Here is a 48,081-nt window from a genome sequence, read left to right on the forward strand (position 1 = left end):
CCCGCATCGCCGGCGTCCTCGCCGACCGGCTCACCCCGCCGGCGCGCTGAACCACCGACCCCCCCCGGCCCCCCCCCACCACCCCCCCCCCGCGGCCCCCAGCGGGCCCCCCCCCCCCCCGCCCTGTGCGCGGGCCCCCGGGCCCCGTCGGCGGGGTTGCCGTCATGGCGGGGGACGAGCGCCAGCGCGACCGCCGGGAGCGCCGCCCCGGCATCGGCCTGGGCGCGCAGCGCGTCGAGGTCGGCCACGGCACGCAGATCGCCGCCGACCCCGTCGCGCCAGGAGGGCGGCAGGGTCCCGAGCACGGCCCAGTCGGACCGCCCGTCGGTCGCCTCGCCCGGGGCCGCCGGCCGCCAGGAGAGGCGGTAGAGCGCGTCGCGTCGCACCGCCACGGCCCCGGAGACCCGCTGGGCGCTGAGCGGCCGCACGGTCAGCGCCTCGACCGTCGCCACCGGCTCCCCGGCGCCGTCCATGAGCGACAGGCCGACGGTGTCGGGCCCGGTCAGGCGGAGCCGGACCCGTACGGCGGTGGCGCCGACGGCGTGCACGGACACCCCGCGCCAGGCGAACGGCAGCCTGGTCCGGCCGTCGTGGTCGTCGCCCGCCAGCGCGGTGACGTGCAGCGCGGCGTCCGCCAGCGCCGGGTGCAGCGCGAAGCCCTCGGTGTCGACGTCGTCGGGGAGTTCGACCTCGGCGTACAGGTCGTCGCCCTGGCGCCAGGCGGCCCGCAGCCCCAGGAAGGCGGAACCGTAGGCGAGCCCGATGGCGCCCAGACGCGGGTACGCCTCGGCCGCCTTCAGCGGTGTCGCCCCGGCCGGCGGCCAGGCCGCGACGGGCTCGTCCGCCGGTACGGGACGCGGGCTCAGGACGCCGGTCGCGTGGGTCGTCCACGGGAGCTCACCGGAGCCCCCCTCGTCGTCCTCCGGCCGGGAGTGGATGCCGACGGGCCGCTCCCCGTCCGGGTCCGCCGCACCGACGATCACCTGGATCCGCACCGCCTCCCCCTCCGGCAGGGGCAGCGGCGCCTGCAGCGTCAGCTCCGCCACCTGGGCGCAGCCGACGCGGTGGGCGGCGTGGAGGGCGAGCTCGGCGAACGCGGTGGCCGGGACGATCACCGTGTCGTGCACGACGTGACCGGCCAGCCAGCCGTGCGTCTTCAGCGAGATCCGCCCGGAGAACAGGTGCCCGGCGCCGTCCGCGAGCATCGTCTCGGCGGCCAGCAGCGGGTGGTCGGCCGAGCCCATCCCCGCCGAGCGGACGTCCCCGGCGGTCTCGACGGCGTCCGGCCAGTAGCGCTCCCCGGCGAACGGGTACGTCGGCAGGTCCAGACGGGCCGCCGGTGCCCCCGGGACGATCCGCGCCCAGTCCGGTGCCGCGCCGTTGACATGGGACTCGGCCAGGGACGTGAGCAGCCGCGTCCGGTCCCCGTGGTCGCGGCGCAGCGTGCCGTGCGCCCGGGCCGCGGCCCCGACCTCCTCGATGGTCTCCTGCACCGGGACGGTGAGCACCGGGTGCGGACTGACCTCGATGAAGAGGCTGTGGCCGTCGGCGAGCAGCGCGCGCGTGGTCTCCTCGAACCTGACCCGGCTGCGCAGATTGGTGTACCAGTACGCGCCGTCGAGCGCCTCGCCGTCGACCGGCGCGGCGGTGACGGTCGAGTAGAACGGGATGTCCGCCGCCCGCGGGACGATCCCCGCGAGGTCCGCGGCGAGTCGTTCCCGGACGGCTTCGACGTACGGCGTGTGCGAGGCGTAGTCCACCGGGATCATCCGGGCCGGTACGCCGTCCTGGCGGCAGGAGTCGACGAGTTCGCGCAGTTCGTCGAAGGCCCCCGCGACCACGGTGGAGCCCGGCGCGTTCACCGCGGCGATGCTCAGGTTCCCCCGGGCCGGTACGTCGAGGAGCGCCGCGACCTCGGCGGCGGGCAGCGGCACGGAGGCCATGCCGCCCGTGCCGGCCACGTCGAGCAGGGCCCTGCTGCGCAGGGCGACGATCCTGGCGGCGTCGTCGAGCGTCAGCGCCCCGGCGAGGTGGGCGGCCGCGATCTCGCCCTGGGAGTGGCCGACGACGGCGTCCGGGCGGACGCCCGCCGCCTGCCACACCCGGGCCAGGGAGACCATGACCGCGAACAGCGCGGGCTGCACGACGTCCACCCGCTCCCACGAGGGGGCGCCCGGCGCGCCGTGCAGCACGTCGAGCAGCGACCAGTCGGTGTACGGGGCGAGCGCCTCGGCGCAGGCGTGCAGGTGCGCGGAGAAGACCTCGGAGGTCTCCAGCAGGTCGACGGCCATCCGCTCCCACTGGGACCCCTGCCCGGGGAACACGAACACCGTCCGGGCGGCGGTGCCCCGGCCCTGGACGACGTTCCGGGCCGCCTCGCCGTCCGCCAGGGCCCGCAGCCCCGCCAGGAACTCCTCCCGCGTGTCGGCGACGACGGCCGCCCGGTGCTCGTGGTGGTCGCGCTCATGAGCCAGCGCGTGGCCGATGTCGAACGGCCCGGTGTCCGGGTGGTCCAGGGCGAAGTCCAGGAGCCGCCGTGCCTGGCCGCGCAGGGCCTGCTCGCTGCGGGCGGAGACCAGCCACGGCAGCGTGCCCGCCGAGACGACCGGCGGCTCCGGGTCCGCCGGCGCCTCGGGCGGGGCCTCCGGGCCGGGCGGGGCGGCCTCCAGGATGACGTGCGCGTTGGTGCCGCCCACGCCGAACGACGACACGGCCGCGCGCGGCGGACGGCCCGTCTCGGGCCACGGACGCGCGGCCGTCAGCAGCTCGACGTTGCCCAGGTCCCAGTTCACGTGGGGCGTCGCGGCGTCCACGTGCAGCGTCCGGGGGAGCAGCCCGTGACGGAGGGCCAGCACCATCTTGATGACACCGGCCACGCCCGCCGCGCCCTGCGGATGGTTGAGGTTGGACTTCACCGAGCCGAGCCACAGCGGCCGGTCGGCGGGCCGGTCCTGCCCGTAGGTGGCGAGCAGCGCGTGCGCCTCGATCGGGTCGCCCAGGGTGGTGCCGGTGCCGTGCGCCTCGACCGCGTCGACGTCGCCGTAGGTCAGGCGGGCGTCGGCCAGCGCCTGCTCGATGACACGCCGCTGGGAGGGCCCGTTGGGGGCGGTCAGGCCGTTGCTGGCGCCGTCGGAGTTGACCGCCGAGCCGCGCAGGACGGCGAGGATCCGGTCGCCGTCGCGCTGCGCGTCCGACAGCCGCCGCAGCAGCAGCAGACCGACGCCCTCGCCCCAGCCGATGCCGTCGGCGGCGGCCGCGAAGGGCTTGCTCCGCCCGTCGGGGGCCAGCCCCCGCTGCCGACTGAACTCGGTGAACCAGGCGGAGGTGGCCATGATGGTGACGCCGCCGGTCAGCGCCCGCTCGCACTCGCCGGCCCGCAGCGCCTTGATCGCCAGGTGGAGCGCCACCATCGACGACGAGCAGGCGGTGTCCACGGTGAGCGCCGGGCCCTCCAGGCCGTAGGCGTAGGCGATGCGGCCGGACATGATGCTGGCCTGCGTGCCCGTGAGGATGTACCCCTCGACCTGCTCCTTGGTGGGCAGCAGGCTCATGTTGTAGGTCTGGCCCACGCTGCCGATGAACACGCCGGTGCGGGTGCCGCGCAGGGAGGACGGCGGGATGCCCGCGTGCTCGAAGGTCTCCCACGCGACCTCGAGGATCTGCCGCTGCTGCGGGTCCATCGCCAGCGCCTCGCGCGGGCTGATCCCGAAGAAGTCCGCGTCGAACCGGGCGGCGTCGGAGACGAACGAGCCCTTGCGGGTGTAGGTCTTGCCCGGGGCGTCGGGATCCGGGTCGTAGATGTCGTCGATGTCCCAGCCCCGGTCGGTCGGGACGTCCGTGACGGTGTCCTTCTCGGCCACCAGCATGTCCCACAGCTCCTCCGGGGAGGAGATGCCGCCGGGGAACCGGCAGCCCATGGCGACCACGGCGATCGGCTCGCGCTCCCGCCCCTCGGCCTCCTCGAGACGCCGACGGGTCTGACGGAGGCTGGCCGTCGTCCGCTTCAGGTAGTCGCGCAGCCGTTCCTCGTTCGCCACCGGACCGAGCTCAGCCGCCGGGTCGAGGTTCATCGGGCCTCCCCCTTGCAATTCACCAATTGACAACGCAATGCGAATTCCGATCGCTTGTGCCGGTGACACAGAACACGGCGAATCATGATCGCAGTCGCGTCTTACGGGGGACTTGGTCCGTTCTAAAACAAAGCAGAGCCGCGGAATTTAGCCGCGATTTAATGGGCGGCGGCAGAATATGCCGGGCTCAGATGTGACGGAGAAGGGTGGGTAATGAGCGGCATCCTCAGTCCGCCGGGACCGCGGCCCGGGGTCCTTTCCGACGGGGCCCGCCTCCTGCGGTCGGGTCTGGCGACCGACGGGGTGGCGACGACGAACGAGCAGTTCGACGCGTGGCTCGCCCGGTGCGAGCAGACCGTCCGGGCGCGGGTCGAGCGGGTGCCGCTCGCCGGCCTGAAGGGCTGGCACTTCACCGACGGGTACGGCGTCCTGGCGCACGACAGCGGCAAGTTCTTCAGCGTCGAGGGCATGGACATCACCCGCACCGGGCCGAGGACCCTGTCCTGGCAGCAGCCGCTCATCAACCAGCCCGAGGTCGGCATTCTCGGCCTGCTGGCCAAGGAGTTCGACGGCGTCCTGCACTTCCTGATGCAGGCCAAGGTTGAACCGGGCAACCGCCGCCAGCTCCAGCTCTCCCCGACCGTACAGGCCACCAGGAGCAACTACACCAAGGTGCACGGCGGGGCGTCCACGCCGTACCTGGAGCACTTCCTGCCGACCGGCCGCGGCCGGGTGGTCGCCGACGTGCTCCAGTCCGAACAGGGCACCTGGTTCCTGGGCAAGCGCAACCGCAACATGGTCGTCGAGACGACCGCCGAGGTGCCCCTCCGCGACACCTTCTGCTGGCTCACGTACGGGCAGATACGACGCCTGATGGCCGAGCCGAACCTGATCAACATGGACTCCCGCACGGTGCTGGCCTGTCTGCCCTCGGCGGTGTCCGACTGGCAGGACGACCTGGTCGAGGAGGCCCCCGACCCGGAGTACGCGGCCGGTCTGCGCCGGTCGTACCAGGCCGGCGAGGCCGACGGACGGCACACCGACGTCGAGATCCTCAGCTGGCTCAACGACGTGCGCACCGGCACGGACCTGCGCGTCGACCGCGTCCCGCTCTCCGCGCTGCGGGACTGGCGGGTGTCGGACGACGACATCGCGCACCGCGAGGGCAAGCACTTCAAGGTCATCGGGGTCTCGGTCGAGAGCGGCCAGCGCGAGGTCACCGCCTGGTCCCAGCCCCTGCTGGCCCCCTGCGACACCGGCGTCGTCGCCTTCCTGACCGCCCGCGTCCACGGGGTGCCGCACCTCCTCATGCGGGCCTCCGTCGAGCCGGGATTCCGGGACGTCGCGGAACTCGGCCCCACCGTCCAGTGCAACCCGCGGAATTACGCCGACGTACCGCCCGAACAGCGCCCCCGATTCCTCGACCACGTGCTCCGGGCGACCGACGACGTCCGCTACGACGTGGTGCTCTCGGAGGAGGGCGGTCGTTTCTACCACGCCGAATGCCGCTACATGGTGGTCGAATGCGACGACCCCGCGGCACTCGATCCCCCGCCGGACTACCGGTGGATGACCGTCCGTCAGGTCCTGGCGATGCGGCAGCACTCCCACTATCTCAACGTCCAGACGCGCAGCCTTCTGGCCTGCCTCGGATCCCTCTGGTAGGCGTGATGTCCCACGAGAACAGTGCTCTGTGGTTCAGGCGGTTCGTGCCGGGGGCCGAGGAGGCCCCGACCCGACTGGTGTGCCTGCCGCACGCCGGCGGCTCGGCCTCGTACTTCCTCCCCCTCGCCCACGCGCTCGGCACCCGCGTCGACGTGCTGGCGGCGCAGTACCCCGGCCGCCAGGACCGGCGCGGGGAGCCGTGCCTCGACGAGATGGGCGCCCTGGCGGACGCCGCCTTCGAGGCCCTGCGCCCCTTTCTCGACCGGCCGGTGGCCCTGTTCGGCCACAGCATGGGGGCGACGCTCGGCTTCGAGCTGGTGCGCCGGATCGAAGCCGACCCCGCGACGAGCGCCGTCCGGCTGTTCGCCTCGGGGCGACGGGCGCCCGCACGGCCCGGAGGCCGGCTGGTGCACCTCTTCGACGACGACCGTCTCCTCGCCGAACTCGCCAGTCTCGACGGCACCGACGCCCGCGTCCTCGGCGACGAGGAACTCATGCGTTCGGCGCTGCCCGCGATCCGCGCCGACTACAAGGCCGCGGAGACCTACCGGCCGGCCGGTGACGCCAGGCTGGACTGCCCGGTCACGGCCCTCGCCGGAGCGAGCGATCCCAAGGTGACGCTCGACGACGTGCGCGCGTGGGAACACCACACCACGGGCGGGTTCGAGCTGTGCGTCTTCCAGGGCGGGCACTTCTTCCTGGCGAACCACTGGGAGGCGATCGTGCGCCTGGTCACCGAACGCCTGCACGCCCAAGCACGGATTTAGCGTCCTTCCCCATGCTGCTGTGTGTCATTCGAAAACGCAGCAGGGGAGAACGCGTGTCCACGCGAAGAGCAGTGTTGAAGGGCGCCATGGCCACCCTGGCCATGGCGGGCCTCGGTGTCGTGGGGGCCGAGGGCCGCGCCCTGGCGGTCGACGCCGAATGGGAGCGGCTCTGCAAGCGGCTGACGGGACGGCTGGTGCTGCCGTCCAGCGGCGACTACGACCTGGCCAAGCAGTTGCACCGGTCGATGTTCGACGGCATCCGCCCGGCCGGAGTCGCCTACTGCGAGACCGTCTCCGACGTACGGGCGTGTCTGTCCTTCGCCCAGTACAACGACATCCCCGCCGTCGCGCGCAGCGGAGGGCACAGCTACGGCGGCTACTCCACCACCCAGGGCCTGGTCATCGACGTGTCCCGGCTGAACTCGATCCAGGTGGGCGAGCGGACCACGGTCGTCGGCCCCGGCGCCCAGCTCACCGATCTCGTCGACGCCGCCGGCGCGCACGGGGTGGGGCTCGCCTCCGGGATCTGCCCGACGGTGGCGATGGGCGGGTACCTCCAGGGCGGCGGCATCGGCTGGCAGACCCGGGCGCTCGGCCTCGGCTGCGACTCGCTGACGTCCGTGCAGGCCGTGCTCGCCGACGGCAGCGTGGTCACCTGCTCCGAGCAGAGCGACCCGGACCTGTTCTGGGCGCTGCGCGGCGGCGGCGGAGGCAACTTCGGCATCGTCACCCGCTACGAGCGACGCCACACCACGATCCCTCGGATGGTCAACTACACGCTCGCCTGGTCCTGGGACCACGTCAAGGACGTGGTGGAGGGCTGGCAGCGATGGCTGCCGAGCGCACCCCGGGAGCTGGGCGGCCGCTGCCTGCTCGGGCTCCTCAACGCCGCCCCCGGCGCCACGCCGCTGCTCATCACCGACGGCACCTTCCTCGGCTCGCCCGAGGACCTCGCCGGGCACCTGGACGCCATGGTCTCGGCGATCGGCCACGCCCCGGCCGGCCGCGACGTGCAGGAACTCGGCTTCCGCGACGGGATGATGTCCTGGTTCAAGTGCTCGGACAAGACCGTCGCCCAGTGCCACCGGGTCGGGCAGAACCCCGACGCCACCCTTCCCCGGGCCGGCTTCCAGATCGACCGGTCGCGCCTGTTCAAGCAGACCCTCCCGTCCTCCGGGGTCGACGAGATCCTCGCCGCCTTCGACGCCGAACGCCGGGCCGGCCACATCCGGTTCGTCCACCTGTTCGCGCTCGGCGGGGCCGCGTCCGACGTTCCCCGGACCGCGACCGCGTACGTGCACCGGGACGCCGAGTTCTCGGTGGACTGGGCCACGGTCCTGCCGTCGGTGATGGACAACGACCAGGAACGGGCGGCGGCCCGCGCGTGGATCGACCGGGCCTTCACGGTCACGGACCGGTACTCGACCCACGAGACCTACCAGAACTACATCGACCCCGACCTGGAGGACTGGCGGCAGGCGTACTACGCCGAGAACTACCCGCGGCTCGTCCAGGCGAAGCGCACCTACGACCCGCACGGCTTCTTCAGCTTCGCGCAGAGCATAGGCTGACGCCACGGCACGCGACCCTGCGGACCGGCACTCCCGGTCCGCAGGGTCGCGTGCGGTCAGGCCAGCTTTTCTAGGGCGCGCACCACGGCGGACGGAGGGGGCATCTCGTCCGTCTCCGCGCGCAGCTTCTCCGCCGCCGCCCGGCACCCCGGCTCGGTGAGCACCCGGGTGACCGCCGCTCCGATCTCCGCGGCGTCCGTCCCCGCGTCCAGCGTGACGCCGGCGCCGCCGGCGGCGAAGTTGGCGGCGTTGAAGGGGTTGTCGGCGGTCTGCGGCATCAGCACCTGGGGCAGGCCCTGGCGGGCCGCGGTCAGCAGCGTGCTGGTGCCGCCCTGGTGGACGATGGCGTCGCAGCTCTCCATGAACAGATGCAGCGGGACGTTCTCGGCCACGCGGGCGTTGGCGGGCAGCGTGCCGAGCTTCCTCCGGTCGTCGGGGCTGATCGCCAGCACCACCTCGACGTCGAGACCGGCGAGCCCCTCGACGACCCGGGGCAGCACGAACGCCTCGTCCCCGGCGAGCGCGGCGGTGGAGGTGCCCCAGGTGACGCACACCCGGGGACGGCCGGGCCGGTCGAGCACCCAGTCCGGAGCCACGGCCGAGCCGTTGTAGGGGACGAACCTCATGGGCAGCCGACCGCTCAGACCGGGGAACTGCAGACTCGTGGGCCAGGGGTCGACGGTGCGCACCGGATAGTCGTTGCGGACCTCCACCCCGTAGTGGTCGTACAGCTCGGGCAGGCCCGTGGGCCACTCGGCGCGGACGTCGCCGTCGGCGGCGCGGCCCTGCAACGGCTGACTGACCATGCGCATCACGTCGGGGCCCCAGGTCTGCCGGACCAGCGGCACGCCCCGCAGCGCCGCGACCAGCGGGGCCGCGAACACCATCGAGTCGGTGACCAGCAGGTCCGGCCGCCAGCGCTCGGTGAACCGCAGCAGGCCGGGCGCCATCCGGCCGGCGGCCTCGACCAGCGGGGCCATGGCCGCGTCCCGCAGGTCGGCGTGCTCGTCGTCGTAGTCGGCGGGGGGCTCCCCGGCGTCCGCCGTGCCCGCCAGACCGCTGTCGGTCCACTGCCCGGCGGACGCCTCGATCACGCGCTGCCCGCCGCGCGACCGCAGCACGCCGTCCATGATCCCGTAACCGTGGCCGACCTCGACGGCGGGCAGTCCGACGGCGGTGATCGCCCGGCTCAGCTCGGGCTGGGCGGCCACCCGCACGTCATGCCCGGCCGCCCGGAACGCCCAGGCCAGCGGCACCATGTGGAACAGGGGAGTGGTCGTGGCGGCGACGGGGGTGAAGAGGATGCGCAAGGGATTCCTCCGGCTCGGGCCTTCGGCGGCCAATGGGTCGTCAGTGCGCGACGAGGTTCGCGAGGGTGTGGACGACCTCGGCGGGGGAGGGCATCCCGGCGATCTCGTCACGGATCTTCCTCGCCGCCTGCCGGATCGACTCGTCCGTGCAGGCGTCGGTCACCGCGGACGCGATGGCGTCGCCGTCCACGGTGGCGGCCTCCAGCACGGTGGCGGAACCGCCGCCGGCGAACGCCAGGGAGATCATCGGGGTCTCGGCCGTCTCCGGGACGAGCACCTGGGGCACCCCGAGGTGCGCGGCCGTCAGCACCGACCCGGCCCCGCCCTGGTTGACGATCGCCGCGCAGTGCGGCAGCAGCAGGTTGATGGGCAGGTTCTCGGCGACCCGCACGTCGTCCGGCAGCTCGCCGAGAAGCGCCCGGTCGGCGGGACTGACGGCGACCACCAGCTCGATGTCGAGCGGGGCGAGCGCGCCGACGACGCGCGGCAGCAGGCCGGGGTCGCCGCCCAGGACGCTGTTGGTCGTCCCCCAGGTGACGCACACCCGGGGCCGCTCGGAGGGCTCCAGGACCCACTCCGGGACGGTGCTCGCCCCGTTGTACGGGATGTAGCGCTCGTGCACGCGGCCGTCGGGGCGGCCGAACTGCTTGAGGCTGGGCGGCCAGGGGTCGACGGTGCGCAGCGGGTAGTCGTTGCGGACCTCGGCCCCGTACCGGTCGAACAGCGCGGTGAGCCCGGTGGGCCACGCGTCGCGTTCGGTGCCGTCGAAGGGCTGGCCCTGCAGCGGGTGGCCGTAGATGATGTCGGGACCCCAGATCTTGCGCACGAGTGGAATGCCCAGTGCCGCCGCCACCAGGGGAGCGGCCATCACGATCGGGTCGGTGACGATCAGGTCGGGACGCCAGCGCTCGGCGAACGCCATGAGGTCCGGCGCCATCCTGGTGGCCAGCTCGACCACCGGCCCGAACCGCTCGTCCCGCAGGCGCCTGCGCTCCTCCTGGGACATCGCCTCCAGCTCCGCCGGGCTGAAGCTGTTGCCGCTGCGCAGCTCCACCATGGCGCCCATGAAGTCGAAACCCTCGCCGACCTCCACGGCGGGCAGCCCGATGCCGAGGGTCGTCGGCGTGAGCGCCGGCTGCGAGGCCACCCGTACGTCGTGTCCCGCCGTACGGAAAGCCCAGATCAACGGAGCCTGGTGATACAAATGGGTCCTGGAGGGCAACGGGGTGAACAGGACGCGCACGACATACCTCCGTGGACGGCTGACGCTGGTCCACACAGTCCACCCCACCCCCCTAAAAAGGGGCTGAAAACACCTGTGGGATGCTGTCACCGTGTCACCAACGGCTCGCGAGAACAAGACCGCCGCCGTACGCCGGGCGGTGAGTGAGGCCGCCCTCAGCCTGGCGGTCGAGTGCGGATGGGAGAACGTCCGCGTCGAGGACATCGCGGCCCGGGCCGGCATGTCCCCGCGCTCCTTCAGCAACTACTTCCGCAGCAAGAACGAGGCGATCTACGCGGTCGACCTCGACCGGTCGGCGGCGATCCAGGAATACCTCCGTGCCCGCCCGGCCGACGAACCGCTGTGGGACGCCGTCGTCCACGCCACGCTGGCCGCCCTCTCGGTCGGGGACATGCGCGACCGGGACCTGGTCAGCAAGGTGCGGCTCGCGGTGGCGGCCTCCCCGCTGGGAGGCGAGTACCTCAAGGTGCACGCGGTGCGGGAGGCGGCCCTCGCGGCGGGCATCGCCGAACGCCTCGGCGTGGACGCCGACACCGACCTCTACCCGCGGCTGATGGCCTCGACCGTGGTCGGCGCGGTGCGCGTGGCGATCGAGTTCTGGATCGTCTCGGCGCAGGACACACCGCTGGCGGACTCGATCCGCCACGCCCTGGAGACGGTCTCCGCAGGCCTCCCCGAACCACCCCGACGGACCGGCGGTCCCCGACAGCAGGAGACCGCCGGGCCGTAGGCGGCTCAGCCCGGCGCGGCGGCGCGCAGCCGGGCCAGGCGGTGGAGCAGGCCGAGCACGAGGGACACCGGTGCCCTGCCCCCGACGATCCGGAGCAGCGACCGGATCAGCCACAGCTGCGTCTCGGCGGCGTGGGACGGGGCCCCGTGCACGTCGTCGTGCGTGAGGATCCGGATGTCGCGGACGTGCTCGCGGAGCAGCGCGACGTCCGACCCCGGGATGATCTCGTCGCGCGCGCAGGCGACGTAGCGCACCGGGATGTCCAGCGCGCGCAGCTCCTCGGGCCGCAGGGCCCACTCCCGCAGCCGGTCCAGCACGGCCTCCGGCTTGTCGCCCGTCAGGTGCGCCAGGGTGTCCACGGTGAGCCTGGGCAGGCGGGCCTGCCACGAGCGGTCCGTGAAGAAGTCGTGGACCGGCGCCCCGGCGGTGAGCACCGACCGGATCCTCCCGTCCTCCAGCGCGCAGCGCAGCGCCAGGTGGCCGCTGAAGCTCAGCGCGAGCAGATGGGAGTTCGCCGTGTCGGCCCGGTCGCCCACGTGGTCGAGCAGGTGGGACAGCATGCGCCAGCCGTCCGCGTCGTACGGGAGGGTGTTCTCGCCCACTCCGGGCATCTCGGTGATGATCCCGGCCAGGCCGAGGCGGCGGATGGCGGCCAGGGTCGGTGCCCACGCCTCCTTGACGGTCACGATGCCGCCACTGACGATCATCACCGGCCTGCGCACGCCGTCGGACAGCCCGGTCGCCCACGCGACGACGCGACCGGCCGGCAGATCGAGCTCCAGCCGCTCGATGTCCTTGTCCGCACGCCGCCACGCGTCGAACGTCCGGACGGTCTCGGACATGGCCTTCCGCCGGGCGGGGCCGTCCACGAACGGGAACCGGGCCATCGCGTGGTGGCGGCAGGAGTCCAGCAGCCTCCCCTGACGCTCCAGCTCCCGCGCGGACCGGGACCACTCGGCCGTCCACGAGCCGTCGCCGTCGGCATCCGTGCGGATCCGCGCCAGCACGTCCTCGTGCAGGGGGATCCGCTGCCCCTTCGTGTGGGCCAGCACGAACCGCTTCAGCTCGCCCACGTCGTTGGTGCCGGCGTCCCCCGGGGCGTCCTCCCGGAAGTCCTCCATGGCCTTCTTGATGTCCGTGAGCAGATCCGCGGCCTCGGCGCCGTCGATCACCCGGTGGTCGAAGGTGAGGTTCAGCCGCATCACGGGCGCGACCGCCGTCCCGCCGTCGCGCACCACGGGCCGGTCGGCGATCCGGCCGAGACCGAGCGTCACGGTCGTCCCGCCGGTGGAGTGGAACCCGTCCACCGCGCTGTGCGACAGCGAGGTGACCGCGAACGAGCCGAGAGCGGCTGCCCGGGTGCGCAGCGGACGGATCCGGGACCGGTACGCCGCGCCGCCGACCAGCAGGGGCAGCCGGCGGATCAGACGGGCCCCGGCGAACTCCGGGAGCTGCTCGGCGTCACCGCGCGTGTAGTGGTCGACCTGCCGCTGGATCTCGTCCAGGTCCGTGACCTGGAGGTCCGGGAGGACGGCCGACAGCACCACGCGCTGCCCGTTCACGGTGTGGTCCATCGTGAACTTGCCGTGCACCGAGGGGAAGCGGGCGACCCTCGGGCGGAGCCGGCCGTGGATCGCGGCGTTGGCCTCCGGGTGGGCCGCCAGGGCGCGGCTCGCCGCGTGCAGCACGTAGCTCAGCCAGGAGTAGTGGCGGCCCGCCGCACGGGCCCGCGTCCGGTGGTCCCTGATCCGGCTCATGTCCACCTCGGTGTCGAGGTGGACCGGCGCGAACGACCTGATCTCCCGGAGGAAGTACAGCGTGGGTCGCCGTTCCCTGGCGAGTGGCCTGATGCTCACGCCCGCACCGCCACCTCGTGGATCCCGTGGAGGCTCCCGGCCTCCAGCACGTCCGGCAGCGAGATCGACCGGCCCGTGCTCCGCTCCAGGGCCGTCAGCAGGGCCAGCAGGTGCATCGAGTCCCAGCCGGGGACCTCGTCCAGCGGTACGTCCGCGTGCTCGGGGCCGACGGGCAGCCCGATCTCGTCGCGCACCAGGACCAGGAAATCGTCGAGGGTCGTCAACGGCTCTCCTCCAGAGACTCGGTGAATCGGATGTGCGGGGGCGGCGCGAGGATGCCGGCGGGGTCGGACAGGTCGTACCGGAAGGTGAGGACGCCGTCCTGTTCGCCGGCGAGGGCGAAGCCGTGGTCCGGGTAGAAGGCGCGCACCGCGGAGTTCTTGGGGCCGGGCCGGTAGACCGCCTCGACCGTGCGCGCCCCGGCGGCCTTCGCGTCCGCCAGGACCGCGCTCAGGCACGCCGTCTCGATGCCGCGGGAGAACACCCGGCAGCTGAGGACGAAGGTGTCGATGTGCACGGTGTCGCCCGCCCGGCGGGTGAAGATCACCCCGACCATGCCGTTGTCGCCGAAGCGGTCCCCGGAGTGGATGCCGAGCACGCGCGTGTCCGGCCCGGCGGCGGCCTCGGCCACCTGCGGCGGCTGGCACCGCAGCATGCTCGTGTGGAACTGGTTGGTCCGCAGGGTGAGCTGGGCCGCACGGGCGATGCCCGCCTCGGCCACCGGCGCGAGCCGCACCCGGACGTCCAGCTCGCGCAGGTAGTCGGCGAGGGAGTCGAACGAGCTGAGGAACGTGTGCCGCTCCTTCTCCTCCCGGTACCGGGCGGGGCGGGCGCGGTCCTCCGCGTTCAGCTCGCGGGTGTCGAACCAGCCGTCGCGCAGCAGCCGTTCGACGTGCCGGGCCGGCTCCTCGTCCAGCCGCACCACCGCGACCCCGGGCAGCGCGTGCCGGACGAGTCCGCACTCGTAGGCGCTGTCGTCGGCGAAGACGAAGGAGTCCACGCCGAGGTTGAGGTCCCGGGCCAGGTCGCGGAGGTTGTCGGGCTTGGCCCGCCAGTTGGCCGCCACCTGGACGAAGTCGTCGGGCCGCAGGACCATGCCGGGGTGCTCGCGCAGCGCCTCCTCGACCGGCCCGGGGTCGTTCTTGCTCGCCACGGCCAGCAGGACGCCCTGCGAGCCGAGCTGCCTGACCACGTGCTGGAAGGCGGTGAACGCCTCCCCGCGCAGGCCCTCGCCGACCTCGATGCCCTCCTGCCCGTCGTCACCGAGCACCCCGCCCCACAGCGTGCCGTCCAGGTCGCACACCAGCGCCTTCTTGGTGCGTCCGGTCAGATGGCGGGCGAGATGGCCGACCTCGCGGGCGTACCGGGCCAGCAGGGCGGGCGACAGGCCCGTCCTGGCGTAGCGGCCGAGCCGGGCGTCCTCGGCGGGCACGCCCTCGGCCAGCAGCGGATCCAGGTCCAGCGTCAGCACCGAGGGAAGCTCGTCGCCCAGCTCCAGCAACCGGATGTTGGCCCTGCGCCAGGCCGCGCCGAGCCGGGCCCGCGACCGGTGGTCGACGAGCTGCGCGGTGAACCGCCGCGGCAGCGGCAGGGTGTTGAGCACCAGCGTGGCACCGGACCGCCGGCCGAAGACGGCCGCGAGGTCCCGCACCCGCGCCACCATGCCGTCCAGGACCCGCTCGGCGTCCTCCGCCGTCCACGGCACGGGTACCTCGTCGAACACCATGTCGGGGTCCAGGACGCACAGGACGACGTCGGGCTCGGCCGCGTACAGCCCGCTCTCCGGGTCGCCGAGGTCGAAGACGTACGCGTCGAAGTCGGACAGCCGCGGCCGCAGGAGCAGGCCGTGCCGCGCCAGCTCCGCGGTGAGCGGGGCGACCAGCGGGCCGAGCGTACGGTGCCCCGTGACCGCGACCGCGACCACCGGGGTGTCCGGATGCGCGCGCAGCACCTCGTCGGGGTCGAGCCGGGCGAGCAGACGCCCGGCCCGCTCCAGCTCCTCGCCGTCGAGTTCGCTCAACAGGCCCCGGACCAGCGGATAGGAGGCGGCGAGCCGCCCCGACCCGTGCAGCTCGGACAGCGTCACGCCGCCACCTTCTCCAGCGCGTAGCCCGCCTTGATCCACTTGCTGGACTCGATCGCGACGCCCACCGCGCGGTCACCGGTGATCATGCGCTCCAGCAGCCGTTCCAACTGGAAGAACGGCAGCGCGTTGCCCGTGTTGCCGGTCTCCCTGACACAGCTGACCTCCTGGGCGTCCGGCACGTCGAGCCGGGCGTGGATCTCGTCGGTCATCCGTCCCGACAGCTGCGGCGGCAGCACGTAGTCCACCTCGCCCCGGTCCCAGTTCAGCGCGTCGAGCATCTCGTCGAGCGTCTCCACGGCCAGCGGCGGAACCGCTTCCTGCACCGACTTGTAGTCCTCGACCGCGGCGGGCCGGTCCACATGGCGGTCGGCCCCGCCGAACCAGTTCAGCGTCTGCCCGGGCTCCCGCCCGCGCCCGACGCACCGCACCCGGGTCCGCAGCAGCTCCACCCCGTGCGCCCCCGGCTCCACGCCGAGGACCGCCGCACCGGCCCCGTCGCCGAACAGCACGCCGTTGACCTGCTGGTCCGGCGGCAGCGAGCCGACGTCCACCGAGAGGTCGAGGTGCTTGGCGCAGGAGTCGGCGCCGATCACCAGCGCGGTCCGGTGCTCACCGGAACCGAGCAGCCGCCGCGCCACGTCCAGCGCCTGGACCGCGCCCGTGCACCCCGACTGGAGCTGGTACGTGGCCACGTCGTCGATGCCCAGCCGGTCGGCCACGACGTTCACCGTGGCGGGCATCAGCATGTCGGGCGACGAGGTGCCCATGACGAGCAGATCCACGTCGGACGGCGCCGCCCCGGCGCCGGCGAGCGCCCGCTCCCCGGCGGTCGTGGCGAGGTCGGCGAGGGAGAACCGGACCTTCCCGGAGTCCAGGTCGACCGAGTAGTACCGGGTCGGGGTGTCGATGAAGGACTCCACCCACTGCTCCCACACGGAGGGCAGGTCGAACTTCCTGGCGAGGGACGCGATGTCGATGGGCGGGCCGGGCAGCACTGTCCCGGCCGAGTGCAGGTACACGCTCATTTCCGTCCTCTTCTCGGCTGCCACGGCCATGCTGCGCGGCACGGCTTAAGCGGCCCTAAGGGGTCGCTGCTACGCGCTGGTCGAGGTGCCGAAGCGGGTCCTGAGCGCCTCGGCGAGACCGGCGCCGCCGTGCCCGCGCGGCGCGGCCCAGACGACCCGGCCGTCCGGCCTGAGGAGGACCGCCTCGGCGTCGACGTCGGGCAGCGGCTTCGTACGGATCAGGGACACCCGGTCCGTCCACCCGGCGAGGTCGAGACGGCCGCCGTCGCCGTCGGGGTCGTCGCTCAGGTCGAGCAGGACACCGCGGCCGGCCGCCCACGCCTCGGCCAGCCCGGCGACGGCCTGGGCCGCGGCCGCCACCCCCGGGATCCGGCGGCCCAGCAGCGGATGGGCGTCCTCCTGGACGTCCCCGTCGAAGGCCACGCGGGTGTCCGTGCCCCCGACCATCCTCACGAAGTACTCGTTGACGTCCGGGAACCGCACGAGCTCCGCCATCACCTCGCGAAGCTCCGTCAGCGGATGGAGCAGCGCGACCTGCGCGCGGACCGTCGCGCACGCTCGCCGGGCGACCGGAAGGCGCTCGGCCTCGTAGGTGTCGAGCAGGCCCTCCGGCGCGGACCCGGCGAGGTCCGCCGCCAGCTTCCAGCCCAGGTTCACCGCGTCGTCCATGCCCGTGCTGAGCGCCTGCCCGCCCAGCGGGAAGTGCGTGTGCGCCGCCTCCCCGGCCAGGAACACCCGGCCCGCGCGGTAGCGGTCGGCGAGCCGGGTCACGTGGAACCACCGCGCCGACCAGGTCGGCTCGTCCCCGGTGAACTCCACGCCCGCCAGCCGCTGCGCGGCCGCCCGGATCTCCGCCGGCGACGGAGCGCCGTCCCGGCTCGGCGGCTCGACGCCGAACTCGCCGGTCAGCACCCGGACCGTGCCGGGACCGATCGGGCTCACCGCGAAGAGCCCGGCGGGATACTCCTTCGCGCCCATGTGCTGGTTGAGGACGCTGTCCGGCCCGACCGTGAAGTCGGAGACCGTCCCGTGGAACGGCTGCTCGTCCCCCGCGAAGCCGATGCCGACCGCCTGGCGGACCACGCTGTCCGCCCCGTCGCAGCCGACCAGGTACCGGCCGCGCACCGTGCCCTCGCCGTCCGGGCCCTCGACGCGGACGCCGACCCCCTCCGCGTCCTGCGTCACGCCCCGCACCCGGTGCCCGAAGCGCAGCTCCGCGCCCAGCGACCGCGCGCGTTCGGCGAGGTGGTGGATCAGACGGGAGTGCGGCATCGCGAAGTTGTACGGGAAACGGCCGGCGAGCCGCGCCGGGTCCAGCCAGATGTGCGCGAAGTGGGCCAACGGGAACTCGAAGCCGTCGGCGCGGCACGCGTCCATCAGCCCGCGCATCTCCAGCAGTTCGACGACTCCGCCGTTGAGGGCCACGCCGGGCGCGTGCTCGGCCGGTCCGGGGCGGTCGTCCAGGACGACGACCGCCGCGCCCGCGAGCCGCAGCTCGCAGGCGAGCATGAGTCCGACGGGCCCGGCGCCGGCGATGACGACGTCGTGAGGCATATGGGTGTCCCCTTGAGGAGTCGGCGGTCCGTGAGGACCGGGGTGGTGGATCGGGATGGCCGACCGGGTGGGTGGGTGGTCGGCCAGGTGGGTGGTGGCCGGGTCCGAGGGCCTTCGCCCCGGGTTTTCGTGCCGGGCGCCGGCTAGGAGTCCGGGTGCATGGACGCGGCGAGCCGGGCGGGGGTCGGGTTGTCGAACACCTGGCTCGGTGAGACCTCCAGGCCCGCCGCGCGCATCCGGGTGCTCAGTTCGAGCGCGGCGAAGGACGACAGGCCGAGGGCGAACAGGTCGGCGTCGGGGTCGAGGCCGTCGGCCGGTTCGACGCCCAGGACGTCGGCGGCCTGGGCGCACACCGTCCGCAGCAGGAGTGCGGCCCGCTCGTCCGGACCGGCCGCGGCGAGCCGGTCGAGCAGCGTCCGATCCGGGCCCTCGGCCGGGGCGTCGGAGCTGCCCGCGAACTCGGGCAGCTCCCGGAAGAGACGTACGGAGCGGAGCCAGGGCGCGGCCTTCGGGTCGAGCTCGGCCACCGTCACCCCCCAGAGGTCGGTGCGGGACGCCAGGGCCAGCGCCTCCACCGCCACATCCAGCGGCGGCACCTCCACCGCCCCGTTCGGCGCCGGTGCCTCCACCCCCGGTGCCCGCACGGCCCCGTCCAGCGCCGGGGCGCCGAACTCCAGCCACAACGCGGGTGCGCCGTCCTCGCGACGCCGCCGGACCAGCGCCTCCAGCCGTGCGTGGGCCGACAGGACGTCACCGGACGCCGGCTCCGCCAGGGTGGCCGCGCCGGACCCGCACACCACGAAGGCGGACAGGTCGAGAGGCGCGGTGACCTCGTCGACCACGGCCGCCTGCGCGATTCCGTCCCCGGTGGGGTCGGCGACGTGCACCACCGCCGTGGGCGGCGTCTCGCGGACCAGGCGCGCGAGCGCGTCGCGGTCGCCGGGAACGACCTCGGCCGCGGTCACGTCGACGCCGCGCTCCGCCAGCTCCTTGCGCAACAGGGACAGGCCCGCCACGTCCTCGTGCGACGGCACGGGCAGGACGAGCCGTTCGACGCCCTGGGCGGCCAGCCACCGGGCGAGGTGCTCGCCCAGCTCCGTCGTACCGCCCGTGAGCAGCACGGTGCCCTCCGGTCGCCAGCCGGGCCGACGGCTGTCGTCCGGCAGGGCGACGCGTACCAGCCGCGCGGTGAACAGCCCCGCCCCCCGCATCGCGAGGAGGTCGTCGGCGGGCGCCGCGCCGAGCAGCTCGACGAGCCGTCGCCGCGTCCGCTCGTCCAGCTCGCGGGGAAGGTCCAGCAGCCTGACCCGGCGGCGCGGGTGTCGCTGGGCCAGTGCCCGCCCCAGACCCCAGGCCACCGTCTGCTCCGGGTCCGCGGGCGGGTCGAGCCGCCCGACCGTCACGGCGCCGCTCGTCAGCACCCACAGCGGGGCGTCCACCCCGGCCCGGTCCAGCGCCTTCGCCAGCGCGGCGGCCGACGGCAGCAGCGACACCACGGCGGCGACGTCCGCCGTGCCGGGGACCGCCTCGCGCACGAGCGCGGTGAGGTCGTCCTCGCCCGCGGCGGACGCCGGCACGGCGATGCGGAGGGCCGTGTCGCCCACCGCGTCGATCACCTGCGCGGCCAGGCCGCCCACGCCTCCGTCCCCGTCGCCCCCTCCGTCTCCTTCGCCGGTGACCAGCAGGACGGGACGGCGCGCACCGGCGGCGGGCGCCTCGGCGACGGGCCGCCACACCGTGGTGTGGTGCCACCGTGCCCGGCGCCGCCGGGCGTTCAGCGCGGGCAGCAGCGTGGACAGGGCCGCACGCTGCTCGGCCGACAGACGGAGCGACCCGCTGAGCGCGTCGGCGTCCTGGCTGTCGACCGCCGCCCAGAAGTCGGACTCCAACGACGCGTGCCGCTCCGCGTCGCGACCGGCGGAGCCACCCGTGTCCGGGTCGAGCCAGTAGCCGCGGCGCTGGAACGGATAGTTCGGAAGCGCGACGCGCACCGCGCCGGAGCCCTCGAACTGGGCGGACCAGTCCACCCGGTGGCCCGCCGCGTGCACCTTGGCCACCGCCACGAGCGCGGTCTGCGGCTCCGGACGCCGGGCGTTCATCACGGGCGCCAGCGTGACGGCCCGTACGCCGTCGTCCCCGTCGCGCAGGCATTCCCGCGCCATCGTCGTGAGGACGGCGTCGGGGCCGACCTCCAGACAACAGGTCACCCCGGCGGAGCGGAGCGCGCGAATGCCGTCGGCGAAGCGCACGGGCCGCCGCACGTGCTCCACCCAGTAGTCGGGGCGGCGCAGCTCGGCCGGGTCGGCGATGGCGCCGGTGACGTTGGACACCAGGGGGACGGCCGGCTCGGCGAAGCGGACCCGCGAGGCGGTCTCGCGGAACTCCTCCAGGACGTCGTCCATGTGCGGTGAGTGGAAGGCGTGGCTGACGGCGAGCCGCCGGACCCGGCGGCCCTCGGCCCGCCAGTGCTCGCCGAGGGCCAGCGCGGTGTCGGCGTCACCGGAGATCACCGTGGCGCGGGGCCCGTTCACCGCCGCGATCGCGACCTCGCGCTCATGCCCGGCCAGCGTCGCCCGCACCTCCTCCTCCGTCGCCTCCAGAGCGACCATGGCACCGTCCGGCCGGGCCCGCTGCATCGCCCGGGCCCGGGCGGCGACGAGCGCGGCGCTGTCGGCGAGGTCGAGCATGCCGGCGGCGTGCGCGGCGACCAGCTCGCCGACCGAATGCCCCAGGAGGACGCCGGGCCGCAGCCCCCAGTGGCCGAGCAGCCGGAACAACGCCGTCTCCACGGCGAACACCGCGGGCTGCGCGTACCGGGTCTGCTGGAGCAGCTCGGCCCCCGGGTCGCCCTTCGCCGCGAACATCAGCGGCTGGAGCGGACGGTCGAGGTGCCGGTCGAACTCCGCGCACACCTCGGCCAGGGCATCCGCGAACACCGGGTACGCGGCGGCCAGGGCGCGCCCCATCCCGGGCCGCTGGCTGCCCTGCCCGGTGAACAGGTACGCCAGCCCGCCCGGCTCGGGAGCGGCCTCGTCCACCACCACGTTGCCCGGCAGCAGATCGCCCGCCGCCAGCGCGTCCAGACCCCGCGCCAGCTCGGCGGCGTCCGAGCCGACGACGACCGCGCGATGCTCCAGGACGGCCCGCGCGGTGGCCCTGGAGTACGCGACGTCCAGCGGACGCGCGGCGGGCTCGCGGCGCAGCAGCGCGGCCAGGCCGCTCGCCGAGTCCCGCAACGCGCCCTCGGTGCGCGCCGAGACGAGCAGGGGGAGGGGGCGGGCTGGGGCCGGGGTGGCGGTTGCGGCCGGAGACGGCACTTCCCCGGGCACTTCCCCGGGCGCGTCCGCAGGGGCGTCCCCAGGGGCGTCCGAAGACGCGTCCGTGGGGGCGCCCGTGGAGGCGTCTTCGGGTGCCTCCTCCACGATGACGTGGGTGTTGGTCCCGCTGACGCCGAACGAGGAGACGCCCGCGCGGCGGGGCCGGCCGACGTCGGGCCAGTCACGGTTCTCGGTGAGCAGCGCGACGCTTCCCGCGCTCCAGTCCACGTGCGGGGACGGCTCGGCCGAGTGCAGCGTCGCCGGCAGCGTCCCGTGGCGGATGGCCTGCACCATCTTGATCACCCCGGCGACCCCGGCGGCGCCCTGCGTGTGGCCGATGTTGGACTTGACCGAGCCGATCCACAGCGGCCGGTCGGCGGGCCGGTCCTGACCGTAGGCGGCGATCAGCGCCTGCGCCTCGATCGGGTCGCCCAGGACGGTGCCGGTGCCGTGCCCCTCCACCACGTCCACGTCCGACGGCGTGAGCAGGCCCTCGGCGAGGGCCTGCCGGATCACCCGCTGCTGGGACGGGCCGTTCGGCGCGGTCAGGCCGTTGCTGGCGCCGTCCTGGTTGACCGCCGACCCGCGCAGCACCGCCAGCACCGGATGCCCGTTGCGCCGCGCGTCGGAGAGCCGTTCGAGCAGCAGCAGCCCGACCCCCTCGCTCCAGCCGGTGCCGTCGGCGCCCGCGGCGAACGACTTGCACCGGCCGTCCGGGGAGAGCCCCCGCTGCCTGCTGAAGTCCACGAACACGCCGGGCGTGGCCATCACGGTCACCCCGCCCGCCAACGCCAGCTCGCAGTCCCCGGCCCGCAGCGCGCGAGCCGCCAGATGCATGGCCACCAGCGACGACGAGCAGGCCGTGTCGAGGGTGACGGCGGGCCCCTCCAGACCGAAGGTGTAGGCGATCCGCCCGGACGCCACGCTCGTCGCGCTGCCGGTGCCCAGATACCCCTCGAACCCCTTCGGGGTGTGCTCCATGAGCCGGGCGCCGTAGTCGTCGTACATGACCCCGGCGAACACGCCCGTGCGGCTCCCGCGCAGCGAGCCGGGATCGATGCCCGCGTTCTCGAACGCCTCCCAGCTGGTCTCGAGCAGCAGCCGGTGCTGCGGGTCCATCGCCATCGCCTCGCGCGGGCTGATCCCGAAGAACGCGGGATCGAACGCGGCGGCATCGTGGAGGAACCCGCCCTCGCGGGTGTAGCAGGTGCCTTCCCGCTGCGGATCCGGGTCGTACAACGCCTCCAGGTCCCAGCCCCGGTCGCCCGGGAACGAGGAGATCGCGTCCTCGCCCGCCACGACGAGCCGCCACAGGTCCTCCGGGGAGCGGACGTTCCCCGGATAGCGGCAGCTCATCGCGACGATGGCGATCGGCTCCCGCTGGGCGGCCTCGACGTCGGTGAGCCGCTGCCGGGTCCTCTGCAGCTCCGCGGTCGTCCAGCGGAGGTACTCGGTGACCTTCTCCAGCTTGCTCGGCTCGTCCGGCGTGCTCGACTTCTCCGGCTTCTCCATGCGACCAGTCCCCCTAGACCCGCTGTGTCATCGTTCGTTCAGCCCGGAGAGACCGAGCTCCTCGTCGAGCACGTCGAACAGCTCGTCGTCGCTCACCGACGCCAGGTCGTCGTCGGCGGGCGCGTCCCCCGCCGTCCGGGACTCGGTGACCCGCTGCAGCAGCGACCGCAGCCGGGCCTCCAGCCGGTCGCGTCCCTCGTCGTCCAGGTCCGCCTCGGCCACGGCTGCCTCCAGCCGTTCCAGCTCGGGCTGCAGCACTCCCGCCCCGGTCCCGCCGGCGTCGCCGAAGCAGTCGTTCAGGTGGTTCGCGATCGCGGTGGCCGAGGGGTAGTCGAAGACCAGCGTCGTCGCGAGCCGGAGGCCGGTCGCGGCCGACAGCCGGTTGCGCAGCATGACGGCGGTGAGCGAGTCGAACCCCAGCTCCTTCAGCGCCTGCCCCGGGGCGACATCGGCGGCGGACCGGTGCCCCAGCGTGGCCGCGATGTGCCCGCGCACCAGGTCGAGCAGCGCCTGGACGCGACGCTTGTCGTCCAGGCCGCGCAGCCGCTCGGCGAGCGCGGCGCCGCCCGCGTCGGCCTGGCGCGGCCGGCCCGGGGCGAGCCGCTCGAACAGCACCGGGAGCGCCCCGTCCCGGGCGTGCCGCCGCATCGCGCCCCGGTCGACCCGGGCCAGGACGAGATGCGGATGGCCGGCGTCGCGGAGCGCGGCGTCGAACAGTCCCAGCGCGTCACCGACGGACAGCGGCCGCAGCCCGGTCGTGTTGAGCCGGTCGACGTCGCCCTCGCCGAGCGCCCCGGTCATCTCGCTGGCGTCGGTCCACAGTCCCCAGGCGAGGCTGACCGCGGGACGCCCCTGGGCGCGGCGGTGGTGGGCCAGCGCGTCGAGCCAGGTGTTGGCGGCGGCGTAGTTGGCCTGTCCGGGCGTGCCGAGCGTTCCGGCGGCGGAGGAGAACAGGACGAACGCGGCGAGGTCGGCGTCCGCGGTCAGCTCGTGCAGATGCCACGCGGCGTCGATCTTGGGCCGGAGCGCGGTGCGCACCTGCTCGGGCGTGAGGTTGGCGACGGTCGCGTCGTCGAGGACACCGGCGGTGTGGACGACGGCCGTGAGGGGGTGCTCGTCCGGTACGTCCGCCAGAACGGCCGCCAGTTCGTCGCGGTCGCCGACGTCGCACGCGGCGATCGTGACGTGCGCGCCGAGTCCGGTCAGCTCGTCGCGGATCCGGTCGGCCTCCGGCGCGGCGGGACCACGGCGGCTGACCAGGAGCAGATGCCGGGCACCGTACCGGGTGACCAGATGACGGGCGATGTGGGCGGCGAGGGTGCCGGTGCCGCCGGTGACCAGGACCGTCCCGCCCGGATCGAGGCGGGGCGTCTCGGCTCCGCCCTCGGCGGCGGGGACGAGACGCGGGACGAGGCAGCGGCCGTCGCGGAGGGTGAGTTGGGCCTCGCCCGTCGCGACCGCCGTACGGACGGCGGCGTCCACGGCATCGAGCGACGCCCGGGTGTTGTCGTGGTCCAGCAGGACCAGGCGGTCCGGATGCTCGTTCTGCGCGGCACGGACGAGCCCCCACACGGTGGCGGCGGCCAGGTCCGTGACATCGTCGCCGTGCCCCGTGGCGACCGCGCCCCCGCTGAGCACGACCAGCCGGGAGCCGGAGTCCTGCTCCCGTTCCAGCCACTGCTGGACCGCCCGCAACGTCCGCAGCGCCGTGGCGTGCGCGGCCTCGGGGACGGCCTCGGGCCCGGTCCCGGGGACCGCCTCGACCGTCAGGGTCTCGACGTCCGGCACATCGGATACGTCGGACACATCCGCCGCGTCGGCAGGGGCCGCGGGCTCCGTCCACTCCAGCACGAGCGGCGGGTGGAGCGGCCCGCCCGACGGGAGCGCCAGATCCGCCTCGGTGAGCGGCCGGGTGGTGAGCGAACCCACCGTCAGGAAGGGCAGACCCGTACCGTCCAGGGCACTGACGGCAACACCGCCGTCCTCACGGGCGACCAGCCGGACGGAGGCCCTGGTCGCGCCCGTCGTGTGCAGCCGGACGTCCGTGCACCGCAGCGGGACCAGCGTCTCCTGCGACGACTGCGCCAGCCCGCCGTCGAGGGCGGCGGCCAGCAGCGCCGGATGGAAGCCGTACCCGTCCACACCGACGTCGTCCGGAAGATCCGTCAGGACCTCGACGACACCGTCGCCGGGCACGGAGAACGCGCGGACGCTCCGGAACACACCGTCGTGCTCGTACCCGGCCCCGCCGAGGCGCTCCGTCAGCCGGTCGAGGTTCTCGCCGCCCACGCGCTCCGAAGCCGCGACGGTGTGCCGCTCGACCGCCGGCGCGCCGGGCGACGCGTTCATCACCCCGATCGCGCGCCGCGTCCACACACCGCCCACGCGCGTGTGCACGCTGACCGTGTGATCGCCGGCCTCGTCCGCGCCGGAGATCTGCACCCGCAGGTCCACGCCGCCCTCTTCGGGCAGGACCACGGGCGCGTCCAGCGTCAGCTCTTCGAGGTGGTCCAGGCCCAGCAACTCTCCCGTGGACAACACCAGATCGAGGACCGCCACGGAGGGGAGGACAACCTTGTCCTCCAGCAGGTAGCCGGCCAACCACGCATGCGTGTCGATTCCGACCCGTCCGGTCGCCACCAGGCCCTGCCCGTCGGGCAGTTCGACGAGAGTGGCGAGCAAGGGATGGGGCGCCTCGTCCAGCCCCGCCGAAGCCGCGTCCTCCATGCCGGCTCCGGCAGAGGCGTCCAGCCAGTAGTGCTGGTGTTGGAAGGCGTAGGTGGGGAGGGGGGTGTGGGGTCCGGGGGCGTGGAGGGTGGTGGGGTTGAGGGGGGTGCCGTGGGTGTGTGCGGTGGTGAGGGCGGTGAGGAACTGGGTGTGGTTGCCGTGGTTGCGGCGGAGGGTGCCGGTGGTGGTGGCGTGGGTGGTGGTGGTTTCGATGGTCTGGGTCAGTGGTGTGGTCAGCACGGGGTGGGGGCTGACTTCGATGTAGTGGGTGTGTCCGGTGTCGAGAAGAGCGGTGACGGTGGGGTGGAGTTGGACGGTGTTGCGGAGGTTGTCGTACCAGTAGGCGGCATCAAGAAGGGGGTTGGTGCCGGGGTGGGTGGTGGAGTGGAAGGCGATGGTCGGGGTGCGGGGAGTGATGTCGTCGAGTGCGCTGATGATGTGGTCGCGGAGGTGTTCGACGTGGTGGGAGTGGGAGGCGTAGTCGACGGGGATGGTCTTGGCGTCGATTCCGCGCTTCTGGTAGTCGGCGACGAGTTGGGTGAGGGTGTCGGTGTCGCCGGAGACGATGGTGGTGTGGGGTGAGTTGATCGCGGCGATGGACACCTGGCCGGCGCCGACGCCGGTGGTGTCGATGTCGTGGGCGGGCAGGGGGATGGCGGCCATGGTTCCGGTGCCGCTGATGTCGCGGATGGCCTTGCTGCGCAGGGCGACGATCTTTGCCGCGTCGTCAAGTGTGAGTGCTCCGGCGATGTGGGCGGCGGCGATCTCGCCCTGGGAGTGGCCGATGACGGCGTCGGGGGTGACGCCGTGGTGCTGCCAGAGCCGCGCGAGGGCGGTCATGATCGCGAAGAGCGCGGGCTGGACGACGTCGACGCGGTCGAGGTCCGGCGAGCCGGGCTCACCGCGCAGGACATCCAGCAGGGACCAGCCGGTGTGCGGGCGCAGGGCTTCGTCGCAGGCCCGCAGGTGTTCGGCGAAGACGGGTGAGGTGTCCATGAGTTCCAGGCCCATGCCGGTCCATTGGGAGCCCTGGCCGGGGAAGACGAATACGGTCTTCCCGGGGGTCTGTGTTCCCTGGACGAGACGGGTGTGGGGCTGGTCGGCGGCGAGGGCGCGCAGGGCTTCGGTGGCTTCGTCCAAGCTGGTGACGGTGATGCCGGCACGGTGGGCGAAGGTCGTCCGGTGAGCCAGCGTCCGGGCAACGGCCGCAGGGGCCAGGCCGGGGTTGGACCCGACATGGTCGAGCAGGCGCCGGGCCTGATCGCGCAGCGCAGCTTCGGTCCTGGTCGAGAGCAACCAGCTCACGGGACCGGTGTGTTGCTCCTGAGGCGCCGTCTCTGTGTCGTCGGGTGCCTGCTCGATGATGACGTGCGCGTTGGTGCCGCTGATGCCGAACGAGGACACGGCCGCGCGTCGCGGGCGGTCCAGCTCCGGCCAGTCATGGTTCTCGGTGAGGAGCCGGACGTTCCCGGCCGACCAGTCCACATGTGGGGTGGGCTTGTCGACGTGCAGGGTCTTCGGCAGGACCCCGTGGCGTATCGCCTGGACCATCTTGATGATTCCGGCGACGCCCGCGGCGGCCTGGGTGTGCCCGATGTTGGACTTCACCGAGCCCAGCCACAGGGGCCGGTCGTCGGAGCGGTCCTGGCCGTAGACGGTGAGCAGCGCCTGGGCCTCGATCGGGTCGCCCAGGGTCGTGCCGGTGCCGTGTGCTTCCACCACGTCGATGTCGGCCGGTGACAGGCCGGCGCTCGTCAGCGCCTGTCGGATCACCCGCTGTTGGGCCGGGCCGTTCGGTGCGGACAACTGGCTGCTCTGCCCGTCCTGGTTGACGGCGGAGCCGCGTACGACGGCCAGCACCTGGTGGCCGTTGCGGCGGGCGTCCGACAGCCGCTCCACGAGCAGCAGCCCCACGCCCTCACCCCAGATGGTCCCGTCGGCCGCCCCCGCGAACGGCTTGCACCGGGCGTCGGCGGCGAGGCCGCGCTGACGGCTGAAGCTGGTGAACGCCACCGGGGTGGCCATCACGGTGACGCCGCCCGTCAGCGCCAGGTCGCACTCGCCGTTGCGCAGGGCCTGGATCGCCAGGTGCAGGGACACCAGCGACGACGAGCACGCCGTGTCCAGGGAGACCGCGGGCCCCTCGAAGCCGTGGACGTAGGAGAGCCGTCCGGAGGCGACGCTTCCCGCGCTGCCGGTGACGACCTGGTCCTCCATGCCCTCCGGCATCCGGCGCAGCCGGGTCGCGTAGTCGTCGTACATCACGCCCGTGAACACGCCGGTGCGGCTGCCGCGCAGCGACCGGGGGTCGATGCCCGCGTCCTCGAACGTCTCCCAGCTGGTCTCCAGGAGCAGCCGCTGCTGCGGGTCCATCGCCAGGGCCTCGCGCGGGCTGATCCCGAAGAAGCCGGGGTCGAACTCGGCCGCGTCGTGCAGGAATCCGCCTTCGCGCACGTACGACTTGCCGTGCGCGTCCGGGGCGGGGTCGTAGAGGTCCTCGGTCTTCCAGCCGCGGTCGGTGGGGAAGCCGGTGATGGCGTCCGTGCCGTCGGCCACCAGCCGCCACAGCGCGTCCGGCGAGACCGCCCCGCCGGGATAGCGGCAGGCCATCCCCACGATCGCGATCGGCTCGGAGGCCGCGTCGGACCGCTGCTGCAGCCGCCGGCGCAGGCGCTTGTTCTCCAGCAGCGAGGCGCGCAGCGCTTCGACGACCTTCTCGTCCGGCATGTTCATTCGTCGGCTCCGTCGCTTCGGGTCGGTCACGAGTCGGTGTCGCTGAGGGCGATGCGGACGAGGTCCTCGACGTCGGCGTCGAGGAGGTCCGTCTCGTCGTCCTCATGCGTGCTGTCGGGTCCGGCCGCCTCTGCCGAGGTGGTCGAGGCGGTCGGGAGGGTCGGGGTGGTGGTGTCGGCGAGGGCGAGCACGGCCTCCAGCAGGCCCGCCGCGCGCAGGCGCTCGGGCGGGACGGAGGCGATGAGCCGGCGGACCGTGGTGTCCGGCTCCTCGGCCGGTGCGAGCAGTTCGCGCAGGTGCGTGGCGAGCCTGCGCGGGGTGGGGTAGTCGAACAACATCGTGGCGGGCAGCCGCCGGCCGGCGGCGTCGCTCAGCCGGTTGCGGAGTTCGAGCGCGGTCAGGGAGTCGAGGCCGAGTTCGAGGAAGCCGCGGTCCGGCTCGACCACGGCGGGCTCGGCGTGCCCCAGCGTGATCGCGATCTCCTCCTGGATGAACTCCAGCAGGACTTCGAGCTGTTCGGCCTCGGAACGTTCCGCCAGGAGGCCCGCCAGCACGGGCCGGTCGGCTGCTCCGGCGCGGCGGCGCGGCGCGGCGCCCACCAGGTCCCGCAGGATCGCCGGCGGTGCGCTGTGCCGCGCCTGCGCCCGCAGCGACGGCAGGTCGAACCTGGCGAGCGTCAGGGTGGCGCGGTCGCCGGTGAGGGCGGAGTCGAACAGCGCGAGACCGTCCTCGATGCCGAGCGGCAGGATGCCGCCGCGGCCGATGCGGGCCCGGTCGGCGGCCCCGAGCTTCTCGCCCATCGCGCCTCCTGCGGCCCACAGGCCCCAGGCGAGGGAGACGGCGGGACGGCCCTGGGCGCGGCGCCGTTCGGCGAGCGCGTCGAGGAAGGCGTTGGCCGCCGCGTAGTTCGCCTGGCCCGCCGCGCCGAGCACTCCGGCGGCGGACGAGAACAGGACGAAGTGGGTGAGGTCCAGGTCCGCGGTGAGCTCGTGCAGATGCCAGGCGGCTTCGGCCTTCGGCCGCAGGACGGAGTCGACGCGTTCCGGGGTGAGACCGGGGACGGTGGCGTCGTCCAGGACCCCGGCCGTGTGGACGACGGCGGTGAGCGGATGCTCCTCGGGGACGGCGGCGAGCAGCTCCGCCAGGGCGGCACGGTCCGCCACGTCGCACGCGCCGAAGGTGACGTGGGCGCCGAGTCCGGTCAGTTCCTCGGCCAGTTCCGCCGCGCCGGCCGCCGCCGGGCCCTGCCGGCTGGTGAGGAGCAGGTGCCGGGCACCGTGCTGCCGTACGAGATGACGGGCGACCAGCGCGCCGAGCGTTCCGGTGCCGCCGGTGACGAGCACGGTGCCGTCGGCGGGGAGCGGCGCGAGGGTGTCCCCGTCGTCGGTGACGGGGGTGAGGCGGGCCGCGTACGTCCGTCCGGCGCGCACCGCGAGCCGCGGCTCGTCGGCGTGCAGGGCGGCGGGCAGGGCCAGGGCGGACTCGTCGGTGTCGTCGAGGTCGACGAGCACGATCCGGTCCGGGTTCTCGCTCTGCGCCGAGCGGATCAGTCCGCCGACGGCGGCGCCCGCCAGGTCCTCGACCGTGTCGCCGGGCACGGCGGCGACCGCCGATCGGGTCAGCACGCCCAGCCGGGAGGCGGCGAACCGGTCGTCGGTGAGGAACGTCCGGACGACCTCCAGGACCCGGTGGGTCGCGCGGCGCGTCCGCTCGGCCTGGTCTCCGGGACCGTCGTGGTCCGTGCAGTCCAGGAGGACGAGGTCGGGGGCGGGCGCGTCGTCGGTCAGCGCGCGCGGCTCGGCGATGCCGGCGAGGGCGACGAGCAGGCTGGGCGCCGGGTCGTCGAGCCAGTCGATCCGGGTGTGCGGCCTGTCCTCCGGGCGTGCCGTGGGTGTGATCTCGGTCCAGGAGACCGCGAACCGTGCCCGCTGCAGCCTGTGCCGGCCGGACCCGAGCTGGTCGGGGGTCAGGTGCCGTACCGCCAGCGACTCGATCGCCGCGACCTCGTCGCCGCTCTCCGTGGTCAGGCGCAGTGCGAAGGCGTCGCCGTCCGTCCGGAGCCGGACGCGTACGACACCGTCCGGCGCGCAGCCGGGTCCGGCGACGCCCGACCAGGAGAACGGCACCGGCACTCCCTCGGCCCTGTCCACGTCCGGGTAGGCGTAGGCGAGGGTGTGGAGGGCGGAGTCCAGCACCGCCGGGTGGACGTGGAAGCCCGGCGTCGTCGCCTCGGGCAGGTGGACCTCGGCCAGGACCTCCGTACCGTGCCGCCACACGCGGCGCAGTCCGCGGAACGCGGGGCCGTAGCCGAGTCCGAGGTCGGCGAGCTGTGCGTAGATCTGCTCGACGTCCTCTTCGGTCGCGTCCGACGGCGGCCACGGCGCGGCCTCGGAGCGGGCCGTCGAGGTGCGCTCGGCGTGGCCGAGTGCGCCGTCCGCGTGCCGGGTCCACTCGGCGTCGTCGGCGGCGTGCGCGGGACGGGACCGGACGGTGACCCGCCGGTGTCCGGACTCGTCGGACGGGCCGGCGACGACCTGGACGTGGACCGCCCCGGTCTCGGGCAGGACGAGCGGAGCGGACATCGTCAGCTCCTCGATCCGACCGTGCCCGGACCGCCCGCCCGCGTACAGGACCAGGTCGACCAGGGCACTGGCCGGGACGACCGGCGCGGTGTGGACGGCGTGATCGGTGAGCCACGGCTGGGCGTCCGCCGAGATCCGGCCGGTGAAGAGGAACCCGCCGTCGGGCAGTTCGGTCTCCGCGCCGATGAACGGATGCGTCGTCCTGGACAGCCCCAGGTCCGCCGGCGCGTCGGCGGCCTGACGGCTGAGCCAGTACCGCTCGCGCTGGAACGGATAGGTGGGCAGGTCCACGCGGCGGGCGTCCGGGAACATAGCCGCCAGATCCACGCCGACGCCCGTGATCCGGGCCCTCGCCAGCGCGGTGACCAGCGACTCCGGTTCGCTCGCGCCGCGGCGCAGCAGGGCGCCGACCACCGGCCTGGCCTCCTGCTCGGGCAGGCAGTCCGGGGCCAGCGAGGCCAGCGCGTCCGAGCCGAGTTCGAGATAGGAGCGGGCGCCCGCCTCGTGCAGGGTCCGCACGGCCGCGGCGAACAGGACCGGCTGGAGCACCTGGTCCACCCAGTACCGCGCCGACGTCATCGTGTCCGCCGCGACGACCTCGCCGGTGACGGTCGACACGATCGGGATGGCGGGCTCGGCGAACCGGATGCCCTCGGCGACCTCGCGGAACGCGGCCACCATCGGCTTCATCAGCGGCGAGTGGAAGGCGTGGCTGACCAGCAGCCGCTTGGTCCTGCGGCCCCGCTCGGCCCACTCCCCGGCGACCGCCATCACGGCGACCTCGTCACCGGACACGACCGTTCCGGCCGGGCCGTTCACCGCCGCGATGCCGACCGTGTCCTCCCGGCCCGCCAGCGAAGCGCGGACCTCGTCGGCGCTCGCGCCGATCGCCACCATCGCCCCGTTCCGGGGCAGCTCCTGCATCAGCCGGCCGCGCGCGGCGACGAGCGCGCACGCGTCCGCCAAGGACAGCACGCCGGCGACGTGGGCGGCGGCGAACTCGCCCACCGAGTGCCCCATCAGATAGTCGGGGACGACGCCCCAGCTGCGCAGCAGCCGGTACAGCGCGACCTCCAGCGCGAACAGCGCCGGCTGGGTGTAGCGGGTCTCGTGGAGCAGGTCCTCCTCCGGGGAACCGGCGGGCGCGAACATCAGGTCGCGCAGCGGCCGGTCGAGCACCCCGTCGAAGTGCGCGCAGACCTCGTCCAGCGCACGCCGGAACTCGGGGTGCTCCGCGTACAGTCCGCTGCCCATGCCCGGCCGCTGCGACCCCTGACCGGAGAACATGAAGGCGGTCGCGCCGTCCCTGGCCGCGGCCCCACGGATCACATGGGGCGCGGTCCGCCCGGCGGAGAGCGCGTCGAGCCCGGACAGCAGCTCGTCCCGGGTGCGTCCGACCACGGCCGCGCCGTGCGCGAACACCGAACGCGCACCGAGGGCGCGGGCGATGTCGGCGGGCCGGTAGCGGGGGTGCGCGCGCAGGAAGCCGCGGAGCCGGTCGGACTGCGCGGTGAGCGCGGCGTCCGTCTTGGCCGACAGCACCCACGGCACGACCGGCCCGTCCGGCTCCCCGTCCGGCTCCCGGTCCGGCCGGCCGGACGGTTCGTCCGGCTCGGCGCCCGGGTCCGCGACGCCGTCCGGCGCCTCGATGATCACATGGGCGTTGGTGCCGCTGATGCCGAACGCCGACACCGCCGCCCGCCTCGGCCCCTCGTGGGCCGGCCAGTCCCGCGCCTCCGTCAGGAGGGCCACGTTCCCCTCCGCCCAGTCCGCGTGCGGGGACGGGCTGTCGACGTGGAGGCTGCGGGGGAGACGCCCGTTGCGCAGCGCCTCGACGGCCTTGATGACGCCGGCGACCCCGGCGGCGGCCTGGGCGTGCCCGATGTTGGACTTGACCGAGCCGATCCACAGCGGCCGGTCGGCGGGCCGGTCCTGGCCGTAGGTGGCGATCAGCGCCTGCGCCTCGATCGGGTCGCCCAGCGGGGTGCCCGTGCCGTGCGCCTCGACCATGTCCACGTCGGACGCCCGGAGCCCCGCGTCGGCGAGGGCCTGCCGGATCACCCGCTGCTGGGACGGGCCGTTCGGCGCGGTCAGCCCGTTGCTGGCGCCGTCCTGGTTGACCGCCGACCCGCGCAGCACCGCCAGCACCGGATGCCCGTTGCGCCGCGCGTCGGACAGCCGCTCGACCAGCAGCAGACCCGCGCCCTCGGCCCAGGCGACGCCGTCGGCGCCCGCGGCGAACGGCTTGCACCGCCCGTCAGGGGAGAGCCCGCGCTGCCTGCTGAACTCCACGAACGGCGCCGGCGTCGCCATCACCGTGACGCCGCCCGCCAGCGCCAGATCGCACTCGCCGTCGCGCAGCGCCCGCACCGCCAGGTGCAGGCTGACCAGCGACGAGGAGCACGCGGTGTCCACGGTGATCGCCGGGCCTTCGAGACCGAAGGTGTAGGCGAGCCGGCCCGAGGCGACGCTGCCCGCACTGCCCGTGCCGACGAACCCCTCGTACTCTCCGGGGGTCGCGTTCAGCAGCCGGCCCGCGTAGTCGCCGTACATGACGCCCGTGAACACCCCGGTACGGCTGCCGCGCAGCGACTCGGGGTCCAGCCCCGCGCGTTCGAACGCCTCCCAGCCCGTCTCGAGCAGCAGCCGCTGCTGGGGGTCGGTGGCCGTCGCGTCACGCGGGCTCATGCCGAAGAAGTGCGGGTCGAACCGGGCGGCGTCGTAGAGGAAGCCGCCCTCGCGGGTGTACGACTTCCCGGTCCGCTCGGGCTCGGGGTCGTAGAGGTCGGCGACGTTCCAGCCCCGGTCGCCGGGGAAGGGTCCGATCGCGTCGACCTCGTCGGCGACGAGCCGCCACAGGTCCTCCGGGGACCGCACCCCGCCGGGGAACCGGCAGGCCATCGCGATGATCGCGACGGGGTCGTCGTCCGCCCCCGCCGCCTGCGTGGCGGTGTGGGCGGCGGCGTCCTCGCCGGTGCCGAGCAGTTCGCCGGCGAGGTGCTCGGCGAGCGCCTGCGGGTTCGGGTAGTCGAAGGCCAGCGTGGCCGGGAGCCGCAGATCCGTCTCGGCGGACAGCCGGTTGCGCAGGTCCACCGCGGTCAGCGAGTCGAAGCCCAGCTCCGTGAAGCCCCGGTCGGTGGCGATCCGGTCGACGTCGTCGTGCCCGAGCACGGACGCCACGTGCTCCCGTACGACGTCCAGCAGCACCCTGCGCCGCTGCGCCCCGGTGAGCCCGTCGAGGCGCCGCGCCATCGGGGTGCGCCCGGCCCGCGGACGGGGCGGGGCGGCGGCGAACCCGGCCAGCATCGGCGGGAGCGTCGCCGCGTCCGCCGCGCGCAACGCGGCGCGGTCGAACCGCAGCGGCAGCAGCACGGGACGGTCCGCCGTGAGCGCCGCGTCGAACAGGGCCAGGTTCTCCGCCTCCGACAGCGGGACGAGCGCCGCCTGCCGGACCCGCCGCGCGTCGGCCGCCATCCCGTCCGCGGACGGCCACGGACCCCAGGCCATGGACACGCCGGGCAGCCCGTGGGCACGCCGGTGCGCGGCGAGGGCGTCGAGGAAGGCGTTGGCGGCGGCGTAGTTGGCCTGCCCGGGGGTGCCGAGCGTGCCGGCGGCCGACGAGAACAGGACGAACGCGGCGAGGCCGGCGTCGGCCGTCAGCTCGTGCAGGTGCCAGGCCGCGTCGGCCTTCGGGCCCAGCACCGTGTCGACCCGGTCCGGCGTCAGATTGGTGAGGGCGGCGTCGTCCAGCACCCCCGCCGTGTGCACCACGGCGGTGAGCGGCCGGTCGGCCGGGATGCCGGCGAGAACGGCGGCCAGACCCGCGCGGTCGGCGACGTCGCAGCTCACGAGGGTGACATCGGCGCCGTACCCCGCCAGCTCCGCACGCAGCGCCTCCGCTCCCGGCGCGTCGGCCCCCCGCCTGCTCAGCAGCGCCAGGTGCCGTACACCGTGCCGCACCGCCAGATGGCGGGCGACGACCGCGCCCAGGGCGCCGGTACCGCCGGTGACCAGCACGGTGCCCTCCGGGTCGAGCGGCGACGCCTCGGCATCAGGCACCGGGACCGCGGCGGCACGGGGCACCAGAGGGCGGCCCTCCCGCAGCGCGACCTGGGGCTCGTCGCGGGCGATCGCGGCGGCCAGGGACCGCGCCGACGCCGCGCTGCCGTCGACGTCGACGAGGACGAACCGGCCCGGGTGCTCGTTCTGGGCGCTGCGGAGCAGCCCCCACACGGCCGCCCCCGGCAGATCCGCGGCGGCGTCCTCGGCGCCCGCGCAGACCGCGCCCTGGGTGACGACCACGAGCCGCGACGCGGCCGTACGCTCCTCGGCCAGCCACTCCTGCGCGACCCGCAGCACCCCGGCGACGGCCGCGCGCACCTCGTCGGGACCGCCGGCCGAGGCGTCGAGGGGCAGCAGCACCGCGCCGGGCAGGGGACGGGAACCCGACAGCAGTTCCGACACGTCCGGGTGGAACTCGGCCGGCACGTCCGCGTCGGCCAGGGCCGCCGCGAGTCCGCCGTGGCCGCCGATCACCGCGAGGGAGACCTGAGCGGCGGCCGGGCGGCCGGGACCGGCGACCCAGTCGAGCCGGTACGCCTCCTGGCGCCGGACGCTGATCCGGTTCACCGGAACCGGCCGCACCACCAGCGCCTCGACCGAGGCGACCGGGACGCCGTCCGCGTCGGTGACGGCCACGGCCAGCGTGTCCGGACCGGTCCGGGTCAGCCGGCTCCTGATCGACGTGGCCCGCCAGGTGTGCGGCGTGACACCGCGCCAGGAGAACGGCAGCAGGATCTCCTCGCCCGCGTCCAGCGACGGGTGGTCACCCGCCAGCGCGTGCAACGAGGCGTCGAGCATCGCCGGATGCACCCCGGCCGTCCCGCCCTCCTCGTGGACGTCCGCCTCGGTGTAGACCGTGGAGCCGACGCGCCAGGCCGCCCGCAGTCCCCGGAACGCCGGACCGTAGCCCACCCCGATGCCGGCGAGCGCGTCGTAGATCCCGTCGAGGTCGACCGGTTCGGCGTCCGGCGGCGGCCAGGCCGCGGGGAAGTCGCCGAACGGCTCGGCCGCCTGCTCGTCGAGCGTCCCGGTGGCGTGCCTCGTCCACGGACGCTCGCCGTCGCCCGGGACGGTCGCGGCGCGCGAACTGATGGTGATCGACCTGACGCCGTCCGCGTCCGGAGCGGACACCGCCACCTGGACGTCGACCGAGCCGCCCTCCGGCAGGGTGAGCGGCGTCCCGACCGTCAGCTCCTCGATCCGGCCGCAACCGCCGACCGCCGCGGCGTGGACGGCCATGTCGAGGAAGACCGTGCCGGGCACCAGCGCGGTGCCGTTCACGGTGTGCTCGGCGAGCCACGGATGGGTGCGCCGGGACACCCGGCCGCTCAGCAGCAGCCCACCGGTCTCGGCGAGCGACGTCACGGCCCTGAGCAGGTCGTGCGTCCCGCTGTCCATCCCCAGCGAGGAGGCCGCCGGAGCAGCCGGGGCCAGCCAGAACCGGCGCCCCTCGAACGGATAGTTGGGCAGGGTCACCGGCCGCGCGTCCGACGCGGCGAAGAACGCGCGCCAGTCCACGGGCACGCCCCGCAGGCCCGCCTCGGCGACGGCCGCGACCAGCGTCCGCGCCTCCGGCCGGTCCCGGCGCTGCACGGCGATCCTGTGGCCCGGGCCGTCGGCCGCCGGGAGGGCGGTCAGGGCCGCGTCGGGCCCGATCTCCACGAAGGTCGCGACCCCCAGCTCGGCGAGCGCGCCGACCGCGTCGTGGAACCGCACGGGCTGCCGCACCTGGCGCGTCCAGTAGTCCGGATCGCCCAGCTCGCCCGCGTCCGCCGGGCGGCCGGTGAGGGTGGACACGATCCGCGCCGTGGGCGTGCGGTAGGTGACGCCCTCCGCGACCCGGCGGAACGCGTCGAGCATGCCGTCCATGTGCGGGGAGTGGAAGGCGTGGCTGACCCGCAGCCGCGTCGTCTTCCGGCCGCGCCCGGCCCACAGCTCCGCCACCCGGGCCACCGCCTCCTCGTCGCCGGAGACCACGGTCGAGTCGGCGGCGTTGACCGCCGCGATCGCGACGGCGCCCGCCGAGCCGCGCAGCGACTCGGCGACCTCGTCCTCGCCCGCCCTGATCGCGACCATCGCGCCGCGTGCCTGGACCGCCTGCATCAGCCGCGCTCGTTCCGCGACGAGCAGACAGGCGTCGTCCAGGTCGAAGACGCCGGCGACGTGCGCGGCGGCGATCTCCCCGATGGAGTGCCCGAGCAGGACGTCGGGACGCACGCCCCACGACTCGACCAGGCGGTACAGCGCGACCGACAGGGCGAAGATCGCCGGCTGGGCGTACCGGGTCTCGCCCAGCAGGGCGGACTCCGGCGTGCCCTCCTCGGCGAACATCACCGACCGCAGGGGCACGTCCAGCCGTGCGTCCAGCAGCGCGCAGATCCGGTCCAGCTCGGCCGCGAACACCTCGAACCGGTCGTACAGCTCCCGGCCCATGCCCGGGTGCTGGCTGCCCTGCCCGGAGAACAGGAACGCGTTCTTCCCGCCGCCGCCGCCGGCGGCGACGGCCACATGGCCGCCGCCGGTCACGCCGGCCGCGGCACCGCCGTCCGCCAGGGCCCGGAGCCCGGAGAGGAACTCCTCGCGGGTCCGTCCCGTCACGGCCGCGCGGTGCTCGTGCACCGCACGGGCGGCCAGCGAGACGCCGATGTCGGCGGGACGGAAGTCCTCCAGCCCGGCCAGGTGATCGGCGAGCCCGCGCGCCTGCGCGACGAGGGCGGTCTCGGTCCGGCCGGACAGCAGCCAGGGGACGGGAACCCCGTCGGCACCGTCACGGCCGTCCCGCGCCGGGACGTCGGCCAGCGCCGGATCCCATTCGAGGACGACGTGCGCGTTCGTACCGCTGATGCCGAACGCCGACACGGCCGAGCGGCGCACCCCGCCCTCGCCCGGCCAGGGCCGTTCCTCGGCCAGGACGGACACCCCGCCGGACGACCAGTCCACGTGCGGGGTCGGCTCGTCGACGTGCAGCGTCCTGGGCAGCAGCCCGTGCCGCATGGCCTGCACCATCTTGATCACACCGGCGGCCCCGGCGGCTGCCTGGGTGTGGCCGATGTTGGATTTGACGGAGCCGATCCAGAGGGGGCGGTCGGTGGGGCGGTCGGGTCCGTAGGTGGCGATGAGGGCTTGGGCTTCGATGGGGTCGCCGAGGGTGGTGCCGGTGCCGTGTGCTTCGACGGCGTCGATGTCGGTGGGGGTGAGTCCTGCGTTGGTGAGGGCTTGTCGGATGACGCGTTGTTGGGAGGGTCCGTTGGGTGCGGTGAGGCCGTTGCTGGTGCCGTCGGAGTTGATGGCGGAGCCGCGTACGACGGCGAGGACCTGGTGGCCGTTGCGGCGGGCGTCGGACAGTCGCTCCACGAGCAGCAGCCCCACGCCCTCGCCCCAGGCGGTCCCGTCGGCCCCGCCCGCGAACGGCTTGCACCGGCCGTCCGGAGCCAGCCCGCGCTGACGGCTGAACTCGACGAACAACGTCGGGCTCGCCATCACCGCGACACCACCGGCCAGCGCGAGGTCGCAGTCGCCGTTGCGCAGCGCCTGCGCCGCGAGGTGCAGGGACACCAGCGACGACGAGCACGCGGTGTCCACCGTGACCGCCGGCCCCTCAAGACCGAGGGTGTAGGCGATGCGACCGGACGCGACGCTCGTCGTCGAACCGGTGATCAGATAGCCCTCCGTGCCGGTCTCGGCGAGCCGCGCGTTGACCCCGTACTCCTGCGCGGCCGTCCCGATGAACACCCCGGTACCGCTGCCGCGCAGCGACGCCGGGTCGATGGCGGCGTTCTCCAGCAACTCCCAGGCGGTCTCCAGCAGCAGCCGCTGCTGCGGGTCGGTCGCCAGGGCCTCGCGGGGACTGATCCCGAAGAACTCCGCGTCGAACACGTCGGCGTCGTGCAGGAAACCGCCCTGGTCGACGTACGAGGTGCCGGGGTGGTCGGGGTCCGGGTGGTACAGCTCCTCGACGTTCCAGCCACGGCCCGCGGGGAAGCCGCCGATCGCGTCGCCGCCCTCGGCCACGAGCCGCCACAGGGCGTCCGGCGTGCGCACGTCGCCGGGGAAGCGGCACGCCATCCCGACGATCACCACCGGGTCGTCGTCCCGGCCGGTCGTCACGGACGCCGGCCTTCCCGTCTCCGCCCGCGCGCCGAGCAGCTCCGCCAGCAGATGCCCAGCAAGGGCGCTCGTCGTCGGGTGGTCGAAGATCAGCGTGGCGGGCAGGCGCAGACCCGTGGCGCCGTTCAGCCGGTTGCGCAGCTCGACGGCGGTGAGCGAGTCGAAGCCCAGGTCCCGGAAGCTGCGGTCGGTCTCGACCGCGTCCTGCCCGACGTGGCCGAGCACCGCTGCCACGTTGACGCGCACCAGATCCACCAGCAGGTCGAGCCGCTCGGCCTCGCCGAGCGCGCCCAGACGACCGGCCAGGTCCGCGGCCGCCGCCCGCCGGGCCGGCCCGCTCGCGCGCCGGACGGCCGCCCGCCCGATCGTGCGCAGGATCGGCGGGATGTCCTCGTCGTCCGCGCGGACCGTCGCCGGGCGCAGCGCGGCCATCAGCAGCGGCACCTCCCGCCGCAGCTTCAGCCCGGCGTCGAAGAGGGCCAGCCCCTGCTCGGTGCCGAGCGCCGCGCTGTTGCGGGTGAGCCTGGCCTTCCCGACGCTGTCCAGCCCGGCGGTCATCGAGCTGGTCTCCGCCCACAGACCCCACGCGAACGACGCGGCGGGCAGACCCCGGGACCGCCGGTACGCGGCCAGCGCGTCCACGAAGCCGTTGGCCGCCGCGTACACCGACTGGCCGGGGTTGCCGATCGTGCCCGCCGCCGACGAGAACAGGACGAACGCGTCGAGGTCCAGGCCCTCGGTCAGCACGTGCAGGTTCCACGCCGCGTCGGCCTTCGGCCGCAGGACGCTGTCCGCGTCCGCACCGGTGAGCGCGGTGAGCACACCGTCGGCCAGCACACCCGCCGTGTGGACGACCGCCGTCAGCGGATGCTCGTCCGGGACCCCGGCGAGCAGGGCGGCCAGCGCGTCCCGGTCGGCGGTGTCGCAGGCCGCGACCGTCACCTCGGCGCCGGCGGCCCGCAGTTCGTCCGCCAGCTCGACGGCCCCGGGGGAGTCCAGGCCCGAGCGGCTGACCAGCAGCAGCCGCCGCACGCCGTGCCGGGCCACCAGATGCCGGGCGACGTGCTTGCCGATCGTCCCCGTGCCGCCGGTGATCAGGACGGTGCCGTCCGGGTCGAAGGCGACCGTCCCGGCCCCCTCCGGCGGAGCGGCGGCGACCAGCCGCGGCAGATGGGCCGTGCCGTCCCGCAGCAGGACCTGCGGCTCGCCGGAGTCGATCGCGGCACCGAGCGCGCCGACCGACGCGTCCGTCCCGTCGAGGTCGACCAGCGCGAACCGGTCCGGCTCCTCCCACCACGCCGCGCGCAGCAGTCCCCACACGGCCGCGCCCGCCAGGTCGCGCACCGGCTCGTCGGCGACCACCGGGACCGCGCCGTGCGTGACCACCACCAGCCGCGACGCCGCGAGACGGTCCTCGGCCAGCCACTCCTGAAGCAGCCGGAGCACCTGCCGGGTGACGTCATGGGTACGGGCGGCCGGGTCCCCCTCCTCGGGCGATCCGCCGTCACAGGGGAACAGCACCACGTCCGGTACGTCCGCCCCGTCGCCGATCGAGCGCACCAGATCGCTCAGCTCCCGATGGCGCGGCAGACCGGCGAACGCCTCACCCGAGGCGAGCGGACCGCCCCCCGGTACGACGTCCCCCAGGACCGCCCAGGAGTCCGGGGCGACGGACGACGCGCCGGCGGCGGCCGACGGCGTCCAGTCCAGGCGCCAGAGGGCGTTGTGCAGATGGCGGGACGTGTCCAGCCGGTCGACGACCAGCTCGCGCAGCTTCAGCGCGGAGACGGTGACCACCGGACGGCCCGCTTCGTCGGCCATCTCCAGCGCCGCCGTCGACTCGTCCACGGGCGTCACCCGGACGCGCAACACGCTCGCCTCGGTGGCGTGCAGCGTGCTTCCCGACCAGGAGAACGGCAACCGGACAGGGCCGTCCGGCCGGTCCAGACCCGCGCCGAGCGCGAGGGCGTGCTGGGCCGCGTCGAGCAGCGCGGGGTGGACGGCGAACCCGCCGACCTCCGCGTCCTCCGGCAACCGGACCTCGGCGTAGAGGACGTCCCCGTCACGCCACGCCGCCCCGAGCCCCTGGAACACCGGGCCGTACAGATAACCGAGACCCGCCAGCCGGTCGTACAGGTCCTCGACCGGCACCGGCGTCGCCCCGGACGGCGGCCACACCCCGGCGAACTCCGGCTGCCCGTCCTGCCCGTCCTGCCCGGCGTCCGCGACGATCGTGCCGCTCGCGTGCCGCGTCCACGGCTGGTCCGGCCGGTCGGCGAGACGCGAGTGGATCGTCACCGCGTAGTCGTCGCCCTCGCCCTCCGGCGTGACGGTGACGTGCAGCTGGACGGCCGCCGTTCCGGAGAACGTCAACGGGTTCTCCACCGTCAGCTCTTCCACGTGCCGGAGACCGAGGTGCGTCGCCGCGTGCAGCGCGATGTCCAGGAACGCGGTGCCGGGAAGCAGAACCGTGCCGAGCACCGCGTGATCGGCGAGCCAGGGATGCGTGGACGTCGACACCCGCCCCGTGAAGACGTGACCGCTCCCGTCCGGCAGGTCCGTGGTGCTCCCGATGAGCGGGTGGCCGGTGTGATGGTGGCCGGTGGGGGCGGGGGTGGTGGGGTTGAGCCAGTAGTGCTGGTGTTGGAAGGCGTAGGTGGGGAGGGGGGTGTGGGGTCCGGGGTGGTGGAGGGTGGTGGGGTTGAGGGGGGTGCCGTGGGTGTGTGCGGTGGTGAGGGCGGTGAGGAACTGAGTTGCGCCGCCGTGGTTGCGGCGGAGGGTGCCGGTGGTGGTGGCGTGGGTGTTCGCCGTTTCGATGGTCTGTTGGAGCGGGGTGGTCAGCACGGGGTGGGGGCTGACCTCGATGTAGTGGGTGTGTCCGGTGTCGAGGAGGGTGGTGATGGTGGGGTGGAGTTGGACGGTGTTGCGGAGGTTGTCGTACCAGTAGGCGGCATCACAGAGCGGGTTGGTGCCGGGGTGGGTGGTGGAGTGGAAAGCGATGGTGGGGGTGCGGGGGGTGATGTCGTGGAGTGCGTGGAGGAGGTGGTCGCGGAGGTGTTCGACGTGGTGGGAGTGGGAGGCGTAGTCGACGGGGATGGTCTTGGCGTCGATTCCACGCTTCTGGTAGTCGGCGACGAGTCGGGTGAGGGTGTCGGTGTCGCCGGAGACGATGGTGGTGTGGGGTGAGTTGATCGCCGCGATGGAGACGCGGCCGGTGGTGTCGATGTCGTGGGCGGGCAGGGGGATGGCGGCCATGGTTCCGGTGCCGCTGATGTCGCGGATGGCTTTGCTGCGCAGGGCGACGATCTTCGCCGCGTCGTCGAGCGAGAGGGCTCCGGCGATGTGGGCGGCGGCGATCTCGCCCTGGGAGTGGCCGATGACGGCGTCGGGGGTGACGCCGTGGTGCTGCCACAGCCGTGCGAGGGAGATCATGATCGCGAACAGAGCCGGCTGGACGACATCGACCCGGTCGAGGTCCAGCGAGCCTGGCTCACCGCGCAGGACATCCAGCAGGGACCAGCCGGTGTGCGGGCGCAGGGCTTCGTCACAGGCCCGCAAGTGCTCGGCGAAGACGGGTGAGGTGTCCATGAGTTCCAGGCCCATGCCGGTCCATTGGGAGCCCTGGCCGGGGAAGACGAACACGGTCTTCCCGGGGGTCTGTGTTCCCTGGACGAGACGGGTGTGGGGCTGGTCGGCGGCGAGGGCGCGCAGGGCTTCGGTGGCTTCGCCCAAGCTGGTGGCGGTGATGCCGGCACGGTGAGCGAAAGCGGTCCGGTGGGCCAGCGTCCGGGCGACGGCCGCAGGAGCGAGGCCGGGGTTCGACTCGACATGGTCGAGCAGACGCCCGGCCTGATCGCGCAAGGCGGCCTCGGACTTGGCCGAGAGCAGCCAGCTGACAGGACCGCTGTGCTGTTCCTGGACGACCGGTTCGGCGTCGTCGTCGGGTGCCTGCTCGATGATGACGTGCGCGTTGGTGCCGCTGATGCCGAACGACGAGACGCCGGCGCGCCGCGGGCGGTCCAGCTCCGGCCAGTCACGGCTCTCGGTCAGGAGCCGGACGTTCCCGGCCGACCAGTCCACCTGCGGGGTGGGCTCGTCGACGTGCAGGGTACGGGGGAGTACCCCGTGGCGTATCGCCTGGACCATCTTGATGATCCCGGCGACCCCCGCCGCCGCCGCGCTGTGCCCGATGTTGGACTTGAGCGATCCCAGCCACAGCGGCTGGTCGTCGGAGCGGTCCTGGCCGTACGTGGCGATCAGGGCCTGCGCCTCGATCGGGTCGCCGAGCCGGGTGCCGGTGCCGTGCGCCTCCACCGCGTCCACGTCGGCCGGTGACAGGCCGGCGCCGGCGAGTGCCTGCCGGATCACCCGCTGCTGGGCCGGGCCGTTCGGTGCGGACAACTGGCTGCTGCGGCCGTCCTGGTTGACGGCGGAGCCGCGTACGACGGCGAGGACCTGGTGGCCGTTGCGGCGGGCGTCCGACAGCCGCTCGACCAGCAGCAGGCCGACGCCCTCACCCCAGCCGGTGCCGTCGGCCGCCGCCGCGAAGGACTTCGATCGCCCGTCAGGAGCCAGACCGCGCTGGCGGCTGAAGTCGACGAAGGAGGCGGGTGTGGACATGACCGAGACGCCGCCCGTCAGGGCCAGGTCGCACTCGCCGTTGCGTAGGGCCTGGATCGCCAGGTGCAGAGCGACCAGCGACGACGAGCACGCCGTGTCCACCGAGATGGCCGGGCCCTCAAGACCGAACGTGTAGGACAGGCGGCCGGAGACGATGCTCGCCGCGTTGCCGGTGATCAGGTAGCCGTCGAGGTCGTCGTTGCCGTAGATCAGGGTCAGGTAGTCCTGGCCGTTGGTGCCGGTGAAGACGCCGGTGCGGCTGCCGCGCAGCGACTCGGGGTCGATGCCCGCGTTCTCGAACGTCTCCCAGCTCGTCTCCAGGAGCAGCCGCTGCTGCGGGTCGGTGGCCAGGGCCTCGCGCGGGCTGATCCCGAAGAACTCGGCGTCGAAGCCGCCCAGGTCGGGGAGGAAGCCGCCGGAGCGGGTGTAGGTCGTGCCGCGTCGTTCGGGGTCCGGGTCGTACAGGGCGTCCAGGTCCCAGCCGCGGTCGGTCGGGAAGCCGGTGATGGCGTCCGTGCCGTCGGCCACCAGCCGCCACAGCGCGTCCGGCGAGACCGCGCCGCCGGGATAGCGGCAGGCCATCCCCACGATCGCGATCGGCTCGTCGTCCGCACCGGTCGTCCGGACGACGGAGGTGTCCCGCCGGATGCCGAGGACCTGGCCGCGCAGGTGCTCGGCCAGCGCGCTCGCGGTCGGGTAGTCGAACAGCACGGTGGCGGGCAGCTTCAGGTCCAGGGCCGTCGCCAGCCGGTTGCGCAGCTCGACGGCGGTGAGCGAGTCGAAGCCCAGTTCCTGGAGGGGGCGCTCGTCGTCGACCGACTCCGCGCTCCGGTGCCCCAGGACGGACGCGATGTGCGTCCGTACCAGCTCGCGGACGACCCGGGTCTGCTCGCCCTCGGCCAGGCCGCGCAACTGCCGCGCGAGGTCGTCGCCCGCTCCCGCGGTACGGCCCGCCGGGGCGCGGACGAGGCCGCGGAAGACCGGCGCGAGCGTGCCGGCCCGTGCCTGTCGGCGCAGTTCGGCGTGGTCGAGCCGGACCGGCACCGTCCTGGCCGGGCCGCCGGCGAGCGCCCGGTCGATCGCGGCGAGGCCGTGTTCCACCGTCAGCGGCGACAGCCCGGAGCGCGCCCTGCGCGCGGCCTCGGCCGCGCTCGCCCCGTCGTCCGTCCTGCCGTCCGCCCCGTCCGGCCAGCTCCACGGGCCCCAGGCCAGGGAGACGGCCGGGCGGCCTTCGCGTGCGCGCCGGTGGGCGAGCGCGTCGAGGAACGCGGCGGCGGCCGCGGTGTGCGCCTGTCCGGGCACGCCGAGCGTCCCCGAGGCGGAGGAGAAGACCACGAACGCGGCGAGATCGGCGTCGGCGGTCAGTTCGTGCAGGTGCCGGGCGAGTGCGGCGCGCGGCCGGAACACGGCCGCGACGCGGTCGGGCGTGAGCGCGGTGAGCACACCGTCGTCCGACTCCTCGACCGCGTGCACCACGGCCGTCAGCGGACGCTCCGGTGACACGTGGGTCAGCAGATCGGCGACGCTCGCGCGGTCGGTCAGCTCGCCCGGTGCGACGGTCACCTCGGCGCCGAGCGCGGTGAGTTCGTCGAGCACCGCGCGATCGGCGGCCTCCGGCGTCGCGCCCGGCGTCCGGCCGATCAGCAGGTGCCGTACGCCGTGCTCGCGCACCAGGTGCCGGACGAGCGGCGCGGCCGCCTCGCCGGATCCGCAGACGACCAGCACGGTGCCGTCCCGGTCGAGCGTCCGAGCCGTACGCGCCGCCCCGCCGGGCGCGGCCGTGGCCGGCGAGCGGACGAGGCGGGCCGCGTACGGGACGCCGTCGCGCACGGCGAGCTGGGTCTCGTCGGTGGCCAGCGCGGCCCGGACCGAGGTGGCGCCGGCCTCGGCGTCGACGTCCACGACGACGAAACGGCCGGGATGCTCGGCCTGCGCCGAGCGGAGCAGACCCCAGACGGCGGCCTGACCGAGGTCGTCGATCCGGTCGTCGTCGTGGACGACGACCGCGCCGCGGGTGAGCACCACCAGACGGGCGTCGGCGAACCGCTCGTCGGACAGCCACGCGTGGGTGAGCTCCAGCATCCGGGCGAGCCGCGCCTCCGCGTCGTCGCCGCCGTCCGGGCACGGCGCCAGGACGGCGTCGGGCACCGGCGCGCCCTCGTCGAGGAGCCGGCCCAGAGCGGCGAGATCGGGAACACGCTCGCCGGGGAAGCCCGGCTCGTCGTCCCCGAGGATCGCCCAGCGCGACGCGTCGACGGGCGCCGACACCGCGACCGCCGTCCAGCCGGGCTCGTAGCCGAGGTCGAGGCCGGCGCCCGCGAACTCGCGGGGGCCGACCGGCCGGAACGTCACCGCGTCGACGGTGGCGACGATCGCACCGGCGGTGTCGGTGACCACCACGGAGGCGGTCTCCGCGCCGGTGGGGGAGAGCCGGATCCTGAGGCCGCGCGGGGCGGTCGTCACGGAGGTCGCGGTGACGCCCGACCAGGCGGCCGGGATCCGGGCGTCGTCGCCGCCCGCGCCCGCCGCGGACAGCGCCGCCTGCAGGAGCCTCGGGTCGAGCACGAACCCGCTCTGCTCCCTCTCCTCGGTCACCTGGACCTCGGCGTGGACGACGTCCCCCGCACGCCACGCGGCGCGCAGGCCGACGAGCGGGTCCGCGCCGGAGTGGCCGACCGCGAGCAGCCGGTCCGCCAACTCCTCCGGGTCGAGGGGAACGGCCCCCGCCGGGGGCCACTCGGCGGGCGCTTCCGCCGTCGAGGCGACGGCCCGGTCGGCGATCGTGCCCGTGGCGTGCCGGACCCAGGGGGCGTCCGGAGCGGCGGAGGGACGGGAATGGACCGTGACCGTGCGGCGGCCCCGCTCCTCCGGCGACACGGTGACGTGCAGCCGCGCCGGGCCCGCCTCGGACAGCACCAGCGGCGTCTCGACCGCGAGGTCCTCGACCCCGGCGAGGCCGACGTGGTGGGCGGCGTGCAGCGCGATGTCCAGCAGGACGGTCGCCGGGACGACGGCCGCCCCGTGCAGCGCGTACGAGGCCAGCCACGGGTGGGTGGCGGCCGAGACCTGCCCGGTGAAGAGGACGCCCTGGTCGTCGGGCAGCTCGATGACCTCACCAACCACGGGGTGCCCGGTGGCCGCGCCGCCGACGGCGCGGCCGGTGGGGTGCAGCCAGAAGTGCCGGCGCTGGAAGGGATAGGTCGGCGTGTCCACCCACGGACGGGGGCCGAAGAAGGAAGCCCAGTCCACGGCCGCGCCCTGCGCGTGGGCCCGGCCCAGCCCGGCCACGAGCTGGGCGACCTCGGACCGGTCGCGGCGCAGCAGCGGGACGAACGCGGCCTCGGGCGCGCACTCGGGCCCCGCCGCCGACAGCGCGGCGTCCGGGCCCAGCTCGACGAAGGTCGTGACGCCCCGGTCCCGCAGCGTCCGCACCCCCTCGGCGAACCGCACGGTCGCCAGGACGTGCCGGACCCAGTACTCCGCCGTGCGCCAGGCGTCGGCCGCCTCGCCGGACACGGTGGACACGAAGGGGATCGTCGGGACGCCGTAGGAGACGCTCTCCGCGACCGCCCGGAAGTCCTCGACCATCGGCTCCATCAGCGGCGAGTGGAAGGCGTGCGACACCCGCAGCATGCTCGTCCGACGGCCCCGCGACGCGAACGCGGCGGCGATGGCGGCGACGGCGTCCCCGTCCCCGGAGACCACCACCGAACGCGGCCCGTTGACCGCCGCGAGGCCCGTGCCGGCGGTGAGCAGCGGCCGTACCTCGTCCTCGGTGGCCTCCACGGCCGCCATGGCCCCGCCGTCCGGCAGCGCCTGCATCAGTCGGCCGCGAGCGGCGACCAGCCGGGCGGCGTCGGCCAGGGACAGCACACCGGCGACATGGGCGGCCGCCAGCTCGCCGACGGAGTGCCCGGCGAGCAGATCGGGCCGCAGGCCCCAGGACTCGACCAGCCGGAACAGCGCCACCTCGAAGGCGAAGAGCCCGGCCTGCGCGAACTCCGTCCGGTTCACGGCCCCGGCGTCGTCGCCCCAGAGCACGTCACGCAGCGGCACGTCGAAGTGCGGGTCGAGCTCGGCCACAGCGGCGTCGAAGGCATCGGCGAACACCGGGAAAGCGGCGTGGAGTTCCGCGCCCATGCCCAGCCGCTGCGCTCCCTGGCCGGTGAACAGGAACGCGACCTTGCCGTCGGACACCTCCTGCGGGGCGACGGAACCACTCGCCACCGCCCCCAGAGCGGCGGCCAGCTCCGCACGGTCCGCGCCGGTCACGACCGCGCGGTGGTCCAGGTCCGCGCGCCCGATCGCGAGCGCGCGCCCGGCGGCGGCGAGGTCGTCGTCCGACAGCGTCCCCAGGAAGACGCGCAGATCGGCCGCACGCGCGCGGACGGCCTGCGGGTTCCGGCCCGAGACGACCCACGGCACCACCGCGGGCCGCGGCGGCTCCGGTGCCTCCTCGACGGCCGGCGGCTCCTCGATGATGACGTGCGCGTTGGTGCCGCTGATGCCGAACGAGGAGACGCCGGCGCGGCGGGGGCGGTCCA

At 74.4% G+C, this 48,081-nt stretch carries 15 protein-coding genes; 4 read left to right on the forward strand and 11 right to left on the reverse strand.

What is annotated here, in order from left to right:
* Positions 1 to 4,070, reverse strand: a 4,070-nt coding sequence (locus tag ACFW1I_RS21215) for a type I polyketide synthase (RefSeq protein ID WP_384672145.1), incomplete at its 3' end; no start/stop codon positions are given.
* A 213-nt stretch (positions 4,071 to 4,283) separates the two neighbouring features.
* On the opposite strand from ACFW1I_RS21215, the gene ACFW1I_RS21220 reads away from it, so the two are divergent.
* The 3 genes from ACFW1I_RS21220 to ACFW1I_RS21230 are packed head-to-tail and all read left to right on the forward strand — an operon-like array spanning position 4,284 to position 8,073.
* Entirely contained in the window at positions 4,284 to 5,735 is a 1,452-nt protein-coding gene (locus ACFW1I_RS21220; RefSeq protein WP_384672148.1) for an NDP-hexose 2,3-dehydratase family protein, read from the forward strand.
* Between the two features lie 5 nt (positions 5,736 to 5,740).
* Positions 5,741 to 6,502 (forward strand): thioesterase II family protein, encoded by a 762-nt coding sequence (locus ACFW1I_RS21225; RefSeq protein ID WP_384672150.1) that lies wholly within the window; start codon positions 5,741 to 5,743, stop codon positions 6,500 to 6,502.
* A gap of 53 nt (positions 6,503 to 6,555) precedes the next feature.
* The gene (locus tag ACFW1I_RS21230; RefSeq protein ID WP_384672153.1) at positions 6,556 to 8,073 is read left to right on the forward strand and encodes an FAD-binding oxidoreductase; all 1,518 of its coding nucleotides are present in this window, start codon (positions 6,556 to 6,558) and stop codon (positions 8,071 to 8,073) included.
* Between the two features lie 56 nt (positions 8,074 to 8,129).
* On the opposite strand, the gene ACFW1I_RS21235 is transcribed toward ACFW1I_RS21230, so the two are convergent.
* Both ACFW1I_RS21235 and ACFW1I_RS21240 read right to left on the reverse strand, forming a co-directional pair.
* Complete coding sequence (locus ACFW1I_RS21235) at positions 8,130 to 9,383, reverse strand: nucleotide disphospho-sugar-binding domain-containing protein (protein WP_384672156.1); 1,254 nt, start codon at positions 9,381 to 9,383, stop codon at positions 8,130 to 8,132.
* Positions 9,384 to 9,423: 40 nt separating this feature from the next.
* Positions 9,424 to 10,830, reverse strand: coding sequence for a nucleotide disphospho-sugar-binding domain-containing protein (locus ACFW1I_RS21240; RefSeq protein ID WP_384672158.1), 1,407 nt, complete (start codon positions 10,828 to 10,830; stop codon positions 9,424 to 9,426).
* Here ACFW1I_RS21240 and ACFW1I_RS21245 point away from each other — a divergent pair.
* On the forward strand, positions 10,718 to 11,356 hold the full coding sequence (locus tag ACFW1I_RS21245) for a TetR/AcrR family transcriptional regulator (RefSeq protein ID WP_384672161.1): 639 nt from the start codon (positions 10,718 to 10,720) through the stop codon (positions 11,354 to 11,356). The two genes, ACFW1I_RS21240 and ACFW1I_RS21245, sit on opposite strands and share 113 nt — an antisense overlap.
* 5 nt (positions 11,357 to 11,361) lie before the next feature.
* On the opposite strand, the gene ACFW1I_RS21250 is transcribed toward ACFW1I_RS21245, so the two are convergent.
* From ACFW1I_RS21250 to ACFW1I_RS21285, 8 genes are all read right to left on the reverse strand, one after another.
* The gene (locus ACFW1I_RS21250; protein ID WP_384672163.1) at positions 11,362 to 13,212 is read right to left on the reverse strand and encodes a 2-oxo acid dehydrogenase subunit E2; all 1,851 of its coding nucleotides are present in this window, start codon (positions 13,210 to 13,212) and stop codon (positions 11,362 to 11,364) included.
* The gene (locus tag ACFW1I_RS21255) at positions 13,209 to 13,436 is read right to left on the reverse strand and encodes an acyl carrier protein (RefSeq protein ID WP_384672165.1); all 228 of its coding nucleotides are present in this window, start codon (positions 13,434 to 13,436) and stop codon (positions 13,209 to 13,211) included. Before ACFW1I_RS21255 ends, ACFW1I_RS21250 begins: the two co-directional genes overlap by 4 nt.
* Positions 13,433 to 15,298, reverse strand: coding sequence for an HAD-IIIC family phosphatase (locus tag ACFW1I_RS21260; RefSeq protein ID WP_384672167.1), 1,866 nt, complete (start codon positions 15,296 to 15,298; stop codon positions 13,433 to 13,435). The genes ACFW1I_RS21255 and ACFW1I_RS21260 overlap by 4 nt, the downstream gene beginning before the upstream one ends.
* Positions 15,295 to 16,323, reverse strand: a complete 1,029-nt coding sequence (locus ACFW1I_RS21265; protein WP_384672169.1) for a 3-oxoacyl-ACP synthase III family protein — start codon at positions 16,321 to 16,323, stop codon at positions 15,295 to 15,297. The genes ACFW1I_RS21260 and ACFW1I_RS21265 overlap by 4 nt, the downstream gene beginning before the upstream one ends.
* A gap of 69 nt (positions 16,324 to 16,392) precedes the next feature.
* The gene (locus tag ACFW1I_RS21270) at positions 16,393 to 17,877 is read right to left on the reverse strand and encodes an FAD-dependent monooxygenase (protein ID WP_384672171.1); all 1,485 of its coding nucleotides are present in this window, start codon (positions 17,875 to 17,877) and stop codon (positions 16,393 to 16,395) included.
* A 143-nt stretch (positions 17,878 to 18,020) separates the two neighbouring features.
* Positions 18,021 to 22,706: a type I polyketide synthase gene (locus ACFW1I_RS21275; RefSeq protein WP_384672173.1), complete on the reverse strand. Its 4,686-nt coding sequence runs from the start codon at positions 22,704 to 22,706 to the stop codon at positions 18,021 to 18,023.
* A 27-nt stretch (positions 22,707 to 22,733) separates the two neighbouring features.
* Positions 22,734 to 28,160 carry an SDR family NAD(P)-dependent oxidoreductase gene (locus tag ACFW1I_RS21280; RefSeq protein WP_384672178.1) on the reverse strand — a complete coding sequence of 1,809 codons (5,427 nt, stop codon included), beginning with the start codon at positions 28,158 to 28,160 and terminating at the stop codon, positions 22,734 to 22,736.
* Positions 28,161 to 28,192: 32 nt separating this feature from the next.
* Positions 28,193 to 48,081 (reverse strand): SDR family NAD(P)-dependent oxidoreductase (locus ACFW1I_RS21285; protein ID WP_384672176.1); only part of this gene is annotated, 19,889 nt, incomplete at its 5' end.

This window comes from Streptomyces sp. NPDC058955 (genome assembly GCF_042741435.1).
In the GTDB taxonomy this organism is placed as follows: Bacteria; Actinomycetota; Actinomycetes; order Streptomycetales; family Streptomycetaceae; genus Streptomyces.

Bases quoted from the DNA above. Each gene is read 5' to 3' on its own strand.
- ACFW1I_RS21270 (WP_384672171.1), bottom strand. From the start codon at position 17,877: ATGCCTCACGACGTCGTCATCGCCGGCGCCGGGCCCGTCGGACTCATG.
- ACFW1I_RS21280 (WP_384672178.1), bottom strand. From the start codon at position 28,160: ATGCCGGACGAGAAGGTCGTCGAAGCGCTGCGCGCCTCGCTGCTGGAG.
- ACFW1I_RS21275 (WP_384672173.1), bottom strand. From the start codon at position 22,706: ATGGAGAAGCCGGAGAAGTCGAGCACGCCGGACGAGCCGAGCAAGCTG.
- ACFW1I_RS21240 (WP_384672158.1), bottom strand. From the start codon at position 10,830: ATGTCCTCGACGCGGACGTTCTCCCATCCGCACTCGACCGCCAGGCTG.
- ACFW1I_RS21225 (WP_384672150.1), top strand. From the start codon at position 5,741: ATGTCCCACGAGAACAGTGCTCTGTGGTTCAGGCGGTTCGTGCCGGGG.
- ACFW1I_RS21265 (WP_384672169.1), bottom strand. From the start codon at position 16,323: ATGAGCGTGTACCTGCACTCGGCCGGGACAGTGCTGCCCGGCCCGCCC.
- ACFW1I_RS21220 (WP_384672148.1), top strand. From the start codon at position 4,284: ATGAGCGGCATCCTCAGTCCGCCGGGACCGCGGCCCGGGGTCCTTTCC.